Below are 57,671 nucleotides of genomic sequence, written 5' to 3'. Positions count from 1 at the left end.
ATCAATTCAACTTATTCAAGAATCTTATAAACTATAGATTCTTGCAAATCAGACATTTCGCTACGTTTATTAAAATAATAATATTTTATAGTAGGAAAATGTTTCAATAAATCCAAAGTAAACATGCCTAATATTAAGGTCATTAAAATTATTTTTGATACCATTCTTAAAACTCATGAAATCCCTGCTTTTCGAGGAGCTATAATAAATGTGGTAGGAAGGGAACATGTGATTTTCCATAATCACTTAGGAGATAAGCAATACCATTATGCCTATCCTTTGGTACAATACAAAACGCAAGGAAGAAATGCCGGCATAGTATGTATTGGTGATGGAGTCGATGAGATCCACCATTTTTTTACAAAAAATGAAGGCATGATTCGTCTGGGAAACCAGCAAAGATCACTACAAGTGGAACATGTAAAGTTAAATAAGTTTCAGGTAGAAGTAAGCGAAACAAGCACCCACTATCAAATTAAAAACTGGCTTGCCCTCAATGATAAAAATTACCAACGTTTCGAGCAACTTGAGCTTTTGCAGGAAAAGTTGGTCTTTCTGGAAAAAATTCTGATTGGCAATATTCTTTCCTTTGCGAAAGGGGTTGGGTGGACCGTAGATCAGCCGATACAAGCAAACATTACTGGCTTACCTGAGAGTAGTTGGGTACGGCACAAGGGCATCAAGCTAAAGGCCATGGACCTTACTTTTCGTTCCAATGTTTCCCTACCAGAAGATATCGGGCTCGGCAAAGGTGCCAGTACAGGATTCGGCACCCTTCAAAAAATAAAAAATAAAAATTTATCTATATGAGCAAGTATTTATATGGGGCCAGTATACAGGGCATCCAGAGTTTTATTTTTCAGACGAATAAGCTCAAAGAAATCGTTGGGGGGAGTGAATTGGTGGAGGAAATATGTACAAAAATGTTTTATGAATTTATTGATTCAGATGAATTAGATGAAAACATTATAGTCAGTGCTGCTGGGAATATAAAATATGTAGCAGATGAAGAAACCTGCAAAAAACTCGTCAAGGCTTTTCCAATGGAGGTAATGAATAAAGCTTCTGGGGTGACTGTAAGTCAATCGGTCATCAAGCTTGACGATAGTGTCCCTCTCTCAGTATCTATTAGTCAACTAGAAGAAAAACTAAAGGCGGAAAGGAATAAACCAAACATGCCATTGGAAGTGGGCTATATGGGACTTGAGAGGGCAAGAAGAACAGGGGGCGTGGCGGTAAATTTCAAGAAAAACAGAAAAGGAAACCTAGAAGCATTTTGTGAAAGCACTTTAAAAAAAGCTGAATTTCTTGATAAAAAACCACAAGAAGAATCTAAGCACACGACGCTATTCCGTAAAGTTTCTGGACTTACCGAAAACCCAAAAGAAATCACACTAGAAATTGAAGAGATCTGTAAAGGTCACAATAACTCCTGGATTGCTGTAGTGCATGCAGATGGAAATGGATTAGGGAATATTATCCGAGTGATGGGAGAAAAGCTAAAAGATAAAAATTCAGAAGAAAGTAAAGCTGCATTCCGTCAATTTTCACAGGCTTTAGACAAGGCTACTCAGGCAGCCGCTCAGTCTGCATTTTGGACTATATATAGTAAAGCTGAGGCATTTAATTCAGATAATAACCACACGGTACGTCCAATTATCTGCGGTGGTGATGATATCTCGATCATTATTAGGGCAGACTTAGCCTTGGAATTCACAGAGATATTCCTAAATGAATTCGAAGTTAAAACCAAAGAAGAATTTAAGGTCTTGGAAAAATATGATATTGATGAATTCAAAGAGGGAATTACTGCATGTGCCGGAATTGCCTATATCAAGGAGTCCTATCCATTACACTACGCCTTGAATCTATCAGAGACCCTATGTAAAGATGCCAAAAAACTAGTCAAAGAACATCACCTGAGACCGAACGGAATCCCTGAATCTGCCATTGCTTTCTATAAAGTACAAGAGTCATTTACGGATAAGATTTCAGTTCTGAAAGAGCGAACACTTTTAGCCACACAACAAGGTAAAACGCTTGATTACTATTATGGCCCTTATCTCCTAAGTGACATAAAAAATCTTCAAAAAAGATTGAGTGATTTAAGAAAGGAAGCCGATGATTCTCAAGAGGGCTCAAAGGCTATTGGAAAAATCAGAAGAGTGATTTCGGATTCCTTTAAAGACTTCTCTGTGGCTTTGTTCAATCTTCAACGAATGAAAACTATCAACAAAGATTTTTTTAGTAAGCTTCAACTGCAAAATGACTTAGATACATTAACCCTTTTGACAAAGGAAGATTTAGAACAAATAGCGGCAAAGTCGCAATTATTAGATTTAATCACTTTACATGGTTTCAGATATGGCACAAGGCACAATTGATTATAAAGTATACTTTCTAACTGATTGGCATGCTGGTTCGGGTCTAACTTCAGGCGCTGAAGCGGATGCTGTAGTAATCAAAGACAGTGAGGGATTCCCCTATATACCTGGCAAAACAATGAAAGGATTATTTGCTGATGCATTTCGAGATTTCCAGTCATTGGGCATAGATAAATTTACGAAAGAAAGCTACGATAGTCTTTTTGGCTTCATGGATGAGCAGACTAAAGCAACCTCTCCGAGTTCTCTATTCTTTTCAAACGCGTACTTACCAAAATCTGAAAAATCAGCGATCGGTTTCGATCAGGTAGATTACTTGTACCGAAATATAGCATCAACAGCTATCGAAGCTACTACTGGTGTGGCCAAGAAATCATCACTTAGGGTTATGGAGGTTTGTATTCCTATTTCTCTTGAGGGCTATATACTCGGTGCAAAAAATGCAGAAGAGCAACTAATTGCTCAACTGGCAAAGTATATAAGGACTATTGGAACCAACAGAAATAGAGGTCTAGGTAGATGTTCCATCAAAACTGAATCAATCAAATGAAAACGATATATTTTAACTGTACCCTTTTATCAGATGTCGTATTAAACAGCAAACTCGCAACAGAGGGGAATATGACCACCTTGGATTATATCCCCGGTAGTAATTTCCTCGGGATTGCTGCGAGACACCTTTATGGCAGACCTTCAGAGTCTGGCAAACTAACTCAAGAGGAAGCTTTTCAGGTATTTCATTCTGGGGAAGTGATTTTTGGAGATGGGAGGATTGCCACCAGTCTAAATGAAATTACTTACGCTGTCCCATTCTCTTTTTTTCAAGATAAATTACATTCCAATTTGGAGTCTGATCGAATTTATCTTCATCATTTAATTTCTAAGATAAACCTACCAAAAGATGAAAAAGACATTCCACTCCAATTACAGCAATCTCGTACAGGCTACATTTCATCCAAAGGAAACTTAGTCAAGGAGATTCAGAAAAAATTTAGTTTAAAATCTGCATATGATCGAGAATCAAGGACTTCCAAAACTGGAAAGATGTTTGGTTTTGAAGCACTTCCGGCTGGATCAAATTTTATTTTCTCTATACAGTCTGATAATTCTGGCTTGCTCGAAAAGGTGAAAAATGCAATAAAAGGGAATCAAAGTCTCGGAAAATCCAAAACAGCGGAGTTTGGTCAGGTAGAAATAAAACCAATAGAACCTATAACCCAAATCAATTCTTTCGATACCGATAATGAATTTGTACTGGTTTATGCAGAGAGTAACCTTTGTTTTTTTGACGAATCAGGACAGCCAACTTTCCAACCAACAGTTGAGGATTTGGGACTGAATGCTGGTAAAATAGAATGGGCAAAATCCCAGATCAGAACTTATAGCTATGCCCCCTGGAACGGCCAAAGAAAAACCACCTCCATGCAGCGTCATTGCATCCTAAAAGGCTCTGTTTTTTATGTCAAAGGAGCTTCATTAGATGAATCCTCTAAATACATCGGACACTATAATTCTGAAGGGTTAGGTAAGGTGATCTACAACCCAGAATTCTTAAAAGGAATTGACATCTCGGGTGAATCAAAATTAAAAATTAATTTAGATAAGGTACACTCTTCAGGAATTGAAAAAGGGACCATAACTACTCCATTATCAAAATTACTGGAGAAAAAACACCTCGATTCCAAAATAGAACTTATAACCTCTCAAGAAATCCATAAATATGTACACCACTTGGTTCCAAAGGAATACCCTAAACTTAAGGATGTTTCTGCAAGCCAATGGGGAAACATTCGATCTATATCTTCCCGAGAGAAAAGTCTAAAGGAAATCAAAGAAAAACTTTACGATGGCAAAAATGCCTACCTCACCCACGGTGTGTCTTTCGAGAAATGTTGGGGAAAAGATGGGAGTAGAAGATTAAATGATTTCAAAACAATCGTCTCAAAAGTTGAAAACCTAGACGCTTTTGGTAAAGAGGAATTAAAAGCTGATCTCAGAATTTTCATTTCCAAGTTTGCCGCTGAAATGGCAAAAACTTATAATAAACAGTAGCCATGTCCAAAACAATAATCAAATATATCGCGAGATTCTTATTGGAAGCTGAGACTCCTCTTTTTGTTGGATCTGGTAATTCCTCGCTATTGAAAGATGCCCTTGTACAAAAAGATGCCAATGGCTTTCCAATGATTCCGGGCACTTCTTTGACCGGGGTCCTGAGACATAGTTTTTCCAAACTTCAAACAGGTAAAAAGTTTATCGAAATTTTTGGAGACTCCAAAGGAGGAGATATGGGAACAGGCTCTTTGGTCAAAATCAGTCCTGCACTAATGATGCTAGATAAACAAACTGTGTCAGAAGGATTAATTCTAGATGATAAATGGGAGGCCTTGAAAGAGCAGTTCGATCATTTGCCGGTTCGGCAGCACGTCCGAATCACGGAAAAAGGGGTAGCGGAAAAAAATGGATTATTTGACAATGAAGTGATTTTTAAAGGAACACGGTTTGTTTTTGAGCTTGAGCTTACGGATTTGACAAATGACTTTCAAACAGAATGGAAGAAGCTTCTTGAAATCGTCCAAAGTCCGGATTTTAGGATTGGAGCAGGAATCCGCAACGGCTATGGAAGCCTAAGAGTATTAAAGATTCTAGATAAAAAATTTGACTTATGTACAGAACTACCTGAATTTTTGGAGTTTTCACCCTCCTTCAATGCCACAGACTGGAGTAAAATCAATGATGTAAATCAACCTTCGGATACTTCCAACGCCTCTAAAAATCATTTTCGATTGATCTTGACTCCCGATCCTTTTTTCATTTTCGGATCAGGCTTTGGTGATGATGAAGTAGATAAAACACCTTTAGAAGAAGAAATTGTCTTGTATAATGAAAGCGGAATCAGTTTTAGCAAACAAACCCTAATTCCCGGGTCTTCTCTGAAAGGTGCCATAGCCCATCGGGTAGCGTTCCATTGTAATAAAAAGAAGTTGGCTGAAGGAAACCCTACTAAAACTGGAAATGCCAATGAAGCTGTTGTAGCCCTTTTTGGAAAAGCGGGAAAAGACATCAGCGATCCTTCTGCTGGAAAAGTTTTTATTAATGATGTTTTTCTCTCCTCAGAGTCAGTCAAGAATGATAAGATATTCAATCATGTCGCAATCGATAGATTTACCGGTGGAGCCATGGAAGGCGCTTTGTTTTCGGAGAAAGTCAGCTACATCAATGATGAAAGTATGAAGATAGATGTATTCGTAGAAAAAACCGTTTCTGATGAGCATATGGCAGTTTTAGAGGAAACATTCATGGATATCTGTAGGGGCTTACTTCCCTTGGGAGGCATGACCACTAAGGGGCATGGTATTTTTACTGGCACCTTAATAATAAATCAAAAAGAAATTTATAGCTATTGATAATCAGCAATGAAGAACTATTTCAACCATAAAATCAACACCATCCAAGCTATTCCTGATCACAAATACACGGGATATTATTGGATGTCTGATAAGGACAAACCTGAAATGCTTTTTGATCAACCTTTTCCAAAAGAGAAGTTTGGTGAAGGTAAAAATCCTTTTTGTATAGAAGCTTTACTCTATTCACCAAAAGAGCAACTTTCTATACATATCCTGCATACTGGTCAGTATATAGTAAGCGCTTATGAACTAGGTAAGCTCAAGGGGCTAGAAATAGAAGAGAAATCCTTTCTACCCCATAAGCTTGAAAATGTCGGAAAAGTTTTATTCAAACAAGTTTGGGAAGAAGTTCCCTTACCAGTTGATGAGCAAGAAAGCATGCCTACACTTGAGCCGTCTGCTTTAATTTTCTGTGGATTTAAATATTAAGAAAAAATGACTATAGTAAAATCACCCTATAATTTCGTTCCCGCTCCTACCGAGGAGCAGGTTTTTAAGCCCGATTGGGCTGAGAAAGTAAGCCATGATGTCCCTTTTGAAGATGGGGAAAGTGGTGAGATCGAGATCGAAATTACCGCAGAGACTCCAATTTTTATTAGAAATGGACACACAAAGCCTGAAGAAGGAACGAAACCGACATCGGAATTTTCTTATTACATAGATTCAAAAGGTCAGAAGAAGTATTTTATTCCAGCTACTTCGATCAAGGGAATGGTAAGGAATGTGCTGGAGATTATGAGTTTTTCTAAGTTAAATAAAGACCTGATTAATGATAATAGGTACGCATTCCGAGATTTATCCAGTTCGTCCAATCAATACATGTCGAGGTACAAAAACTCTAAAATACAAGGAGGCTGGTTATTAGAAAACAGTGATGGTTCGTGGCAAATTGAAAAATGTGAACAAATAGCCCATATTGATCAAAGAGAATTATTAGAAAGTATTGGAATTCCATTTAGAAAAGAATTTCTTAATAGGCAACCTATTGAAAAAGATGCGAAATATAAGTATGAGCATCCCAAAGTGGGACAAGTAGGATTAACTCATTCATTTTCCATTAGTACTCATAAGCTTTTCGGAAATGTGGAGATTAATCTCGCAAAATTAGAATCGCCTGGAAAAAAAGGAATTCTTGTATTTACTGGGCAACCAGGTAAACGCTCAGAACCAGAGGGAGAAAAAGCTTCAGGTAAAATAAGAGAATTTGTATTTTTTGATGCAGAAGCACCTAAGATTATCCCTGTAAATAAAGAGCAACAAAAGGATTTTAAGTTTATATACGGTCATGATGACCCAAATAATATTTCTCCAGATTGGAAATACTGGAGCGAGAAGCTAAAGAAAGGACAGACGATTCCTGTATTTTTTTCTGAGGATAGCTCAGGTGGGTTACAACATTTTGGATTGTCTTATATGTATAGGCTTCCTTTTAAGCATAGAATCAGTCAAATGGAACCATTGATTTCTTACAAATCCGATCAAGATCTAGCCAATACAATTTTTGGGTTTACAAAAAAAGAAGTGAGCTTAAAAGGGAGAGTCATGTTTGGACATGCATTAGCAGATAACTCAAGTGTGAGAGAAATGGGAGTTGTTGATGTTATTCTTGGAGGACCCAAAGCTTCCTACTTCCCATTTTATTTGACGCAATTTAAAAAAAACGGAAAATATTACACCTACGATGATTCAGATGCCAGACTAAGGGGGTTTAAAAGATATCCAGTTAAGGATAAAGAAGAAAAATCAGTTATAGGGGATAATTATAAAGTAGTCTCCCATTTAAACCCACTTGACAAGGGAGTAAAATTCAAATTAAAAGTCAGGTTTCATAATTTAAAACAAGTGGAAATAGGGGCCTTGCTCTCAGCTATTACCTTTCATGGCTATTCCGATCAATTTTATCACAGCCTAGGTGCTGGAAAGCCTCTTGGCTATGGAAAAGTAAAATTCAATGTAAATGGTTTGAAATTTCTAGAAAAATCTGCTGAAGAGTACATGCTTGATTTTGAAAATATGATGATTTCTATCAATCCTAACTGGATCTCAAGTCCTCAAATTCATGAACTTTTTGCAATGGCAAAAGGTGGAGTCGATGAAGATTTTCTACAATATCCCTCCATCCAGGAATATGCTAACTACAAAAAGGAAAAAGAAAACAAACAGCCAAAGGATTTAGATCACTTAGACAGCTTTACAGAGACTTTTGAATTAGATGATATTTCAAAAATCATCAAGCCATTTGCGGTCAGATTAAAACCACAAACTACTCTACAATTAGATTTCGACAATTATCAAGATCTCTCAAAATATCTCAATGAAGAAATCAGTATTTTTGGAGAATTTACTGAGAATAATAAAAAGTTAATTTTTGAAAAAATAATCACAATAATCGAATCCAAACATAAAGACTCAATTAAGAAACTCAGGAAAGAAAGTCATTGGGAAGGAAACATTACAAATTGGCTTGGTCAGCAAGAAATGAAGTTCTTAAAGGAAAGATTAATGCCATTCTTATAGCGTATCCACTCTTCTCTCCATTATTTCAGATCAGGTGGTACTATCCTGTTATTTATCTATCAATTTCATAAAAATGATTTAAATTTTCCAATGAAATTTTTAGGACAACTTAAGATAATTAAAAAATTTACCTCATGGCCAATCTAAACCCACTCAATACTTCTTTTCCGAAAACAATGATTGGGGTAGCAACAGCTCAAAACACAGTCAATACGGTGCCAGCTATTCAATTAGGTATACCCAACTTTCAATTTATAGAAACCGAAGGAGCAAAAAAAAAGGGATGGGTTGCATTGGCTGAGAAGGCTTTATCGAACAAAAAAATCAAGGTAAAACCATCCATCTTCCTAAATACTGAAATTGAATCAGATCCCTTTCAAATCTGCACCTATTTGCCCACAAAGGTAGACAGCAATCATCCTATACTCTGGAATATTGGTGGGGGACAGAAAAATCATATTCTAGGTTTATGGGAAACTTTTAAACTACGTAAAAATTATAACGATCAGGTTTGCTATTCAAATATTCAAAGTCGGGTAATCGAACTCTGGTCCTGGGAAGACGATAAAATCAAGCATTACCAGATCCCTTTAGACTACGAGGACGAACTGTCAAATTATTTAACCGTCTACGGCTTCGAAGTCAAGGAAGGAGGTGAAGGAAACCTGCTTTACGAAAACGGTAAGATTAAAAACAAACAGGAGACATTTGACTGGTTTCAATTTCAGGAATTTAGATATTTTGTTGCTTCTATTTTCGAAAAAAAAGCGCAAAATATGCCTCAAACTTTCACTTTAGAGGAAGTTAAAAAGAAGCTAAATGGAAATGTAGACGACCTTTCTGAGGAACTTTTCCAAATACTACTAAAAAACAATCCTCAGATAAAGGCTGAAAATAATATTGTTCAATTACAAAAAAATGTTTTGAAATTCAACATTCTCAATCTGGTCTTAAGTTTTATAAAAAAGAAATTGCTAGTTAATGAAAGATTTTTACCAAAGGAATTCACTTTTTCAGACCCAGCCCTAATCGAAAATCTAGAAAAAATTGAATTACCTAGAACACTCAAAAAAACCACAGAAAACTTAGGGAAAATTCTAGGCATGTCTTCGGGTTTTTATTTCGAGAATATCTTAATCAGCCAGATTCAAAAAATCCTGGAAAAGGGTAATCATATAATCACAAAAGCATATGCTAATGTAAAAATAAAATCAAGAGAAAATGAAGCTGAATTTGACATTTTATTGCTTACAAGCCTTGGAACACTCCATGTTTTAGATGGTAAACTCGATGCCTTTGACAAAAAAGATGAAAATTCTAGAAAGCACGTATTGTCTCAAGCAGGAGGGGCCTTTTCTTCATTTCAGCCTGTTTTTTTATTCTACCCAGAAGATATGACTAAAGATCATATATCTCAATCTATTCTTCAGAAACTTAAGGACTATGCGGTGTCCAAATCAAATTTTATGATTTTCAACACAACTGGAAATGCTACAGAAAGGATTACTATAGACGAAATAGAGGTTGAAGTGAAGCATTTTAACAACCTCCTCCACCACTTAGGCCTGAAAAAAAACTAATTTAATATGTCCAGAAAAATCCTTCTCTCATTCTTAGGTACCAACAACTATATCCCTTGCAACTATTACATTGAAGGGCAAAACGGTAGAAAGGTTGAAAACGTCAAATATATCCAAGAAGCATTGGTTAGACTAGAGTGTAAAGATTTTTCCTCCCAAGACAAGGTTTTACTATTTTTAACGAAAAAGGCGGAAAAAATGAATTATTGGGATAATGGTCAATTTAACCCTGAAACCAAGGAGTTCAACTTTCCTAATGCTGGATTAAATACCTTCCTTAAAAAACTTAAAAAGGAAGATTTTCATTTTCAAATCAACCATAAACCAATAAAAGAAGGCTTTTCAAAAGAGGAGGTCTGGTCCATATTTGAAACTGTAGCGGATGAAATTCAGGAAGGAGATCAGGTTATTTTTGATATTACTCATGCTTTCCGTTTTCTACCAATGCTAGGAGTGGTATTGCTGAATTTCTTGAAGGTTACAAAAAATATTACCGTATTAGGAATTCATTATGGCGCATTTGAAAAACTAGGTTCGATTCAGGAAGTTATAAACATGGAGATCGAAGACCGAAATGCACCAATCCTCGATTTAAATATTCTTTTGGAATTCCAAACCTGGACTTCTGCGGTGAACAACTTTGTGAAATTTGGAGAAACCAAAGAATTAAGTAAGGTCAGTCAACCCATAATAAATAGACTCATGTCTAAAAGTAAAGGCACTGATTTAGTAACCAAGGATGTAAGGTATGTGATAGATCAATTAGCCTTACTCCTTTCCAACCTCCAGACCAATCGTTTAAATATTTTACTGGACCAGGATTATACAGATTTTAAGGAGAAGTTAGAAAAATTACCTGAATCAGACATTGACATTAAACCTATCAAGCAGATTCTGAAATTGATTCAAAATAAGGTAACCCCAATTATCATTTCTAGGGAGTTAATTTGGCTTGAAAGTGCGAAATGGTGTTTAGAACATCAATTAGTCCAGCAGGCCTATACCCAGTTACAAGAAGGATTGTTGACTTATTCCATGCAATTTTTTGAATGCGAAATAAATTCAAATAATGCATTAAAAACTTTATTTGAAAAACACTCATTCCCCACCTCTCCAGAAAGAGGAGATATACAAGACCGTCTTTTTTTCAGTAGCCTATTGAATTTTATATACAAAGCTTCCCGAAACATGCTAAAAGACAACGACGAAGGTGGACTCGTCGAAATTTCAATGATTTTACAGGGAGATTTTTTCAAAAGTCTTGGGACAATTTATGCTTACATCACTGAACCCCGTAACGATATTAATCACGCGGGAATTAGAAATGACCCCATGAAATCAGCCGCACTTAAAACAAGAATTGGCGAATTGATAAAACAAGTAGAAACTTTATTATCCTAATATAATGCTCCTTAATCTCTCCAATCACCCTTCTTCCACTTGGTCACAAAAGCAAATGGAAATGGCTGTGGTCAAATATGGCACGGTTGAAAATCTTCCCTTTCCCCAAGTAGACCCGGATCTTGACGAGGAAGCTTTGGAACATCTCGTTAATTTGTATTTCAAAAAAGTAATTGTGTACAAACCGGCTGCCATACACATTATGGGAGAACTAACCTTTTGTCTGGCTTTGGTTAGCAAACTTACAAAAACAGGCCTCCCCTGCCTGGCCTCCACCACTCATCGAATTAGCGAGGTGTTACCGAATGGCAGTAAGGTCTCTAAATTTGAATTTGTCCGTTTTAGACAGTATAAGCTATGAATAAAGACATCACCCTGAATCCTCAGCAAGCGGACACCTTAGAGCAAATTCGTGATTTCCTTTCACTCCGAGGTCATGCCATTTTTATACTGAAAGGCTATGCTGGGACAGGAAAAACGACCCTCTTACAGTATCTGGCTGCGGAATTAGAGAAAACCAAAAAACCTTTTTCTCTTTTGGCTCCAACCGGCAGGGCTGCCGCTGTTTTACGTGCCAAAACAGGCTTTACGGCCAAAACCATCCATTCGGAATTGTACCATTTTAAGGATATTGATGGCGAGGTAGAAGAAACAAATGAAAACCCCCAGGCCGATCAATATGGGCAAATGCGCCTACTTTTTGAAATACGCGAAGCTGATGAAGAGGATGACAAGGTGTATATCGTTGATGAGGCTTCCATGCTTGGTGATGTCAAGGCAGAAGAAAGCTCCTTTGCAAGCTTCGGAAGCGGCCACCTTTTGACAGATTTTCTGGGATTAGTTGGAAAGAATAAAGTAATTTTTGCCGGAGATCCTTGCCAGCTACCTCCTGTCGGGAGCCGGGAAAGTCCAGCACTTACAGAAAGCTGGTTTCGGCTACAGGGCAGAAAGGTACAAAGTACTGAAATCACTCAAATCCTAAGACAAAAACAGGATTCTGAAGTCTTGAAACTGGCTACCCGCGTACGCCGAATGACCAGACAAACTTTTCACAGTCGCTATGTAAAACTGCCTGCGCTTTCCCGTACAGACATCTGTTTATATTCCTATGACGAAATGCTGAATAAATACATTCAACATTTACAAGCCAAAGGAAACGAACAAAGTATTGCCATCACCCTTTCCAATTTCAATTGCCTCGATATCAACCAAAAAGTCAGGCAACATTTGTATGGAAATGCCCATGCTCCTGTACAACCGGGCGATCTGCTGATGGTTACCCAAAACAACTACCTTGTACCACTAACAAATGGAGACTTTGCAGAAGTATTGGAGGTGGGAGATCAAGTAGTAAAAAAAGGCATACACTTTCAGCATGTTACCATCAAAGCACGATTGACAGGAAAAACATATGAGACCCTACTCTGTTTGGATCCGCTCTACCGAGGTAGCCCAAACTTAATCCCTGATCAACAGCGCCTTCTAATGATCGATTTCAGTCAGCGAATGCACAAAAACAAAGTAAAAAAGAAGTCAGACATCTATTTTGATGCCCTTTACAAAGATCCTTACCTCAACAGTCTCCGGGCCAACTTTGGTTATGCCGTAACTTGTCATAAAAGCCAAGGAGGCGAATGGGAAGAGGTATTCTTCTTTCTTAACAAAGGCATGTACCGAATGGAGCCCCCTGAACTTTTACGATGGTGGTATACCGGAATAACCCGCTCAAAGGAAAAACTTCGAATGGTAAGTGACTGGTGGATTGCGGGAAGTAGATAAATTGATTAAAAATAATCTGTAAATATTTTTCGAATAAAAAAAAGCATCATGCATTTAGTCATCAATACCTATGGAGCTACCTTGACGAAAGAAAATGGATTGTTTGTGGTACAAACTCAGGAAGGTAAGCAAACATTCCCTCCTGATGTGGTCAAAAGCATTAGCATTTCAAAGGCAACAAGAATCACTTCAGATGCCATTATATTAGCCATTCATCATCAGGTAGAAGTACTGTTTGTAAATGAAATGGGAAATCCTGAGGGTCGGGTATGGAGCATAAAGTATGGGAGTATTTCGAATATTCGTAAAGCCCAAATAAATTTTCTATACTCCAAAGCGGCAGTTTCTTGGGTAAAAGACCTAATCCAGTTAAAACTCGACCATCAAATTGCTTTACTACTTGCTTTTCTACCAGAAAAAGAAATTGACCAAAAGATATATAATCATTTCCGCTCTGTTATTAACAGTGTAGAGGATTATAAAAATAAAATTGGTCAACAAGACGGAGATATTGTCTCTGAGGTAGCGCCAAGTCTTAGGGGGTGGGAAGGTGCTGCGGGAAAAAGGTATTTTCAGGCAATTTCATTTTTAATGCCTCAAGCCTATTCCTTTGAAGGAAGAAACAGAATGCCTGCCAAAGATCCTTTCAACTCCTTACTAAATTATTCCTATGGGATTCTTTATGGTAAAGTGGAAGGTGCTTTGATCAAAGCAGGAATAGATCCCTACGTAGGCATATTTCACCGTGATGACTACAACAGACCAGCTTTGGTATTTGATATGATTGAACCCTACAGAGGGTGGATGGACTATGTGGTCATACGATTGTGCCAGGAAATTGCTATTCCAGTAGAAGCCTTCACCTTGGATCCCCATAGCAGGGCGATCTTATTGGGTCCTTTGGCAAAAAGAATCTTGATCCAATCAGTAAATGATTATTTGGGAGAAATTATTTCTATTAAAGGGCGAAATCTTAGTAGAGCATCACATATGGAAGAAGACATGCATAAACTGGCAAAAGTATTTTTAAATCATACAGCAAATGATCCGATTAGGTAAGCACGTAACTCAAGCAGGAGACCAATTATACGATGTAGAGGTAAAAAAGATCCACAAAGCCTTGCAAAATGAGAAGGGGGAGGTAGCAATATTGCTACAAAGACTTCAGGCAATTCGAGCAATGGATCCTGCAAAATACAGGAAATTAAAAACCCAACTTCCCTATATTGTTTGTGCTCAATTTCATCCTAAAGTAAGGAAAAAAGAAAATTTTCTTTTTTCCGAACGCTTTTTGATTGATATAGATCATCTCTCTGAACATGATTTAGATTTAGAAACATTAAAGAAAAAATTCACCCGTGATTCAAGACTGGAGTTAATGTTCGTTTCTCCAAGTGGAGATGGACTCAAACTGATGTTTAGATTATCTGAACAAATAACAGACCCTGGGTATTATGTCACTTTTTATAAAGCCTTTTGCCTATCCATTGGGAAACAATATTGTTTGGGAGCGGCCCTAGACCATAAGACTCATGACGTAAGCAGGTGCTGTTTTGTTAGTTGTGACCCTACAGCTTACTTCAACCCTGATTCAAGCCCTATAATTCCTACTGAATTTGTAAGCCAAGAAAATTTTTGGGAAATGGAACAGGTCGAGATTGCCATCAAAGAAACCGAAAAAACACAAAGACAAGTTTCTATCGAAAAGCAATCTGAAAAAGGTATTCAAAGACAAGCATTACCCGATTCGGTCATGGACCGAATAAAAGAAAAAATGGGTATGCGTGTAAAAAGAAATCCCAAAAAAGAATACATTCAACCCAAAGAGTTGGAAGAAATCATGACTGTAATTGAAAAGGCAGTGAAAGAGGTTGGGGTGAATATGGAATCTGTTAAACCTATATCCTATGGCAGGCAAATACGTTTTGGGGCAGAAAATATTTGGTCAGAAATAAATATTTTTTCAGGAAAAAAAGGTGTTAGTATAGTCGGAACTACCAAAACAGGAAGCAACAAAGCTTTTTGCCATCAAATGGTTGAGTATTTAAATACCTTTTTAAATTGATATGGCAAAACCTCCAAAAAAAGTATTTGATTTAAAAGAGAAAATAGAAAAGCTTAAAGCCGCTGGGTTCACTTCTGTCAATCCACAAACCACCAGAAAAAAAGATGATGATGAATTGGCACCTTTACCGGATCGAATCCGCTTGATCCTAGGTATACTTCAACAAAGTCCCAAAAAAAGTACGCATATGAATTATCTGATCATGTACGATATAGAAAACAATAAAGTCCGAAGGTTGGTAGCCAAATACTTGGAAAAACAAGGTTGTGTTCGTGTACAGAAATCCATTTTTCTCATTCATTCGGATCATAAAAAATATGATGAAATACGGGAAACACTTGTTGATATTAATGATGCATATGACAATGATGACAGTATCATATTGGTTCCATTAAATATCAGCGATGCCCGAAGCATGAAACTCATTGGTAAAAATGTGGACATCTCAAGAATAGTAGATCCACCCAATACTGTATTTTTATAACTTACAAATAGTGTATAATGGATAATACTGTCAGTGAACTTCGCAAAGCCGGAAACCTAGCCAGATCTTACGAGATGGCGAAAAATGATCTCAATAAAAGCCCAAATAACCAATCTGCTAAAATTTCTATGGCTTGGGTGCTCCATGACTATTTAAAAACCCAATCTTCAGGCACATCACCTCTTCCTGCAGTAAAAGTCTTAAAAGAAATTCGAAAGCTGGGTTCGATAAATGATGCAGAAATTTTATATGACCAAGTAGCCTTTTGGACAGGTACTATTCTCTTAAATCAAGCAAAATCCAAGCATCCTGAAAGTGAAACAATAGAACAGATTTTCCAATCCATCGAAGATTTTCCTTTTCCCAAACCTTCAAAGCAATACACTTGGCTACTGACTGGTCTATTGGCCCACTGGGAAAATTGGTCTGGATTTATAGGTTTAATGAACTGGTGGGGCTGGGGTAATTTTCGTGAAGAGGATTTTTTAACGGTTACCAAAAATAACAAGCAATACCTATCCACCGTAGAAAAACTGATAGGTAGGTATACCAAAACCATTCTTCAAAAAGCTGCTGGCAATGAGCTTCCTGATCATGTTTTATCAAACCTTTGCCATACACTTTTAAGGTTTATGGATCAGTACCATCAGAAATGCAAAAATTACACTTTCTATGCCTATTACAGAGCCAAGGTATTGTCTCTCATCGGGGAAAAAGAAAAAGCAAAGGCTTGTTTTCTGCCCTTTGCAAAAAAAAGAACGAGAGATTTTTGGGTATGGGAGTTACTAAGTCAATTGGAAATTGATCCCGAAGTGGCACTGGCCTATCAAGTGAGGGCGGTAAGTGTAAAGACAAAACCTGAATTTTTAGCAAAAGTAAGGGAGGACTTGGTGAATAAAATCATCTCCATCAATCCTGATTGGGCCAAAACAGAACTAGAGATTATCATTAAGCTTAGAGAAAAAAATGGATGGCCATTAACCAATACTATCAAAGAAAAAATAGCGGAAAAATGGTTCCTTGAGGGAAATATTATTTCTACAAAAGCCATATATCAGCAATATTCGGAAATCGCTAATAGCCAATTTATGGAAAAACCCGTAAGTCATCAACTTTTAATCAATGGGAGCCTGTCAGATAATAAAAAAGCATTTGGGCTGAACCACAAAAAAGAGACAATCAAATTATTGACAAACAGGCTTCAGCTGCAAATGGGACAAGCTTATGAAATAGTAGGACAGCAGGGCCCTAATGGCTGGATTTTAATACACCAAGCCAAGAAAATTGAAGAAGATAGTTTCAGTGTATGGGTAGTAACCAAATCAGGAAAATTCACTTTTCACCCCAGTAAACAATTCGGCTTTTTAAAGGACATTTTTATTCCTCCCCACTTATTAAAAGAACATTCTTTAGAAGATGGAATGCTGGTCAGTGTGACGGCTGTTCAATCCTTTGATAAGAAAAAAGAAAAGTGGGGATGGCAAGGCTATTCAATAACTCTAATTAAACACTAAATCAAATTTGCATAATCAATAAAAAGCCTCTAGATTTAGAACAAAGGAATCAGAAAAGAGCGTTTATGAAGGCTAAAACAGGGGGAAATCCAACAACACAAGGACATAACCAAAACTTAGTCAATCACTTATGGAATCAGCCGTCTGAGAGACACATCCACTACAACAAGGATTAAGACTGAAGATTAGGAGACTTACTGCTAATTCTACCTGTTGTCTGAGAGACACATCCACTACAACAAGGATTAAGACCTGTGTTATCATAGAGATTCGACACGGCCTTGACAGGTCTGAGAGACACATCCACTACAACAAGGATTAAGACCGCTTTGAGCGACGACTTCAAGGAGAATCTTTGTCGGTGTCTGAGAGACACATCCACTACAACAAGGATTAAGACTGTTCGGCTAACGCACGTGCGAAGTGTAAACCTGTGTCTGAGAGACACATCCACTACAACAAGGATTAAGACCTGAATTAAAAAAGTTTAATAAGGATATTCAAATCAAAGTCTGAGAGACACATCCACTACAACAAGGATTAAGACTAGTTATTTTATTTATTTAATGTTCCTATAAAACCAATGTCTGAGAGACACATCCACTACAACAAGGATTAAGACCGCGTATTACCTGCTTTAGGCGTAACCGTCACGTCAGTGTCTGAGAGACACATCCACTACAACAAGGATTAAGACAGCATGGCCATCAGGCAACTTAATAAACTTTTCATACGGTCTGAGAGACACATCCACTACAACAAGGATTAAGACCTGAGCCCTTTAATTCAGCCAGACGAAGCGCATTAGAGTCTGAGAGACACATCCACTACAACAAGGATTAAGACCATATTATGTTCTGGTTTAGTTGAAAGGGGGAAGAGGTCTGAGAGACACATCCACTACAACAAGGATTAAGACACTGAACCATGTGTTTCTGTAAAATGTCCATACGATCGTCTGAGAGACACATCCACTACAACAAGGATTAAGACGGCCCCTGCTTCACCTATTGCCAACATGACATAGATGTCTGAGAGACACATCCACTACAACAAGGATTAAGACCCTACATTTTTACGGAAATACAACTCTCCATTGCACGGTCTGAGAGACACATCCACTACAACAAGGATTAAGACAGCAGTCCTTAGATTACTCATACCTATTAGAGGTGTCTGAGAGACACATCCACTACAACAAGGATTAAGACTCCATTCTCTGAGTCTTGCAAATCAGAACGGGCAATGGTCTGAGAGACACATCCACTACAACAAGGATTAAGACCCTCTACAAAGTCAAGTGCCTGAGCACTGCCAAGGGCAGTCTGAGAGACACATCCACTACAACAAGGATTAAGACTACTTTTACGCGGTCCCTGTGCAGTTTGGTATTCCTGGTCTGAGAGACACATCCACTACAACAAGGATTAAGACAATTAATTCCTTCTCTGACTCTTCAAAGATAAAAAGTCTGAGAGACACATCCACTACAACAAGGATTAAGACTCTCGGAAGTATGACCTCTCAAAGCTGAAAATATTGTCTGAGAGACACATCCACTACAACAAGGATTAAGACCTGGAATGGTTCCACCGTCCTAAATGATCCGTCCTGTCTGAGAGACACATCCACTACAACAAGGATTAAGACTGCTCGAATAACTCTCTTATTGTTTCCTTAATCTTAAAGTCTGAGAGACACATCCACTACAACAAGGATTAAGACAAGTTCTATTTTTGCAGGTAAACATCCTTCCTCCAGTCTGAGAGACACATCCACTACAACAAGGATTAAGACATTGACCCTGCTTCCCCTATCGCAAGCATCACATAGAGTCTGAGAGACACATCCACTACAACAAGGATTAAGACTGGCATTGATATTTCCCTCACTATCAAGAAATGCAATGTCTGAGAGACACATCCACTACAACAAGGATTAAGACTTTAAGAGTTATATTTTCAAGTTTAAGTATATATTTGTCTGAGAGACACATCCACTACAACAAGGATTAAGACAAAAGCTCTTTTAATGATTCCCATTTTCTTATATCGTCTGAGAGACACATCCACTACAACAAGGATTAAGACCGTTTAAAGATGTCCAGTTGTTTTTATGTCTTTCGTCTGAGAGACACATCCACTACAACAAGGATTAAGACTTCCGCATCTAATAATAAATCGTTACTGACTCTCATAGTCTGAGAGACACATCCACTACAACAAGGATTAAGACCCTTTAGGATTATTGGGTGCGTTATATTTTGTTCTGGTCTGAGAGACACATCCACTACAACAAGGATTAAGACTCAGTAGATCCAGTTTCCTTATTCTTAAAGAATTTGGTCTGAGAGACACATCCACTACAACAAGGATTAAGACACAGTATATACTTGGTCTGATAACCCTAAATAAACAGTCTGAGAGACACATCCACTACAACAAGGATTAAGACAATATGGACTACTGTGTCATCTACGGGAACGGCCCATTGTCTGAGAGACACATCCACTACAACAAGGATTAAGACGAGAACACTTCGGTCCTATGTACGAAGGTTACGTGGTCCGAGAGACACATCCACTACAACAAGGATTAAGACTCTTTAGTTAACCCTATTACTTAAATTCTGGCCCTTGTCCGAGAGACACATCCACTACAACAAGGATTAAGACAAGGGTAATTTAGGAGGACTAACCCTCTCGTTCCTTAGTCCGAGAGACACATCCACTACAACAAGGATTAAGACACACATGTGTGTCCACGTTCGGCTAACGCACGTGCGGTCCGAGAGACACATCCACTACAACAAGGATTAAGACCAAGTGTTACAAGATCGCCGTAACCAGCTCTTGCAGGGGTCCGAGAGACACATCCACTACAACAAGGATTAAGACAGTTGTGCATCTCTTTAAGAGCCTTTTGATACAATGTCCGAGAGACACATCCACTACAACAAGGATTAAGACGTTCCTATAAGCCAATACTTCTTTAAAAGTAGGCTCTGTCCGAGAGACACATCCACTACAACAAGGATTAAGACTGTTACAAGATCGCCGTAACCAGCTCTTGCAGGGAGTCCGAGAGACACATCCACTACAACAAGGATTAAGACATCGTCTAGCTGGTCGTGTAATGCATACTTATCAAGGTCCGAGAGACACATCCACTACAACAAGGATTAAGACTTTACCTTTCGAAACCTATTATACTTTCCCCAGTTAGTCCGAGAGACACATCCACTACAACAAGGATTAAGACCACCATAAGGTAAGTCCTCAATAAAGTAATCAAACCGTCCGAGAGACACATCCACTACAACAAGGATTAAGACTTTAAACTGTAAATACCTTAAATGTCTTTTGACGTAGTCCGAGAGACACATCCACTACAACAAGGATTAAGACTTCACTACAGTAGGTGGATCCAGTATCTCCACATGTAGTCCGAGAGACATCCCGATGCGCTGCACTTTCGGGACAGGCTATCCACTACAACAAGGATTAAGACTACTTGTCGTTATCTTCGAATGACATTCTGTAAATTTGTCCGAGAGCAACATCCATTACAACAAGGATTAAGACTGACGAACAAGCGCTGGACGAAAATATAACAAACGGTCCGAGAGACATCCCGATGCGCTGCACTTTCGGGACAGGCTATCCACTACAATAAGGATTAAGACAATATGAAGACATTCAGAACAGCTAGTTACCATCATGTCCGAGAGACATCTCGGTGCGCTACACTTTCGGGATACAACAAGGAGGAACGAGCGTTAAAAAAGTACCAACGAAGGCACTTTTTAGCGAGGGGCTGGAATGCGGGGAGGGGTGGAGTAATTATCGCGATCGCTGCAAAATAATAAGAACTTTATAGTAGGTGGCATCGGGTAGTTTTCATTGGTCCATAACAACCTGCCGGTTCCTGAGCGGAGTCGATTAGGCATTACCTGCTCGTCACCCTATGGCTTCGGCTCTGCTCAGCCGCCGGGAGGATGACTAGCCGCTGGGATAGTGACTTGCAGCAGAGGGATGATTGGCCTAGTTCTTCACACTAATCTGAAAATACTAAGCTTTAAAAAACATATTATAATGGATACGATTCCGTAATACCGAAGGAATTGATCTCACCGGTTCCTAAGCAAAGCCAAGGGATTTTCCTGGCTGGTTCCTGATCGGAGCCGGGATATCACTAGCCGGTTCCTGAGCGGAGCCGAAGGATTAGGCATTACGTCCTCGTCACCCTATGGCTTCGGCTCTGCTCAGCCGCTGGGAGGCAGGATTAATAGCCCTTGAGAATGCCGGATCTGCTGGATCAGATCTACCTGGTTCCTGAGCAGATCCGAAGGACAGTTAGCACGAAAAAAGGCCATCTTTAAACAAAGACAGCCTTTCTATTTACTTATGAAAAATCTTTACTAAACCCTTTCCAGCTTAACGGGGTAGGTTTTTTGTGAGGCCCATTGTGGAACGTAAATGTTCTCATCTCTGTCTACACAGACATCATGCGGATGCATAAAACCCTGAAAGCTCATGTCTTTTCTTTGCTCCTGAAGTTCTCCATTTACATACTCTGGAGCAGTACCTCCTGGAGTGGAGACTACTTGATCATTGTTGTCCAAAATGGTGATATAACCGGAATTTGGATAGGCTTGGGTTGTACTTCTGTAAACAGCAGCATAGACATTGTCCCCTCTCAATACAGGGCGGCAAACAAATGAACCCGGGGTAGGAATGGTTTTGATGTACTTTCCATCCAGGGTAAAGCGCTTGTACTGCATGTTTCCCCTATCGGTAATTAATAAAGTAGGGTTGTTTTTATTTCTTGTGTCTACCAAAATACCATGGCAGCAGTTAAAGGTCTCATTCGTGTCACCCTTACCACCAAACTGGCGTATCAATTCGCCTTTGGCATTGTACTGGGTCACGTAGTTTAAACCATATCCATCTACAATGTAAATGTCACCGTTGGCAGGGTTGATCGCCGTCTCAGTGGGAACAAATTGCTTGGGATAAGCATAATTACCCGTTTCTCTTGGGTAATCCAGTACCATAATTTCTTTACCTTTTAAATCTGTTTTTATCACCTGACTTCTGGTATTGTCTGCGATGTATAAAAACTCCTCCCCACCTTCATCACTGATGGTAAGCCCATGTGCGCCAGGATAGGTAGACCCCCAGGTCTCCAGCAACTTTCCGGATTTATCATAAATGATGACATTGTTCTTGGTTTCATTGGTCAAAAGGATCAATCTTCCTTTAGCATCTTCCACCATTTCATGACAATCATTTACAGGATTTTTCACTGGATCTAAATTTCCCCATCCTTCTATGACCTTATAACGGTGTGAACCATGCCCGAGTAAATTATCATTTTCCATTGCGTATGTTTTATTTACAATTATGTTGGGAACCACTGCACCGGCAAGTACGGTCAGTCCTGACTTTTTAAGGAATTCCCTTCTTGGGTTTACATTTTCTTTCATGGGTCTAATTTAAGCGAATAAATCCATTTCTGCCTCCCCATGTCCATCAGGAGTGGTATAAAAAGGACGTTTTTCTATTTCAAAATTTGTTTCAGGATCCATGCCCAGGGCATGGTAAATGGTCTGGTGAATACCCGCTATCTTAATGGGCTTCTCTATACTTTTACAAGGTCTTTCATCAGCAGTTTTGCCGTAAACATGGCCTTTCTTAATGCCTCCACCAAACATCAACATAGAACAGCCATCTGTAAAATGCCTGTGCATGCCATAATTTTTTAAGTCTTCGATAATATCTGGTACTTCTACCTGGTCTTTCACTTTTGCTCCAGGCCTTCCTTCTGTAAGCATGTCCCGGCTGAATTCACTCGCCAATACCACAATGGTTCTGTCAAGCCTACCACTTTCGTCAAGGTCTTTGATAAGTTGTGCGATTGGCGCATCAATCTGCTTTTTCATGTCCGTAAGCCTTGTGTGCCCATTCTCATGCGTGTCCCAACCTTTGAAGGGTTCGTATTCGGAAGTTACGCTAATAAATCGAGCTCCCTGGTCCACCAGCCTTTTGGCCATAAGGCAGCCTAAACCAAATTTACCAGTATTGTAAATATCGTACTTCTCCTTTGGTTCCAGGCTCAAATCAAAAGCTTTCGCTTCTGGAGAATTCAATAACCTATACGCCTGCTCCATGGATCGTTTTAGGGATTCCTTCTGGTAATCACTACCAAATTCACCCATGGCACTTTCCTTTAATAGGTTTTCATAGAGTTGGTTTCTGGCTTCAAACCGCTTGGTAGACATTCCTACTGGCGGTCGAACGCTGTCCAAACCGGAGGTAGGATCCGGTATTAGAAAGGGTCCATATTCACTGCCTAAAAACCCAGCGCTATGGAAGGCTTTTAATTCTTCCCCTTCACCTACGGTAAAACGCTGCCCAATATTAATAAATGCTGGGATTACGGGATTTACAGAACCTAACTCTTTGGCCATCCATGAACCCATATGGGGTACTGCCACAGATTGAGGAGGTTCGTAGCAAGTATGCCAATTGTACTGATGACGGGTATGCAAAATGTGTCCCAAGTCAGCCGCTACATAAGAGCGAATGAGACTTCCTTTGTCCATTACCTGCCCAATTTTCTCCAACCCTTCAGAAAAATTTATTCCGTCTAATATGGTAGGCACAGCCTTAAAGGTACTCAAGACCTCTTTTGACTCCATCCCCTTTCTAAATGGGGTATGTCTTTTAGGGTCGAAGGTCTCTGTATGCGCCATTCCTCCTGCCATATACAGTAAAATAACGGTATCCGCAGTACTTGTAATTTTATCCTTGGGCGAGCAAGAGTTTAATAATGCTGATATTGGAGCTCCTGCAGCCATGGCCGCAATAGATGCAGCACTTGTCTTCTTTAAGAAATCTCTTCTTCTCCAATTATAATTCATAGCTTTTGCTTTTGATCAGTAAATTAATTGAAATTCAGGAAGTAACAAAACAGCCCAAAATAAATCTTGGATGGCTTCCGGTGCCGGTTCTTCTCCCAATACAGCCATGGCTATATTGAATTCACTCTGTTGCGGCTCTCTGCCCAATAACTGACGGTAGACTTCATGAACAATAATATCACCGGCTTCATATTTTTCTTTCCATTTTATGGCCCCGGTCTTTAGGGTATTGTTTAACTGTTCCCCATTCGTCAGTTCTAAAGCTTGCAATAAACTTGCCTGGCTGTCCCTACTTGTCAATACCACCTCACGATTGGTACGTCCCAATGCCTTAAGGAGCCCATTATTGGCTACCAATGCAGCCCGCACAAATCCAATATCCGATTGCTCAGATACGGTCAATTGATTGGGGTCATATTTCATCTCTTCTTCATTAAAGATCGGATGAATTTTTTGACTTACGCCATCAGAAAACTGTTCGGCAGTCATCCTACGTATGACTGATCCCTCAAAAACAAAATCATCATCTGCCAGAAACAATGGGTTTTCTACACCAACAGCTGGCTGTTGGTAGGCTTTGGATATAGCAATTTTATAAATCAACTCCTTGAGATCATAGCCTTCATCTTCGAAATCTGTTGCCAGCCAATCCAACAAATCCTGACTCCATGGAATATTGTCCATCTCATCTGCAGGTTCCACAAGCCCTCTTCCCATCAATTGCTTCCATACCCTATTGGCTATGGTACGGTAAAGCCTTCCATTGGCAGGTTGTACCAAATAATTGGCAAGCTGCTCCAACTTCTCTGCTCTATTGGCTGTACTGTCGATTTCACCCAATTCTTCCCACAAGATTTTTGTCCCTGCCGTTTCCCCAGTGGGTATATCACAGCGGCTAACAACTAAAGTAGAGTCCGAAAATATATTGGCAAAGGCATAGGCCTCTTTAAGTTTCCAGTCACTCACAAAACTGTCGTGGCAAGAAGCGCATTTAAGGTTAAGTCCCAAAATGACCTGTCCAACATTTTGGGCAGCTTGCATTTCAGTGACCTGACTTGCATTTACATCTCCTCTCCAGCGTATGCCTTCTATAAAACCTTTGGATTTTTCATCTGGATTCAATAATTCCTTGACAAATTGATCGTAAGGTTTATTGTCCCGCAAGGAGGTATAAAGCCAATCGGTAATGGCATACCTACCTTTTGTAATGTATCCTGTACCGGTATAATCATTCCTCAAAGCGTCATTCCAAAAGGTCATCCAATGGGTGGCATAATCGTCGTCCCTGTCCAGAAGTTCTCTTACCCATATGGCCCGCTTATCGGGTCTGCTGTCCTTTGTAAAAGCATCATATTCCTCAGTGGAAGGCTGAAGCCCTATTAAGTCCAAATATATCCTCCTTAAATAAACCTTATCCTCAATGGGTTCCTTCCATTCTATCCCTTGCTCCTCAAAATATTCATCCACCCAAATGTCTATGGGCTGATTCAAACCACCTCTTGAAGCGGGCAAATCAGGTCTTCTTGGTGCCAATTCAGCCACCCTGTATACGCTTACATTCTCAGCAGCATCTGGCCAGGGAGCACCTTTATCAACCCAAAATGAGATCAAAGCAATCTCATCATTGGAAAGCACTTTTCCTTTGGAGGGCATTGATTCCTTATGGTCCTTGGGTAGTTTTATTCTGCGAACCAAATCACTTTTTCCTGCATTTCCCGGAACGATTACTGGGCCTGACTCTCCTCCTGCAAAGGCAAACTCTTTTGTATCAAGCCTCAATTCTCCTTTTATCTTCGCATCGCTATGGCATTTATAACAATTGTGGGCAAATACCGCCCTAACTTTACCTACCAGCTCAATTTGCTTTTGCTCACTAAGGTCACCTTCCGTTTCAAAAGCCACAAGGTCTATGTCCAGGTCCTCGGGAGAAAATTCTGGTTCATACCAGGGTAAGGTCTCTGTTAGGTACTCTTCCCCATGTGTTAGTGAGGCACCAAAATGCCCTGCCACTGATACCGACACTGCAGTAAAAAATAGTACCGTTCTAAAAACTTTTATTGCCTGACTGTTTTTGATGCCATTGGTTTTCCCCATCAAATAGATCAATAACAAGCCCAACGCGGCTGTCCCGATCCCCGTCCATTGGTGAATATCGAGCATGTTACCGCCATACTCTTCTATATTTGCTAAAAGCAACCCTAGTACAACAGCTACAACCGCTCCTATCCCACCTGCCCAAACCAATACGGATATGCCTGGTCTTAACTTATGGTTAAAGTCTCTTAGCGTAAACAATTCCAGCAAGGCAGCAAATAGCAAAAGGCTCACTGGGAAATGAACTGCAAGCGGATGTAAACGGCCAAAAAACTTCCATAACCAGAAAGAATTTTCAACCTCCTCAGCCTGAAACAACAGGACCGTTCCAAATGCACTCAGCTCCGTTGAGACACCTAACACCAGGAAAAAAAATATTCCCCAGAACAATAACAGGTTATCTTTATTCATCATTTTCATTAATTTCAATTGTCTATTTCAACCGGTAAAACAAGTATTCTTTATGTATTTAAAGGTAAAAAGTCCAAAAACCGAAAAAAAATAATTGATCTAATTACGACCACTTTTGTTATTGAAACAACTGTAAAACTAAATATATACTCAACTAAACACAAGAATAGCTTATCACAATACTATTAAAATTTCGTTTCATAACTACCCTGTACTATCCTGCTTCACAATAATAAGTTAACCTTAGATTTGAATAGCCACAAGTTTTTTTACACCAAACCTAAAGTTCAGTACAGGTTCGGTCTTTGAATGTAATACTTTAATTCCTTACATTTAATGTCTTTGTTAGCTTAACTACCCAAAATGAAAAGCCGTTACCTATTTTTCTTATTGCCTCTTCTACTTGTCCTAACCTTTTGGTTATGGCCAGGCAAAGAACAGATAAGTTATAACCGCCAAATCCGGCCCATTATCAATAATAAATGCATCTCCTGCCATGGAGGTGTCAAGCAATCAGGTGGTTTTTCTTTGCTTTTTGAGGAAGAAGCAAAAATGAATACTGAATCAGGCAAACCTGCAATTATCCCTGGAGATGCAGATGACTCTGAAATGCTAAAACGGATCATCCACAAAGATCCTGAAATTCGGATGCCTTTAGGAAAATCCCCTCTTTCTTCAGAAGAAATTGAATTGATCAAAGAATGGATCAATCAAGGAGCAAATTGGGAAAAGCATTGGGCCTATATTGCTCCTAAAGTTGACATTGAAGTACCGGAAGTAAGCCTGGATGTGCCTATGCAAAATGAAATTGATCATTTCATTTATAAGCAATTGGAAGTCATGGAACTGATGCCCAATGAAGAAGCGCCTAAAGAATTACTGCTTAGGAGGCTCTCACTGGACATTACAGGATTGCCACCTACACTGGAAGCCTACGATGATTTTTTAAGCGATTCATCTGCTACGGCTTATGAGAATACGGTAGACAAATTACTTGCTTCGTCTCGTTTTGGAGAAAAATGGGCAGCCTTTTGGATGGATCTTGCACGGTATTCAGATTCCAAAGGCTATGAAAAAGACTTGCATAGGGAAATCTGGAAATACAGGGACTGGCTCATAAATGCTTTTAATGAGGACATGCCCTTCGATGAGTTCACGATTGCACAATTGGCTGGAGATCTCTTGCCTCAACCTACCGAATCCGACCTATTGGCCACTGCGTTTCACCGAAATACCATGGCCAATGATGAAGGAGGAACGAATGATGAGGAGTTCAGAGTAGCGGCTGTCATGGAAAGAGTGGGCACGACTTTCGAAGTCTGGCAAGGAACTACCATGGCTTGCGTCCAATGTCATAGTCATCCTTATGACCCCATCAGACATGAGGAATTTTACCAAAGTCAGGCTTTCTTTAACAATACTCAAGACAAGGACCTTTACAATGAACAACCAAAAGTATTTACCTACCAACCTGTTGATCAAAAGAAGGTAAAAGACTTGCTTTCCTGGGTCAATGACAACCTCAATCCCTCAGAAAAGCTTCCGGAAATATCAGATGATTTTCTATACCAACAAAAAGAGGATTTACTCTATTTTTTAGGCTATAGAAAGGTAGAAGCGGAGGAATTTCAGGACAAGAGCAGGTTTATAGAATTGGTGGCACATGACCAGGAATCTATATGGCAGGTGCAGGACAGTTCATGGATCATGTTTGAAAATGTGGACCTGGACCAGGTCAATGCCATTTCTCTGGGATATGCCTCCGTATATGGCGCCAAACTCGAAATCAGACTGGATTCCTTGTTGGGTGAAATAATTGGGGAAGGAACCTTTGGCATTACGGACAAAAACTTCCCTGAAAACAAACCAAAGGACTGGGAGACTTTAAAAGTACCCATTAAACCTGTCTCAGGTAAAAGAGACCTTTATTATTACTTCAAAAGGGACAAAACTTTTGCGCAAGACCTGATCAGGGTAGACTGGGTGTTTTACCATGAAAAATCACCCTTAAAAGACAAGTACCCACCTAATATGCAAGCCAAATTGGTGGAACTATCAAATGCTAAACCGATTGAAACACCAATTCTAAAAGATTTACCAAAAGCCAGTTCTCGAACGACTTATGTATTTGAGCGTGGTGATTGGAGATCAAAAGGGGAAGAGGTAAAAGCAGGTATTCCTGAAATTATGGGTACACTCACCAGTCAGGAACCCAATAGATTGGATTTTGCAAAATGGCTTGTCAGTGGTGAAAACACCCTGACCTCCCGTGTCATAGTAAATCGCATTTGGGAACAATTATTTGGTTTCGGCATCGTCGAAAGCATGGAGGACTTTGGCAGTCAAGGCATCCCTGCCAGCCATCCCGAGTTACTAGATTGGTTGGCCGTGGAATTTCAGAATGACATGAACTGGTCCATGAAAACTTTGATCAAAAAGATTGTCATGTCCCAGAGCTACCGACAAAATTCTACAACTGATGCTCAAAAAATAAAAAAAGACCCTTATAACAAATACTTGTCCAGAGGGTCCAGGACAAGGTTATCAGCCGAGACCATTAGGGATCAGGCCTTGGCCATAAGTGGCTTGTTGAATGAAAAGCAGTTGGGGCCAAGTGTTATGCCTTACCAACCTGAAAACATCATTAGTTTTAATGGTAAGTTTTGGTTCCCCAGCGAAGGAGAGGACCAATACCGGAGAGCCGTTTATACTTACTGGAAAAGGACACATCCTTACCCTTCATTTGTGACTTTTGACAGTCCCTCCAGGGAAGTTTGTACCTCCAGGAGAATAAGAACCAACACGCCACTTCAATCCCTCGTATTGTTAAATGACCCCGTATACATAGAAGCGGCAGATGCCTGGGCCCAGAGAATATTAATGGAAAGTGGTGAAGACATTGAGAAAGGGATTGAAAAAAACCTTCAGTTGGTCACAGCTCTTAAACCTGAGCCTGAAAAAGTAGCAGTATTGTTCCAACTATACGAGGAGTCACTTGCCTACTATGAAGGTGAGGGAAAGGATTTGGATGAAAATGCCAAATTAGCGGCCATGCGAATCGTTAGCAATGCCATGTTGAACTTAGATGAATTTGTAACCAGAAGATAGGATGAATATTTGGGAAGAAGCACTGATCCGAGAAGCACAATACAATAGTAGGCGCCATTTTTTAAAAAAATGTACCTCAGGACTAGGGGCATTGGCCATGGGTTCACTCATCGGCTGCGGAGCAAAATCAAGCCCTGAAGCAGCAACCTCATTTCTCCATAAAAAAGCCTCCCATTTTGCCCCTAAAGCAAAAAGTGTGATTTTCTTGCACATGGCAGGTGGTCCTTCTCATTTGGAGTTATTTGATTTCAAACCTACACTTCAGGAATTAAACGGCAAGGACACGCCACAATCATTGATGGAAGGTAAAGAATTTGCCTTCTTGAAAGGAACACCAAAATTATTGGGCCCGCAGGCCAGCTTTAAGAAGTATGGGCAATCGGGTGCTTATGTCTCAGATTACATGCCAGAATTTGCCAAAATGGTGGATGAAGTAAGCTTTCTAAAAGCCATGCATACCAATGAATTTAACCATGCCCCAGCTCAATTGTTCATGCATACCGGAAGTCCCAGATTAGGCAAGCCAAGCATAGGTGCCTGGTCTACTTATGGACTGGGTTCGGAGAATGAAGACTTACCAGGATATGTGGTACTCACTTCAGGCGGTGGCGCTATAAGCGCCGGAAAAAGTGCTTGGGGAAGTGGCTTTTTACCTACTATCTACCAAGGCGTACAGTGTCGCTCAGAAGGGGATCCTGTTTTGTTTTTGTCCAATCCAAAGTCCATTGACAGCCATCTCAGAAAAAAATCCATTGATGCGATCAACCAGATCAACCAGATGGAGTTTGAAGAAGCAAACGACCCTGAGATACTAACCCGTATTTCTCAGTATGAATTGGCTTTTAGGATGCAAACATCCGTACCGGAGACCATGAACATCGACGATGAACCTGAATACATCCACCAGATGTATGGCACCAATCCCGGACAAGCTTCCTTTGCCAACAATTGTCTTTTGGCGAGAAGACTGGTAGAAAAAGGAGTACGCTTCGTGCAACTTTTTGACAATCGCTGGGACACACACGGTGTGGGTGCAGGCAATGGAGTAGGTTCAGGAATGCGAAGGTCCTGTAAACACATCGATCAACCAATTGCGGCCTTGCTCAGAGACCTCAAACAACGGGGGCTTTTGGATGACACCCTCGTGGTGTGGGGAGGCGAATTTGGCAGAACGCCAATGATGGAATCCAGAACGGGAGAAGGCTTTGATGGCAGAGACCATCACCTTGAAGCATTCACCATGTGGATGGCTGGTGCAGGAGTTAAGAAAGGGCATATACATGGTGCCACAGATGAAATTGGTTACTACGGAATAGAAGGACGCACCCATGTGCATGACTTGCAAGCCACTATCTTGGAAAGGTTGGGTTTTGATCATGAAAGGCTGACCTATGAATTCCAGGGTAGAAATTTCAGGTTAACAGATGTACACGGAAAGGTCATCAATGAAATACTTACCTGATAATTGATCCTATTTCCTACTTAGAAGTATTGCAAGCCAAAAATAAATCAGGCATATACGCATGGAAGAGAATCACCAGTTTTCAGGCAGGTTTTTTATTGGCCTGTTTATTGAAGTAGTCTTCCAATTTGTGTATCCCATACAGAGGAGCCTCCATATCCATTACCATTGTTGTCAAAAAAAATTCTATAGGCCCATAAGTTTTTGAATTGGAAAAGGTTCTGACCAACCAAATTGCCATTCTTCGGGTCCAATCTGGCAGGTGTATGATTTTAATTGGTTTGGAATAAGCTTTCAAAGCCAATGCGGCAATTTCATTTTGAGAAAGCAAATCTGGCCCTCCTATATTTATTTCTTTTGTATCCAGATCGATTGCATCAACAACGGCTTTTGCTAAGTCTTCTCCGTGAATGGGATTAAGCCTAAGCTTTCCATCACCAAAGAGAAATACCTTGCCCCCTTTTGCCATTTTAAGAAAATCACCCATGTCTGAAAAAAAACCGTTTGGTCGGATTATGGTGTAATCCATTCCTGAGGATTTCAAATAATCGCCCAACTTTTCTTTGGCTTCCCCAATTTTCAACTGCCTAAGCTTCTCACCATTTAATACGGAGATATAAATAAACTTCTTTACGCCTCCATCCTTTGCACTGTCTATCAGGTTGGCATTTGCCTGATAATCTACATCCATATAGGTTAAGCCATCTTTTTGACGCGTAATTCCGACTGTACTAATCACTACCTCCACATTGTCAAATAGATTTCTCAATGTTTCCCGTTTCGTAACTTCCGCTTCTATGATTTCAAGGTTCGGAGCTGTCTGTTTAACTTTATCCTTATTTCTTACAATGATTTTTGTTTCAATATTTCTAGAAACAAGCACTTTCGTGATGTGTTCCCCCAAATACCCTGTTGCTCCTGCCAGTAAAACTTTGCCTTTTCTCATATTTTTGTATGGCTATTCAGATTGTCCAATGAACCTGTATTGTCTAATCAGATAGGGTAAGAAAATGCTAATTAACCACGCTGTATCCAAGATTAGTCAGGCTTTCTTTTACATGCGGGTAAAGCCGCATGGCATTTTTATAATAAATTTTCTCCAACACCTCTTCAGGCAATTCAAGCCCTTTTGTCTCAGGCCCACCAAAAAAGCCTCCACTTACAATATCCCCAGTTTCTAAAATTTTAAAAGCTTTTATGTATTGCTCTGCCCTGATATTTATTTCCTCATTGTTTTTCAACTTTCCGGTATCTGTTCCAAATACAATCCGATCAGCCCATTCAATCATAAAAGAACGAAGGTTCTCTCGATCTACAAGGTGGTAATATTGGAAGGTAGCGGCCAAATCTATATTTAGATTGGGGAAAGTAGCCAACATGTTTCGCAAGTAATCAATTTGTGCATCTTGGCATAACAACCAGTTTCCATGTGCCGCCACCACAACCAGTTTTGGATGTTTCTCCAAAACATTTCTCCACGCATTTATCTGTGTCCAATATTCAACGGGATTTGCCAGCCAAGCTGTTCTTTTACCAAAGGGCCCATTGGGATCTGCTACGTGGATAGAGGCACCGACAAATCCAATTCTCTCCATTTCCGAAAAGGTGGCTTCATGAGCAGGGTTATCAATATAAGGATAACCATCTTCCTTTTTCTTAAGCGTTCTATACCAGGGCCCGGACCATATTTTATACCCAACATATCCTTTTTTCTGGAATTCCTCCAGAGATGCTGGTGGATAGCTCAGTCCATCATGCGCCTTAAAATCAGCAATCCCACAAAGCATTCTTCCCTGCCCAGCTTTCTCTACCTCTTCAATGTTTACCAATGGTTCATTTTGATTTCCCAAATTGATCCATAAAGCCAGGTCAATGTCATTTTGTTCTCTCAAAACATCTCCAAGCTTGAGGTAATTTGCAATGCCATCCAGGTCACCAGCCATATGCGAGTGCACATCAATTCTTGGAATGCTAGGAAAGTTCGATTTAAACTGACCAAATACTGGCGTGGATAAGATTATTATCAAAAAAAACAGGAAGGAAGTATATTTCATACAAGGGACTGATTTATTTTTTTAATGTATTGGTATATGGTAGTTGCCTCATACCCGAGAACTAAATTTACAAAAGAAAATGACGCAAATAAAAATCTGCTGATTATAATTGTCCATGTATAAATTGTGGTTGCACTAATTTGATTTTTGTACAAAATCAGCTAACTTTTCTCCTTTCAATACTATAATAGGAATCACCCTAAAAACCCTGGCCATAATGCCATCTCCTAAATTAAAACTTAGTCAATCAAAACTTACATTTCTCCACCCAATTAATTAATCCAAAGATCATAATTTAGTACAATTCCCATAAAAATGGCTGTAAAAACAGACCATTCACTGTGGGGCTGAACCCAAATGGCTTTGTCAAAAATTTTAAGTATATGTTGCAAAAAACCACCGAATACGCAATTTACGCTCATCAAAAAGTTAACCATAAATATGGGGACAAAGATTATGTGTACCACTTAAAAATGGTACACGAAGTAGCTGAAAAATTCATCTACCTGGTAGACGAGTCCGAGCAGGAAAATGTTTATTGTGGCTGTTGGGTGCATGACATAATAGAAGATGCAAGAGAGACTTACAATGACGTTTTACAAAACACAAATGAAACAATTGCAGAATTGGCTTTTGCGCTAACCAATGAAAAGGGGAAAAACAGGAATGAAAGAGCAAATGACAAGTATTATCAAGAAATGCACGAAATCCCGAATGCTGTCTTTATAAAGTTTTGCGATAGGATTGCCAATATTACCTATTCTAAAAGACAAGGATCCGGCATGTATGAAAAGTACAAAAAAGAAAACAACAATTTTATTCAAAAAACCTATCGACCAGAATTGATAGACATGATCAAGCATATTGACACTTTACTTGAAAAATAAAAATGACAAAACTGATTTTTTGTCACAAATAGTGTTCATTGTTAATTTCACCTAATCGGAATTGACTTTTCTCGAACAGCCTTATCCTTCGGCTCCGCTCATGAACCGGCTAGAACCTCTTCCGGCGGTTGTGTCCCCCGGCGGCTGAGCGGAGCCGAAGCCAGAGGAAGCACCTGAACTTCACCCTTACTTGTTCCTATTTAATAACCTGCGGCCTGACCATCTTTTCTGGACTCAGAGGCCCCATAATAAACCCCATTTTTGAACATAATGGCCTGATAACCACCAAAAATACCTTTATCCATTCGGATGGTATGCCCTTTATCAATAAGATCACGAATGGTTTCATAATCAAATCCCGATTCCAGATAGGTACCCCCACTTTTAAGGTTTTCGTCCCGATGGTAGATTCTAGGCGCATCCCCGGCTTCCTGTAAGTTCATCTCAAAATCAATAATATTCGTAATGATTTGAACATGCCCTTGTGTTTGCATGTCTCCTCCCATTAGGCCAAAACTCATAAAAGGTTTGTTGTCTTTCGTTACAAACGCAGGAATAATGGTATGGAAAGGTCGCTTGCCAGGTGCATAATTGTTAATATGGCCTTCTTCCAAAACAAATCCGGCACCTCGATTTTGAAGCACAAAACCCAAGCCAGCGGGCACCTCTCTGGAACCAAAAAGGGCCGAATTACTTTGAATCAAAGAGATCATATTACCTTCTCCATCGGCCACAGTCAAATAAATCGTATGGTCTCCGGAGGTTAACCCTTCCTCAAACACTCCTGCCCTCTTGGGGTCAATTAATTTTCGCCGTTCCGCTGCATAGTCATCTGATAATAAACTAGTCAAGGGAATGTTACCAAAATTCGGATCTCCGTAATACTTTGTCATATCAGCATAAGCCAACTTTTTAGCTTCTAAAAAAGTATGAATATGGGCAGAACTTCCATAGCCCATGCTACTCAAATCGAAACCTTTAAGAATATTTAGCATCTGAAGTGCCGCTATACCCTGACCATTGGGGGGCATTTCCCAAATGTCATATCCACGATAATTGATAGATACAGGTTCGACCCACTCGGGCTGGTTATTCGCCAAGTCTTCCATGGTGAGATAGCCTCCCTCAGCTTTCATATGACCTGCTATGGTCTGAGCGACTTTCCCTGTATAAAATCCGTCCCTTCCCTGAGTAGCTATAATTTCCAATGTATTCGCCAGATCTGGATTATTAAATACCTCACCTATACGTGGAAGCCTGCCTTCACTTGTAAAATAAGTCGCTTCAAAGGAAGGGTTGTCAGCACCCAAATTTACGGTGGAAAAATTATCTGATACTTCAGAAGAAATAGGGACGCCTTCTCTTGCATAATTGATGGTGGGCTGAAGTAAATCTTTAAATTCCAGGTTGCCAAATTTTTCATGCAAGGCAAACCACCCACCTACAGCACCTGGAGTGGTCACAGAAAGTGGGCCAGTCCGGGTGCTTTTACCAGCATTAATTTCAGCTTTAAATTTATCCAAGGATAATTTTGCAGGTGATTTTCCACTTGCATTAAGCCCATATAGCTTTTGTGTTTTTTCATCCCAAACAATCGCAAATAAATCCCCACCTATACCATTGTTACCAGGATCCGCAAACCCTAAAAAGGCATTGGCCGCAATGGCAGCATCCACAGCACTTCCTCCATTCTTCAGTATTTCTATGGCAATTTGTGTAGCTAGAGGATGGTTTGTCGCCGCCATTCCATGTTGGGCCAATACTTCAGACCGTGTAGCAAATGACTTACCTGAAAGCCTATCCTGGGCTTGCAAATTATTTATGGATAAAAGTGTCAGGAGTAAAGAAAGTAATGTTTTCATATTGCTTTGTTTTTAATAGGGCTAACGTTAATTAAATGCACAATAACCATTTATGGACCAAGATTGCTAAAGCAGGACGCCAGTAGTTGCTAGTTATCCCAAATACGCCTTAACGCTCATTATAAATATTTCACGTTATGAAAAAAAGCGAGATTCTCACTTTTCTCTTTAACAGTATAATAAATAATATTTAAAATCGGATGCGGTCCATTCACAATTTAAATATCATTTTATTTTTCCCTCATATGAATTGTTTTTTTTTCTTACCGCCTTTTCCTTCGGCTCCGCTCAGGAACCGGCGACATGCTTTTGACCGACTGATTCCCATTAGCCTGTGTATAGTCTCTCCTGTGGTTACTACAGCGTAATTGTTATTTCACCCGTCGCTCCCCCGGCGGAGGAACGATGACTTAATTTACTTTTTCGTCCCACGGTGCCTGAACGGAGCCGAAGCCAGAGGAGGGGAAATGAAATTATTCGCTTTTCGTTCCAGCTCAGTGAGCACTGAAGCAGATTGCTGAGCGAAATTGGATTATTTACCCAAGTTCGAACTTCAAAAATAAAATTAATATAAAAAGGATCCTTTTTTCCATTTACGGAACCTTATGCGGTCAAACTGCGGTTCAACTTGAATGACTTTTAGCCGGACAATAAGCAGTTTAAAGGACAAGACCAGTAACCAATGGTTGGTATTGGGGATTTTGCTGGTGTCTTTTAATTTACGGCCATCCATTACAGCTGTTGGACCCCTTATCCCCTTTATCAGGGATGAAATGTCGTTATCCAATGGAATGGCGGGATTTCTTACTACCCTACCTTTGCTTAGCTTCGCTGTTTTCTCTCTTTTCTCAGCCGCTATCGGAGACTACTTTGGCAAGGCCAAAGCCATATTTCTTGGCTTACTCGTCCTTGGTATCGGCTCTATGTTGAGAGTATCGGGAGGCCCAATTGTTCTTTTTATTGGCACTGCGCTTACAGGCATTGGAATAGTCATCTGCAATGTATTGCTTATTCCTCTGGTAAAAGCCCGAATGCCTTCCAAAACCGGAGCAGTAACAGGCCTGTACAGTACGGGTATGTCACTAATGGCTGCCATCGCAACGGCATTCAGTGTCCCCATGGCCATTGACCTTGGCTGGGGATGGAGAGGCTCCCTACTTTTTTGGACCTTTTTGCTTTTCGCAGCCCTTATTGTCTGGTGGCCACAGCTAAAACTTAGTCCGAAACCGAAGGTAAAACCAGAAAAAACCGGAAAATCAGTTTGGCGCTCCAGACTGGCCTGGCAAGTGACCATGTTTATGGGCATCCAGTCCTTTTTATTTTTCACCCTTGTCACCTGGCTTCCTGACATGATGATCGATAGAGGCTTGTCTCCCGTTGAGGCTGGCTTAACAGCATCCTTGATGCAGGTGGTGGGTTTGACTGGCACCTTTGTTGCGCCATTCATTGCTGTCAGGTACCAGCACCAATCATTTTTTAATATGTCAATAGGCATCCTTTATATTGTAGGTTTTACCAGTTTGTTTATCCCGATCCTTTGGTTAAACATATTTAGCATTGGACTTGTAGGCCTTGGAATGGGTGCAAGCATAAGCCTTGCCTATACACTTATCACGCTTCGAACCAAGGGTGACAATTATACTTCAGCCTTGTCCGGCATGGCGCAATCTGCAGGCTATTTTCTGGCTGCTTTTGGCCCCATGTTATTTGGTGTTGCTTTTGATATTTGGCAGGATTGGGACCTATTGATTTACCTCATGATTTTGGCCTCCTGCATGTTTACTTATTTTGGCTATTTTGCGGGCAAAAATAAAACAATTTAGGCCTGAATTATTAAACCAATTGGATTAATCCAATAGCCCTTAAAACAATGAAGGTCAAGCTATTTGACACCTTTAAACAGCCCTCAACCCACCAATGTGATCAGCAATTACTATAAGTCTCTAAAAAGACTTCATTAGTTTGGGAAATGCCTATTGTATATTTTGGGAGAAATGATAAAAATTGGTTTTGTTTGCCTACTTTTGCAAATTGTAACCAAATATTAATCTCATGCAGGAATTTTTTGAATCTATTGGCATCAATGCCCCAGTATTTGATTACTTAGTGATGCCACTTTTAATCTTTTTTGCCCGAGTAGTCGATGTTTCTATAAACACCCTTAGGATTATGTTTGTCCTAAATGGCAAAAAGACTATCGCTCCTATACTCGGCTTTTTTGAAGCGCTTATCTGGTTATTGGCCATAGGACAGATTTTCCAAAACATCAGCAATCCCATGTCGTATATCGCCTATGCTGGTGGATTTGCCATGGGAAATTATGTAGGCATGGTAATAGAGGAACAACTTGCCTTAGGTCGAGTGCTTGTTAGGGTAATTACCCCTGAGCCTTTGCCAGAGCTCGTAGAATACATGAAAGAAAAAGGTTATCGATTTACTTCTGTAGGTGCAGAAGGACGATATGGGAAGGTAATTTTAATGTTTACGGTCATTAAAAGGGAGATGCTTAAAAGCTTTATTAGCAAACTAAAAGAAAGTCACGAAAAGGCTTTCTATACCATTGAGAGTGTGAAGCGTATTTCAGAGGACGACTTGAACCTTATGGAAGAAAAGCCAAGATTCGCATCCCGACTAAAAAGTATGATAAGAAAGTAATCGATCTCTTTACTCCTCAAATTTCACTTCTCCAAGGTTCCGCATATTTCTTAATATCCAACTTTGCCGGTTGCGAATGTAAGCAGTTGGTTTATCTGGCCTCCATCTCAGTGGGTTTGGAAGAACTGCTGCGATCAAAGCGGCCTCTTGTCGATTCAAGTCTGAAGCTGGCTTTTTAAAATAATATTGAGCAGCTGCCTCTGCGCCATAGATCCCGTCCCCCATTTCTATCACATTCAGGTACACTTCGAGTATCCTTTCTTTGCCCCACAAAAATTCAATTAAAACGGTGAAATAGGCTTCTAAACCTTTTCTGACAAAATTTCTTCCAGGCCATAGAAATACATTCTTGGCGGTTTGGTTGGAAATGGTACTTCCCCCCTTTAATTGCTTCCCAGACTTATTCCCCTTAAAGGCACTTTCTATGGCTTCCCAATCAAAACCTCCATGGCTTAAAAATTTTTGGTCTTCTGAAGCTATTACCGCCAGGTATAAGTGAGGGGATATGTTTTCAATAGGCTCCCAATCCTTCTTTAATACCAGGTCCTTTTCTTCGGAAAAAACCTGTTCTACCGTTCTTATCCCCATCAAAGGGGTGAAATAAACTGGAAAAACACTTAGGACTACCACCAGCACTATGGATGCTACAAATAGAGCAAGGAACACCTTGCCTACCCATGAAATAATTTTCTTCAATGAATGTGTCTTTAAAAATTCAACCCGAAATTACTCAAAAAATTTCTCCCGGATACCTCTAAAGTGAAATCTATATATTCCCGAAAAAAGCTACCCAATTGAGTGTTGAAATCACTTCGAAGTAAAATTAAGAATCCTTTTAGGCCAAAACTAAAGTGCTCCTGGCCTAATATCTCCCCAACTGAATTCTTGTAATTTCAACACTCTTTTAAAGCTTTGATTTAAGCCATCAAAATGTCGTTGCTGACTTATTCAAAACTGCTCAATCCTCATCCGGATATTGAGACAAGTCCAACACTTCATCATCCAGGTAATGAGGATACATTTTCTTGTGTATCTTTTTCACTTCCTCTGTAATTGATGTTCTAAAGCCTTCAATGTTCGTCCCATTCTCAGCAGCCATAAATACAGGGTTGATCGCTAATTTTTTGGCATAACTTTCTTCAAGCTTGTCAAAATCAATAAAATTAGCCTGCTCCACTTCAAATTCGGACATCTCCATAAGCTTTTCTTCAGAAGGCATTTTAGGAGCGATGTCAATTTTATTAAATACCATGATCACAGGTTTATCACCTGCACCCATTTCACTAAGTGTTTGGTTGACCACCGTAATCTGATCTTCAAACCCTGGATGGGCAATGTCTACCACATGAACCAAAAGATCAGCCTCCTCTATTTCAGAAAGGGTAGACTTAAAAGATTCAATAAGGTGGGTAGGGAGTTTTCTAATAAAACCTACCGTATCAGAAATCAAAAAGGGAATGTTTTCCAGCACAACCTTTCTAACAGTAGAATCTACCGTCGCAAAGAGTTTGTTTTCTGCTAAGATGTTCTCTTTTGTCAATAGGTTCATCAGTGTACTTTTACCCACATTGGTATAGCCAACCAATGCAACCCGTACAATGCCTTCCCTACTTTTCCTCTGGGTTTGTCCCTGTTGCTCAATTTTCTTGAGTTTCTCCTTAAGGATGTCTATTTTTCTTCTGATATCTCGCTTATCCGTTTCTATTTCTTTTTCACCAGCTCCACCACGAGTAGCAGTACCCCCTCTTTGACGTTCCAAGTGGGTCCACATTCTGGTAAGCCTAGGAAGTAGGTATTGAAACCTTGCCAATTCCACCTGCGTTTTTGCCTGGGCGGATTGGGCCCTGTTTAGGAAAATATCCAATATTAACATGGATCGATCGTAAACTTTAATCTTCAATTCGTTCTCCAAAACCTTCACTTGAGAAGGACTAAGGTCTTCATCAAAGATCACCATATCGACTTCAAAATGTTCGATATAAGCCCTTATATCCTCAAGTTTACCTGATCCTACAAAAGTTCTTGTGTCTGGTTTATCCATACCTTGGGTAAACCTATGAACAGCTTTCGCTCCCAATGTTTCTGTAAGAAACGCCAGCTCATCCAAGTGTTCATGCACCAACACTTCCGTCTCATTTTGGTGGATAAGTGCCACCAAAACAGCTGTCTCTTCTTTTGGAGAGTTGTCTATTAATTTTGCTAATTTTCTACTGTGTTTACTCATTCAGAAAGTTTAATTCAAGCATTTATAACGGATTACTATCCCAATAAATTCACTATCAGTCAAATTATATGCCACTATTCCGCGGACTTCCTCCATTAAAATTGCTTATTGTTTGCATCTTTAAACCGTAACTTTAAAAATTCGTTTTAAATTTATATATCTTCATACGATATTTAGCAAATTACACCATTTTTAAAGAAATTAATCCAAAGGTATGGAAATCAGGGAAACGCCAATTAAAGATGTATATGAAATCTACCCAAAAGTATTTAAAGATGCAAGGGGTTATTTTTTGGAAAGTTACCGGGAGGATTATTTTAAACAAAAGGGTTTAAATACCTCTTGGGTACAAGACAATCAATCTTATTCAGAAGCGGGTATTGTAAGGGGACTTCATTTCCAGAGTGGGGATCATGCGCAAGCCAAGCTTGTCAGGGTTATAAGTGGCAAGGTTTTGGATGTTTGTGTTGATCTAAGAAAAGGGTCAGCTACCTATGGCAAATTCCATTCAGTCGTATTAGATGAAAAGCTTCAAAATATGCTTTATGTCCCTACTGGATTTGCGCATGGCTTTGCAGTTTGGGAAGAAGCCGTATTTACTTATAAATGTTCAAACCTTTACAATAAAGAAAGTGAAGGTGGAATTATTTGGAATGATAATGAGTTAAACATTGATTGGGGAGTGGATGAACCACTTCTGTCTGAAAAAGACCAGCTTTGGCCTGACCTCAAAAAATTCACCGAAACAAGTAAAGGAGGACTTTAATGTCTATCATTAAATTATTCAGAAAACTAAAGAATTCACCACGAGATCAGCACCTGGACCTGAGTTGGGTAGGTACTGACATGCACAGCCATTTGATTCCGGGCATAGATGATGGCTCACAAAAAATGGAAGAGTCCATTGCTTTAATTACCAGGCTATCCGGCTATGGATTTAAGAAGCTTATCATTACCCCGCATATCATGAGTGAGTTTTTCAAAAACACACCAGAAATCATAAATGCCGGTTTAGAGAAACTTAAATTAGCGGTGAAAGAGGCTGGAATTGACATCGAATTGGCTGCTGCGGCAGAATATTACCTCGATGAAATTTTCTATGAAAAAGTGGAAAATAATGAACCAATTCTTTCATTTGGCACCAATAAAATGGTACTTGTGGAAACAGGATTTATGAGCAAGCCTCACATTCTTTTGGAAACATTTTTCAAAATGGAAATGTTAGGTTACCAGCCTGTATTTGCTCACCCGGAAAGGTACATGTACTTGCATCAGGAACCTGAAACATTGGATGCGCTGATTGATAGGAACATTCCTTTTCAGCTTAATTTGCTATCTCTGACTGGTTACTATTCCAAAGGAGTCAAAAAGTTTGCTGAAAAATTAATCGATAGGAATTTGGTGAAATTGGTGGGTACTGATTGTCACAATGAAAAGTACCTTGATGCCATGGAAAAATTACCCCATAGTAAATACTTTGACAAATTGCAGGAATTGGATTTGTGGAATAAAAATTTATAACAAAAACCTGTAAGCGTTATTGCGTGTGAAAAAAATATTGATTACCGGCATTACCGGACTTTTGGGAAGCTATTTGGCGAAAAGCTATGATGGTAAAGCAATTATATCTGGCCTCAAAAGATCAAATAGCAGCACAGCTCTTCTTGGAAATCTGTCTTCTCAAATCAAATGGTATGAAGGAGAAATCACAGATGTAGAGTTGCTTATAGAAGCATGTAAAGAGCAAGACATGGTTATTCATGCTGCCGGCATGGTGTCCTTTGATGAGTCTAAAAAGGAAGCATTGCTCAATACCAATACACATGGAACCGCCTGTCTGGTCAATGCCATGTTGTCTTCAAATTGTAAAAACCTGGTATTTATTAGTTCTGTAGCTGCACTCGGGCGTGACGCAATACCCCTTATCAATGAATCTCAGAAATGGGTCAATTCAACGCTTAATACCCCATACGCCATATCCAAACATCTTGCCGAACTTGAAGCTTGGCGAGGTGCACAGGAAGGTCTCGAAGTAATGGTTTTTAATCCCTCTATCCTCTTGGCCAAAGTAGGTGACGAAAGAAGCAGTAGCCAGATTTACAGGTATGTTTTAGAAGGCAATAGTTATTATCCAATAGGGGATATTAATTATATAGACATTAGGGATGCAGTTTCGCTTATATTGACTACAATAGCGTCAGAATCATGGGGAAACCGTTACATCATAAGTAAGGAAGCCATTTCATACGAAAAATTCTTTAAAGAAATGGCAAGTGAATTTAAATTAAAACCACCCAAAAGACCGTTAAATAACTGGATGGCCAAAATGGTCGTCAATTGGTCTATGTTTTACAATTATTTTGCTAAAAATAAAATACCTGTTACCCGGCAAACAATACAATCAGCACAGACCAAAATCAGATATGACAACACTAAAATTAACGAATTAACACAGTATACCTATACGCCTTTAAGGGACACATTTAAATGGGCCAAGTCGATAAATTAAAATAATAGAATGCCCAGTTAAATAACCTTAAAAACTTAAGTGGATAACACTTCAAAAAGAAAATATTTGGTATCTTAAGTTTAATATATAGATCAAACCTATGACAGGAGATTTTGATAATCAATCAGATCAAGAGAAAGAATTGGTTAAGAGGTTTGAAAACTCACTTAGCGCAAATCTTGACTTGTTCTTCGGAGAGGAAGAATTAGAAGATATCATTAGATATTATCATGAACATTTTAAATATAGAAAGGCATTAAAGGCTAGCCAGTTGGCGATATCCAGGTTTCCTTTTTCTATAGAAATCAAATTATTGATGGCTCAATCTTTGATTTTTTTAGATGATGTGGAAGAAGGGTTGGAAATTCTCGAAAACCTAAACAATATTTCTCCTAACAATGAAGACATCATATTGACACTGGCCAATGCCATGTCTATACTTGATCAAAATACTGATGCTATTCAGTTACTTCATGGTTTTATGCCATTGGCAGAAGACAAAGCAGAGGTCTATTATCTTTTAGGTAATTTTTATAGAATCGAAAATAAAAATAAAGAGGCAATAAATTGCCTTAAGGAAGCTGTAAAGCTCAAAATTAATCATGAGGATGCATTGTTCCAGTTGGCCATGTTGACCGACGAAGAAGGTTCCTTCGATGAAATTTTGGATTTCTATCAAGAATTTATTGACCATGACCCTTATAACGCCAACGCTTGGTACAATTTAGGTGTAGTTCATAACCGCTTGGGGAATTTCGAGGATGCTATTCAGGCCTACGAATACACGATTCTGATAGACGACACTTTTGCTTCTGCGTATTTTAATTTGGGCAATGCTCTTATGAATACAAACCAGTATGAAAAAGCTTTGGAGGCCTATCAAAACACTATAAATTGTGAGGGAAGCAATGCTGAAAATTGTTGCTACCTGGCCGCTTCTTATGAAAAGCTGGACCAAATTGACATGGCTTTCAAGTATTTCAAAAAATCAGCAAAGTTAGACTCAGAATATGACGATGCATGGTTTGGATTAGGGATGTGCATGATCAAAAAGAAAAAATATTTTGAGGCCATTCATTATTTTAAAAAAGCAATAAAGCTTACGGCAGAAAATGCCACCTATTGGGTGGGGCTGGCAGACGCGGAATATGAATTGGGAAATCTACAATCAAGCTCCGAAGCCTATGAAGAAGCCATTAATCTGGAACCAGGCATTTTAGAAACTTACATCAACCTTTCTTTGATATACTTTGACCAGAACCGGTTTGAAGAAGCAGAAGATGTAATAAAGGAAGGATTGGAAGAATTGCCTGAAGAAGCATCCCTGTATTATCGACTGGTAGTATACATGATTAAGACAGGTAAATACAAAGAAGCCTTTTCAATTTTGGAAAATGCATTAACTTTGGACTTTGAAAAACACATTCTCCTTTATGAGTTGATGCCAGAACTGGAACAACAAAAGGCAATTTACAAAATAATTAACCAGTATAGAGAGGGTTTGAAAGAATAAAAAACTCTCATTTAGCTATTATATCAAAATTTTATTGAATGAATTACATCCTAAAAAGCATCCCATTCAGAACACAAAAGCCTAGAAATACCGGATATACCATGGCGATGGATAAGGGTTTAAGTCTAAGAGAGGTGGAAGATTTTCTAGAGTCTAACGGAGATCACGTAGATATCGTAAAATTAGGATGGGCCACTTCCTATGTCACTAGCAAACTCAAAGAAAAGATTGACATCTACCGCTCTGCAGGAATACCTGTTTACTTCGGTGGAACATTGTTTGAAGCCTTTATAGTCAGGAATCAATTTGAGGATTACAGACGTCTTTTGGATAAATACAAACTTTCATTTGTAGAGGTATCTGATGGCTCCATTACATTAGACCACGACGAGAAATGTGAATATATTAGTACCCTTGCAAAAGACATTACGGTGCTTTCAGAAGTAGGTTCTAAAGATGCCGCCAAAATCATTCCTCCTTACAAGTGGATTGATCAAATGCAAAAAGAATTAAATGCTGGTGCATGGAAAGTAATCGGTGAGGCCAGAGAAGGCGGTACTGTGGGTCTTTTTAGGGATTCAGGTGAAGTAAGACAAGGACTTGTAGAGGAAATTCTGACCCAGATTCCGGAAGAAAAAATCATTTGGGAAGCTCCACAAAAGGAACAACAGGTCTGGTTTATCAAACTATTAGGGACAAATGTCAACCTGGGAAATATCGCACCCAATGAAATCATTCCTTTGGAAACATTAAGGCTTGGACTAAGAGGAGATACTTTCGATTTCTTTTTAGATAAATAAATTTCGCATCTCTTTATTAAAAGGTCCAACCAATGAATAAGTTTAGTGAGAAGGCAATGCTTTTCTTGAAAGGCATGGGCATGGGAAGTGCTGACATTGTTCCGGGAGTATCAGGTGGGTCTATTGCCCTGATAACTAAAATCTATGAAGAGCTTCTGGCGAGCATCAATTCATTTGACCTGGCGGCGCTAAAACTTCTCGCAAAGTTTGATATTGTTGCTTTCTGGAAACATGTAAATGCAGGCTTCTTGCTTACCTTGTTTCTAGGAATCCTTACAAGTATTTTCGCGTTCTCAAAAGCCATAACGTTCTTTATTGAAAAATATCCTATACCCTTATGGTCTTTCTTCTGCGGATTAATACTTATTAGTTCCATCATCATTCTGCGGGACATCAAACGCTGGAATATTATGGCTTTGATCCTATTTCCGGTAGGTGTGGGCATTGCTTATTTTATCACAGAGCTGCCCATGATCTCATCTCCAAACAACATTTGGTTTACTTTCCTTTCCGGAGCCATCGCCATATGTGCCATGATCCTGCCAGGAATATCAGGTAGTTTCTTGTTGCTTATTCTAGGCAAATACGAGTATATTCTCAATGCTGTCAATGAAAAAGACTTCGCCGTTTTGGCTATTTTTGCCTTGGGCTGTATTACAGGCTTGCTCCTGTTCAGCAGATTGATTTCCTGGTTTTTGAAAAACTACCACGCCCTTACTTTGTCTTTCTTGTCAGGTTTCATGATTGGTTCCATCAATAAGATATGGCCTTGGAAAAAGATACTCAGCTATAGGATGTCAAGTTCTGGTGACCAAAAGCCCTTTTTGACAGAAAATATTTTACCACATGTTTACCTTACCGAGACAGGCCAGGAACCTGCTTTTTTGATCGCCATTATGGCATTCTTAATTGGCGTAATCCTTGTAGTAGGGCTTGAAAGATTGGCATATAATTTCAGGAAAGAATGAGAAAATTCGGCTTAATAGGTTACCCGCTTACCCATTCCTTTTCAAAAAAATATTTTTCAGATAAATTTACCCGCGAAGGGAAGCCAGATTGTCATTACGACCTGTATGAAATCGCCAATATCAACGCTTTACCTGAAATTATCGCCTCACAAAAAGAGTTGATAGGCCTCAATGTAACCATTCCCTATAAAGAGCAGGTGCTTCCTTATTTGGACAACCTGGATCCCGCCTGTAAGGCGATTGGCGCGGTGAATTGTATCAAACTGACGACCGATGGCCTGGTCGGCTATAATACGGACTATTATGGCTTTAAAACCTCATTGACCAATTGGCTGGGAGCAGCAAGGCCACAAGCGTTAATTCTGGGTACAGGAGGTGCTTCAAAAGCCGTTTGCCAGGCATTAAATGACCTGGAAATTCCTTACTTAAAAGTTTCCCGAAATCCTGATCCTTCAGCCAAGGACATTATCAGTTACGATACAATAAAAGCGTCTCCTGATTACCTATCCAATTATCCGCTTATCATAAACACTACTCCGTTGGGTACTTTCCCCAATATTGAAGCAATGCCTGACCTGCCTGTATCAAAACTAAGTAAAGGCAATTGGTATTATGATCTGGTCTACAACCCTACAGAGACGGCCATGATGACTGCTGCCGCAAAGATGGGTGCAAAAACAAAAAATGGAATAGAAATGCTCCACTTACAGGCAGAGGCTGCCTGGGAAATCTGGAACAAATAATATAAAATACGAGGAGTCTTCCCTTATGGAAACCTTCAAATTGAACAAAAAATAACCCCACAGGCATTGCCCGTGGGGTTATTTTTTAATACTATTCTATCCACTCGCTCAAGAGGGATCCAAAATATTTTTTATCCTTTCCAAACTGTCTTCCAGATGGATTTTACTCATGGTGTCTGAAGTTCCAGGAAGTGCTCGGGTTATTTCTCCTTGAATTACGTTTAAAGAAGCTCTTGCCACTGAACGGATATCCGACTGAGATGCATTTATCAAGGAAGCTGATCTTCCGCTGGCATCTTTTGTCATTAGCTCTTCCAGTTTCTCTATATGCGCTCGCTGTAGACTCCTTCTGTTAACATCAATGGCCTCACCTGTGGTAAGCTCTACCCAAATCCCTTTTCTTAGATCAGTCATCAGTTGCAACAAGCTATACGCTTCAGAACCGTTAAAGGCTTGATTTTCGATCACCCTTCCTAATCTTCCCCAATCCAAAATCGCATTCAAAGTACCTACTTGAATTTTCCTGATCCTGTCCAGGACCCCAAAATCTTGAATTTTGTTGGTAATATTGTTGTCTATCAGCCAATCCTGCGTCGTAAAAAGCTCCTTTTGGATAAATTCCATGGCTTCCTTCTGCTTGTCTTTGTCTACATGGGTATAAACATCTTCCTTTTGACCGATCGCTTTATAAACCTCATATACGCCTCCAATATTGGTCTTTACATGCCCCATGTACCGGTTGTATTGGGTTAAAACTTGTACATATAGCTCACTAAGGTCCTCATAATCCTTGTAGGGCTTGTCCAATCCACCGGTCCATTCGATTAGGTTTGGAAGGATACGTTTTAGGTTTTGGATGCCATAAGCTGAGGCCTTCATTGCATCATCTCCTAAATCTTCGCTTTGCCCACTAGGGTCATAAGTATTGCCCTGTCTGCCGTAGCGGTAGATAGGGTCTCCATTCTTGGCAACTATCCAGGAATCTAAAATCGCCTGCTCATCTTCCGGCGTTTCGGCTTCAAGTATTGGCCTATATCCCCAGGAAATAGCAAATTTATCATAAAGGCCTACCTCAGGAAACAAGTGAACACCTTTGTCTTCTGGCTGGGCAATATAGTTAAAACGTGCATAATCCATAAGAGATGGAGCGGTACCATACTTTGCTGTGAAAGTGGCTGAACGCAAAGAATCCACAGGGTAAGCAAAGGAAGATGCAAAGTTATGCGGCAAACCAAGGGTATGTCCCACTTCATGTGAAGAAACAAAACGGATCAACCTTCCCATAACTTCATCTTCAAACTGCATCAATCTTGACTCCGGATTGATTGCTGCCGTTTGTACAAAAAACCAATTGCGCAACAGGTTCATTACATTGTGGTACCAACCAATATCAGATTCTATAATTTCTCCAGAACGTGGATCTGATACGTGAGGGCCATAAGCATTCTGAATATTGGAAGCAAAATACCTGATCACCGAATACCTGGCATCTTCTGGATTCCAATCCGGATCCTCCTCCGGACTTGGGGCTTCCTTCGCTGTGATGGCATTTTTAAATCCAGCTTCTTCAAAAGCTGCATTCCAATCCTCCACCCCTGCTATGAGGTAAGGCACCCATTGTGATGGTGTAGCAGGATCTATATAATAAACGATTTGTTTTTTGGGTTCTACCAATTCACCTGCCTTGAATTTCTCCAGGTCTTCTTCCTTTACCTCTAGCCTCCAGCGGTCAAGGTAGACCCTTTTACTTGCTTTATGCGCATCCAACCCATAGTCTGTTACCCTGGTAGTGAACCAACCAATTCTACGGTCTGCCAGCCTTTGCTTCATAGGCTCTTCAGGCAGCAATACCATGCTGCTGTTCATCTCTATGGTAATAAGCCCTGTAGCACTATTAGAGGGCGCTTCAGACGCGGCATAGGTCAACACATACCTTGCCTCAATATTGGTCGGGTAAGGGCTAATCCTTTCTATATAAGACCTGTCGGTATCCAAACGGCTTACCTTATACCCTTTTCTTCGCCTTTGTTGCAAGCCCAAGGCCTGTACGTCCTTAGAAAAAAGGTCAGATACTTCTATCAACCAACCTTTGCCATCCTTGCCTTTGGCTTCAATGTCAAACCGGTACAAGATAGGTTCCAAATTGGAGTTTTTTACAGCCTGATAGATTGGAAGCGAATCTGCGGCAGTATTGGCATAGGAAACCACTTTTAGCAATATGTTCTTGTCCTTCTTTTCCCACCGAAGCAGCTGTGTATTGGTGCGCTCTCCACCATAACCTATACCATTGGCTGTTTTGGCGATAGTGGTAACCATGAGCATTTCCTTTCCTAGCATTGCTTCAGGAATTTCATAATAGTATTTTTCATCTACCTTGTGAACGGTAAAAAGACCCGGCTTGGTTTGGGTGCTGTCTTTGATAATATCCTCATAGGATTTCAATCCATCCTTGTTCTTCACCGGCTTTTTTTCCGGAACCTTGACTTCTTGCTCATCCTTTTTTTTCTTACTTCGCTGAGCTTCTGCCAAATCCGGAGAAATTAGATTCAGGCTAAAACTTACTAACAGCAAAATCAAAAAGCTTGCTTTTGACTTTAACATAGGGGTTCAATTAATTAAGTTAGGAATACATAGAGAACCAAAATTAAAATTTTAATTCGTAAACTTGGTAAAAGCCAGCGCCTAAATCAAATTGGACACGAACCATTGCAAGTTCAAGTTGTTAATAAAATACATGGATGATAATCAAATTACAATCATTGGAGGAGGGCTTTCCGGCCTTATTTCTGCCTATCTCTTGGCAAAGGAGGGCAAAAGTGTTCTTGTAATCGAAAAAAAAAGTTATCCTTTTCACAGGGTCTGTGGAGAATACATTTCCAATGAAGTCAGGGAGTTTTTAATTCAAAAGGATTTATTTCCATTCACCTTTGAACCCGCAGAAATCAATACTTTCAGGCTTAGTGCCGTCAATGGAGTCATGGCTGAAGTCCCATTGGGATTGGGTGGATTTGGAATCAGCCGGTACAACCTCGATCATTTTTTATACCAAAAATGTCAAAAAGTCGGGGTAAAGTTTCTTTTGAAAACCCAGGCGGCAACAGTTGATTACAAGTCAGACCAGAAGCTATTTGAAGTGAGCACCAATGAAGGGCACTTACTGACTTCCCCAATCGTGCTTGCCGCTTATGGGAAAAGATCCAAAATAGACAAGTACCTTAACCGAAGTTACCTAAAGCACCGAAGTCCTTATGTGGGCATCAAATACCATATTAAAATAGCCTATGAAGAAAATATGGTGGCGCTTCACAATTATGATGGTGGCTACCTTGGGATCAATAAAATCGAGAATGGCCAGTTTAACCTCTGCTACTTGGGAAGTAGAGAACAATTAAAGACAGCAGGGAATATCCAAAGCATGGAAAAGCAATATTTATTTAAAAATCCTCATATAAAAGAAATATATAGTAAGGCAGAATTTTTATGGGAAAGGCCTGAGGTAATCAATGAGATCAGTTTCGCCACCAAATCTCCTGTAGAAAACCAAGTCCTTATGATTGGAGACGCAGCCGGTATGATTACACCTTTGTGCGGCAATGGAATGGCAATCGCTATTCATACAGGAAAACTGGCAGCTGATGCCATTCTCCAGCATAGGAAATTAGAAATGATTCAAAAAGAATACACAAAAGACTGGAACCAGTATTTTTACAGCCGGTTGCGAACTGGAAGAGCCGTGCAAAGGCTATTCGGCGCACCTTTTGTTTCAAACCTTGCTGTGAATGTGATCAAAAAATCTCCTTATCTGGCAAAAAAACTCATTCTTCAAACCCATGGAAACCCTATAAAATAAAAAGGCTCCCAAGTTTAAGCCAGGGAGCCTTTTCAATAAAATTTGAATACGAAAGGTTATTTCTATTCTTTGAAATATCAAAAACGAATAGCTACACCAGCCATAAAGCTGGTTCCTGCCATTGGGTAATAATAGTTTTCTGCCACACGCTCCATGCCCTGTCCTTCGCTGGAAGGAACGAAATAACCAAAAGTGTATCCGTTTGGCTCATAGAGGTTATTGAATAAATTATTAACCTTGCCGGAAAACACCATTTCTTTTACAAACCCTGGTTTCCAGGAATAAACAAATCTCAAGTCAGAAGTCCAGTAAGCATCCAGGCTCCTTGCTTCTTGTTGCGCATTGTCCAAAAATTGTTGGCCTACATACTTGTTGAGCAAACTGACTTCCAGGTTTTTTATTGGCCTGAAGTCTATAATGGCACTAGCTACAATGTCAGGAGAAAAAGCAATGTCTGTATTGGTATAAATAATGCTTTCCTGCCCTGTAAAATCCCAGTTCTCGTCATACACATCGCTGTACTCAGTATAGGTATCGATCTTGTTTTGACTAAAAGCGATGTTGCCTCCGAGCGTCCAAAGAGGGGAGAGCACTACCGCACCGTCAAGTTCTATTCCTGCCCGATAACTACTGGCAACATTTTCCCGGATATAAGCCCCTACATCATTCAATTGGCCAGTAAGCACCAATTGATCCTTATAGCCCAAATAGTACAGATTCGCATTGTACTGGTATTTGGAGGTCTTTACCCTAATTCCCGCCTCTACATTATTTAGTCTCTCAGGTCTTGGGATCTCTGATATTGGAGAATCTGTGAAATCACTCCTTACAGGCTCCCTGTTGGCAACCGCATAAGAAGCGTATAGGGTTTTTCCAGTACCCGTTTCATAGGACAAGCCAAGTTTAGGGTTGAAGAAAGTGTAGGATTGATTGCCACTAACGTTTCTTTGATCGCTATTCTTACCATCAAAAGAATAGTCAATCCCTCTTACTTGCATGTCTGCAAACAAGTACAATCTTTCCTTTACCTCATAGGTGGCTTTTAGGTACACGTTCCTATCATCCTTTACAGCCACATTGTTGTAATATTGGTCTCTAATATTGATATCCCCAGTGTTTCCCATCCAGATGATTTCACCGAAGTGGTCTCCATCATATCGGTTGGCGCCACCACCCAGGATAGCGTCTAATCTTCCGTTGGTTGAAACGTAATTCAGGGAAAATACAGCCCCATAAAAGTCATTGTCCAACCATCTTCTTCGAATAATATCGGTACTGGTAATTACCTGATCACCTATTTCAATTGGGTCAAAACCATAATCCTCCAGGTCATCATCTCCCTTAAATTGTTCATAGTATCCTTGTCCGGCAGTATAATGCAAAGCAAAATTAGCTTTCAGATTATCCGCCCATGTTCCAGCATAGATAAACTGGTAATGGTTTTGTTGGTAATTGTCGGTCTCATTTTCATAGGTATAGCCATTGAAAGTCCGATCGGTTTCAAGTAGATTTTCGGGCACTCCATTCCAGGCCTGGTAAGTTTGTTCTGCCCCAGCAAAGATATTTACCTTAAACACATGATTGTCCCCATAATAGCCTCCGGATACAAAGTAAGATTTCAGGTCAGAAAAAGCCCTGTCTATGTACCCATCAGAAGTGACTTGAGAAAGACGGGCGTCCACTGCCCATTTGTCATTGATCAATCCTGTACCGGCTTTGATGGTATGCTTCCGGGTATTAAAGGAGCCATAGGAATTGTCCGTTTCTGCGTAAGCTTCTTCCTTTTTGGTGTCGGTCTGAATATTAAGGCTGGCCCCAAAAGTAGCTGCACCATTGGTGGAAGTACCTACCCCACGTTGAATTTGAATGTTATCCACTGAGGAGGCAAAGTCGGGCATATTCACCCAAAAGACACCATGAGATTCGGCATCATTAAGCGGTATTCCATTGACGGTGACATTGATCCTGGTTTGATCTGTTCCCCGGATCCGCATACCCGTGTAGCCTACGCCTGTTCCTGCATCAGAATGCGTAACAATGGATGGGGTATAATTTAGCAGAAGAGGCAAGTCCTGCCCCAGATTGTCTTTCCCAATGGTTTCCTTACTAATCACTTGAAAGGTAGTGGGAGTAGTCTCCGATGCTCTTGTTCCTGAAACAATAAATTCTTCAGTGGTAAGGGTGGTTGAGTTTAAGACAATTAGTAGATCTTCTCGTTGAGGAAGTGGGATATTTACCGTTTTGGTGGTATAGCCTACAAAAGAAATGCGTAATGTTGCCGCTTTCTGGTTCAGATTATTTATCTGAAAGGCTCCATTTTGATCACTTACAGCACCTTTCTGGGTACCTTCCAAATACACGGTAGCACCTGGAAGAGGTAAGTCATTTTCAGCATCCTTTATAATTCCCCGGATGCTATTTTGGGCAATAGACAATTGACACAGCAATAAAAATATTGCTGAAAAACAAATACGAATCATGTTAATAAATTATTCTGGTTAAACATAGCAGAAATGAGGGGACAATTCTACTTTAGTTGTTTACCCAATAGCATTACGTACGATTAGCTATTTCACATTTCCCTTCGCCGGCATTATCCGGATCAGGTGATATGGGTATGATCTCAGCCCGTTATATTAAGGCACCCCTAATGATCTTGCCACAAATGTAGCTGGTATTATTTAAAATGACAAACTTTCACCTTATGCTCAGGCGTTCCCCAATCCCTTCAAATGGCGGAAATGGGAAATAAAAGCCCTTCTCAATTGTTGATGTTCAAGGTATTGAATATTGTAATCCTTGCAGGTTTGTTTGATGATTTTACTCAAAGCAGGATAATGAATATGCGAGACTTTAGGAAACAGGTGGTGCTCTATTTGAAAATTTAAGCCTCCCAAAAACCAAGTAAGTGTTTTGTAGCCAGTAGCAAAATTGGCAGTCGTTCTTATCTGATGAATCATCCATTCGTCTTCCAGACAATTGGACGCAGGCTCAGGAACAGGGAAGGCAGTTTCTTCCAGGCTGTGTGCCAATTGGAAAACAAGTGTCAGCACAAGCCCTGCAAATAGGCCATACACAAGAAAACCTACTAACCATGGGCCCCATCCAACCATGTAAATGGGTATGGCTACAAAAAGAACCAAATGAAGCGCCTTGAAACCCCAAAAACTGATATGATCAGACAGTTTCATTTTTTGAATAGGCACGATTCCTACCTTTCCGGTAACATACTTTTTATAATCTGTGAAAAATACCCAATAGAGATACAATAGGGAATAGGTGAAAATAAAATAATAGTGTTGAAATTGGTGTATTTTGAATTTCTTTTGACTTGGAGAAAGGCGCAAAAATGGCCTGGCGTTCAGGTCATCATCTACGCCATCTACGTTGGTAAAAGAGTGGTGAACAACATTGTGTTTGGTCTTCCACATGAAAACATTCGCCCCCAGAAAATTAATGGACATCCCTGCCAGGGTATTGACCCAAGGCCGGTCACTAAAACTACCATGCGCGCCATCATGCATTACATTAAAGCCTATAAAAGCAGTTAATGCGCCCAAAACTAAGCATTCAAACAATCCTAAAATCCAATGAGGGGTAAAAAACACAAGGTGGATGTATAACAATACAAATGCCGCCACAATGATTCCTGCTTTTATAAATAGTTGGGAATTTCCTGAACGAGCAATATTTTGAGCTTTAAAATATTCGCTCACCCTTAATTTCACAACTTGATTGAAATTGATTTTAGGTCTGGAGAATTTTGGCGTCGCCATATATTGATTATAGGTAAATGATTTAGGATAATACTACTTGGCTTAAGCAAATTAGAGAAAAAAGATTGGGGGTGTATACTTTAAAGGTACCACATTAATCTGACATTTTCAATTCAAAAGATAGGCTATTGATCAAATGCATCATGTCTGTTTTGATATATTCAATGATAGGAGCCAAAGAGTCGTTCTTAACCGCTGTCTGAAAATACAACGCTCCTCTAAGAAAATGTTGTGTTGAATCTGTAACAAAAAATTGAAATTGGGTGGGCACATCTCCGGTCAATTCAGAGACGAAACCAGTGTAGCCCTTGGGTGTTAGTAACACGGCTTCATCGATACCATAAGCCTTCACCTGATGCTTAAAAGTAAGACTCATCGCATCATTTAAATAGGTCTTAAATAAAGCATTATTCTCATTGATGGGTTTATAAGTCAGGTGAACCCTGGCATCAAAATCAGTATAGTGAACGTTGACCCACGTTTTTTCCTGCAGGTTAAATGAATCGCGTTCTATTTGAGAATGAACGGAATATTCAAAATTATAGGGCAGTTCTTTATCTAAAGAAACAAAATCCCGCATTGGCAAATCAATGCGGTTGTAGCCTTTGGGTTTGGGGAGGTAGTCTTCACTACAAGCCCCAATCAAAAGCATAGCCAACCAACAAAAGGCCAAAGCAGGATTTTGAAATTGTTTTTTTAGAAAAACCATTATTCTTTCACCCAAGTCACTTTTTCAGAAATTGGCGTTCTTTTTCCTTCAGGCCATTTGTCTGATGCCGCCTTGGCAACAAAGAAAAAACCCATTAATAGGTCTTCTTCGGCTAACCCAAAAAAGGTTTTGGCTTCTGGCCAGAAGGTAGGTGCACCTGTACTCCAGTAAGCTGCCAATCCTCTTGCACTTGCTGTTAAATACATGTTTTGAACCGCCATCGCTACTGAGGCTATTTCCTCCATTTCAGGAAGATTGGCGCGCAGGTCTCTTTTCATACCTATGGCGATAACATGAGAAGCCTTTAAAGGACTTTCTTTCAATTTGGTGTAAACAGCCTCCTTGAAAATCCCAGTTTTTTCACTTCGCTCTTTGTACAAGTTTGACTGATAATCAGCCAATGTTTTTAAGCCTTCGCCAGAAAACACTACGAAACGCCATGGTTCAGTAAGCTTGTGCGTAGGTGCCCAGTTGGCATTTTCTAAAAGCTCTTTAATGATACTCTCGTCTATTGGATCATTTTCCTTAAACTGAGCTACAAATTGGGACCTTCTATTCCTAATGATTTTATTGACTTCTTCTATATTAAATACAGGCCTATTGTTCATATTTGATTTTATTTTTTGAAACTACTAATATTTTAGACCAACCTTTATTCCTCCGTAAAAGTTTCTTGTGGCAGCAGGTTGGAAATACCTCCCTCCAAAAGGATTAAGGTCATTTCCCAGGCTATAACTGGCATTGGTTAAATTTTGAACCCCTAAATACAATTCAAGGTCAAGCGCTTTTCCAACATCACCTCTCCATCCTACTCTTGAATTCATCAAGTGATAGGAATCCTGAAATACGGTATTGGCATCATTCAATGGAATGTCATCCACAAATTGATGGGTAAAGTTAAGGTAAAAACCAGGCTTGGTTTTGATGTCCAATTGATTGACCAAGGTATTGGGGGCTACTCCCGTTAGGTCATTTCCACTGTAATCGTTGTCTCCTTTTACAAAGTCTACAAACTCAAAATAATGTCCAGTAAATGAATGGGTCACTTTAACCTCCTGGACAAATGACATTTGCTTTCTTATAAGTGCATAATCAACCAACAATTCTATTCCTTTCTGATTGGTAGCACCCGCATTTCTAAAGAGGACTACGCCTTGCTCATTGACAAAAGTGGTAATGGTTTCATCTAGCTTAAAGTAGAAAACAGATCCATCTACATTGACCCTACCCTTATTGAAACTTGAGCGGTAACCCAATTCATAATTCACCCCTTTTTCAGCATCCAGGTCCAGGTTAATTGATCCTTCGTTTGTTCTAACTTCATCAATGGTAGGAGGTGAAAACCCTGAACTGATACTGCCATATACCGCAGCATTGGTGTTCAATTTTGCTGAAAGCGCAATCCTAGGCACGATCACCGGATCAAAAGTTCGTTTGGCATTGGAAGGCACACCATTGATCATATCAATGTTTCTAGCGATGTTAAAACTAGAAAAGTTTTCGCTCAAGCCTATGGTCATTAAGAACCTATCGGAGAGTTCTGCTTCCAACTGCTGGAAAAGAAAAGCGGTTTTGGTCAATAGCTCATCACCAAAACGGATGGTATCAATTTTACCTCCATTGTTTCCGAAGTTTTGCGCCGAAGTTTTAGAAAGTTGGTATTCTCCACCAGCGATAAGCCTTACAGGTACATTGGACCAAATATCGTCATAGGTGAAACTTGTCCTTCCACCATAACCGTATTGCGTTTCTGTTTTATAATCCAGGTTAAAAGGATTCTCAAAATCCGTGGTATTGATATAAAGGGAGGTTTTATTGTCCAGGTTATGGTTAAACCTATAGTCATGAGACAAGGTACCGTACAATGACTTTTGGTCGATGGATGCATTCTGTGCTGCTGATCCTGGCCTTGCCTGTCTTGGGTTTTCTGCCACCTGATCAGCCGTTAGCGCTCCTGGTAATTCATAAAAAAGATCAGAATACAGGAT

General features: G+C 39.7%; 42 protein-coding genes, 1 CRISPR repeat array and 1 riboswitch (1 of these 44 cut by a window edge). Of the genes, 28 read left to right on the top strand and 14 right to left on the bottom strand.

Annotation, left to right across the window (positions count from 1 at the left end; all coding sequences use genetic code 11):
- Positions 1–123: 123 nt before the first annotated feature.
- The 15 genes from AC0L7T_RS02790 to AC0L7T_RS02720 all read left to right on the top strand — a co-directional run bounded on the left by AC0L7T_RS02790 (position 124) and on the right by AC0L7T_RS02720 (position 17,134).
- Entirely contained in the window at positions 124–810 is a 687-nt protein-coding gene (locus tag AC0L7T_RS02790) for a CRISPR-associated endonuclease Cas6 (protein ID WP_473340953.1), read from the top strand.
- Positions 807–2,384 carry a Cas10/Cmr2 second palm domain-containing protein gene (locus tag AC0L7T_RS02785; protein WP_473340952.1) on the top strand — a complete coding sequence of 526 codons (1,578 nt, stop codon included), beginning with the start codon at positions 807–809 and terminating at the stop codon, positions 2,382–2,384. The genes AC0L7T_RS02790 and AC0L7T_RS02785 overlap by 4 nt, the downstream gene beginning before the upstream one ends.
- Positions 2,365–2,934 carry an RAMP superfamily CRISPR-associated protein gene (locus AC0L7T_RS02780; protein ID WP_473340951.1) on the top strand — a complete coding sequence of 190 codons (570 nt, stop codon included), beginning with the start codon at positions 2,365–2,367 and terminating at the stop codon, positions 2,932–2,934. The genes AC0L7T_RS02785 and AC0L7T_RS02780 overlap by 20 nt, the downstream gene beginning before the upstream one ends.
- Positions 2,931–4,436 (top strand): hypothetical protein, encoded by a 1,506-nt coding sequence (locus AC0L7T_RS02775; protein ID WP_473340950.1) that lies wholly within the window; start codon positions 2,931–2,933, stop codon positions 4,434–4,436. Before AC0L7T_RS02780 ends, AC0L7T_RS02775 begins: the two co-directional genes overlap by 4 nt.
- A gap of 2 nt (positions 4,437–4,438) precedes the next feature.
- Positions 4,439–5,791, top strand: a complete 1,353-nt coding sequence (locus AC0L7T_RS02770) for an RAMP superfamily CRISPR-associated protein (protein ID WP_473340949.1) — start codon at positions 4,439–4,441, stop codon at positions 5,789–5,791.
- 9 nt (positions 5,792–5,800) lie between these two features.
- The gene (locus AC0L7T_RS02765; protein ID WP_473340948.1) at positions 5,801–6,223 is read left to right on the top strand and encodes a TIGR04423 family type III CRISPR-associated protein; all 423 of its coding nucleotides are present in this window, start codon (positions 5,801–5,803) and stop codon (positions 6,221–6,223) included.
- A 6-nt stretch (positions 6,224–6,229) separates the two neighbouring features.
- A complete protein-coding gene (locus tag AC0L7T_RS02760; protein WP_146948756.1) occupies positions 6,230–8,311 on the top strand; it encodes a TIGR03986 family type III CRISPR-associated RAMP protein in 2,082 nt (693 codons plus the stop codon).
- A gap of 134 nt (positions 8,312–8,445) precedes the next feature.
- Complete coding sequence (locus AC0L7T_RS02755) at positions 8,446–9,891, top strand: hypothetical protein (protein WP_473340947.1); 1,446 nt, start codon at positions 8,446–8,448, stop codon at positions 9,889–9,891.
- Between the two features lie 6 nt (positions 9,892–9,897).
- A complete protein-coding gene (gene csx2 / locus AC0L7T_RS02750) occupies positions 9,898–11,292 on the top strand; it encodes a TIGR02221 family CRISPR-associated protein (RefSeq protein ID WP_473340946.1) in 1,395 nt (464 codons plus the stop codon).
- A 4-nt stretch (positions 11,293–11,296) separates the two neighbouring features.
- The gene (locus AC0L7T_RS02745; protein WP_473340945.1) at positions 11,297–11,653 is read left to right on the top strand and encodes a hypothetical protein; all 357 of its coding nucleotides are present in this window, start codon (positions 11,297–11,299) and stop codon (positions 11,651–11,653) included.
- Positions 11,650–13,071 (top strand): ATP-dependent DNA helicase, encoded by a 1,422-nt coding sequence (locus tag AC0L7T_RS02740; protein ID WP_473340944.1) that lies wholly within the window; start codon positions 11,650–11,652, stop codon positions 13,069–13,071. Before AC0L7T_RS02745 ends, AC0L7T_RS02740 begins: the two co-directional genes overlap by 4 nt.
- Positions 13,072–13,119: 48 nt before the next feature.
- Positions 13,120–14,130 carry a CRISPR-associated endonuclease Cas1 gene (cas1, locus tag AC0L7T_RS02735; protein WP_473340943.1) on the top strand — a complete coding sequence of 337 codons (1,011 nt, stop codon included), beginning with the start codon at positions 13,120–13,122 and terminating at the stop codon, positions 14,128–14,130.
- On the top strand, positions 14,114–15,136 hold the full coding sequence (locus tag AC0L7T_RS02730) for a CRISPR-associated primase-polymerase type B (protein WP_473340942.1): 1,023 nt from the start codon (positions 14,114–14,116) through the stop codon (positions 15,134–15,136). Before cas1 ends, AC0L7T_RS02730 begins: the two co-directional genes overlap by 17 nt.
- A gap of 1 nt (position 15,137) precedes the next feature.
- Positions 15,138–15,620 carry a CRISPR-associated endonuclease Cas2 gene (cas2, locus tag AC0L7T_RS02725; RefSeq protein ID WP_473340941.1) on the top strand — a complete coding sequence of 161 codons (483 nt, stop codon included), beginning with the start codon at positions 15,138–15,140 and terminating at the stop codon, positions 15,618–15,620.
- Positions 15,621–15,637: 17 nt separating this feature from the next.
- Positions 15,638–17,134, top strand: coding sequence for a DUF7017 domain-containing protein (locus AC0L7T_RS02720; RefSeq protein WP_473340940.1), 1,497 nt, complete (start codon positions 15,638–15,640; stop codon positions 17,132–17,134).
- Positions 17,135–17,276: 142 nt separating this feature from the next.
- A CRISPR array of direct repeats spans positions 17,277–20,540; the repeat unit is 37 nt; unit sequence GTCTGAGAGACACATCCACTACAACAAGGATTAAGAC.
- Between the two features lie 1,013 nt (positions 20,541–21,553).
- On the opposite strand, the gene AC0L7T_RS02715 is transcribed toward AC0L7T_RS02720, so the two are convergent.
- Genes AC0L7T_RS02715 through AC0L7T_RS02705 form a run of 3 tightly spaced genes read right to left on the bottom strand, consistent with a single transcriptional unit; the run spans position 21,554 to position 26,572 of the window.
- Positions 21,554–22,621: an NHL repeat-containing protein gene (locus tag AC0L7T_RS02715; protein WP_473340939.1), complete on the bottom strand. Its 1,068-nt coding sequence runs from the start codon at positions 22,619–22,621 to the stop codon at positions 21,554–21,556.
- Between the two features lie 9 nt (positions 22,622–22,630).
- Positions 22,631–24,058, bottom strand: coding sequence for a DUF1501 domain-containing protein (locus AC0L7T_RS02710; RefSeq protein ID WP_473340938.1), 1,428 nt, complete (start codon positions 24,056–24,058; stop codon positions 22,631–22,633).
- A gap of 15 nt (positions 24,059–24,073) precedes the next feature.
- Positions 24,074–26,572 carry a DUF1549 domain-containing protein gene (locus AC0L7T_RS02705; protein ID WP_473340937.1) on the bottom strand — a complete coding sequence of 833 codons (2,499 nt, stop codon included), beginning with the start codon at positions 26,570–26,572 and terminating at the stop codon, positions 24,074–24,076.
- 354 nt (positions 26,573–26,926) lie between these two features.
- On the opposite strand from AC0L7T_RS02705, the gene AC0L7T_RS02700 reads away from it, so the two are divergent.
- A complete protein-coding gene (locus tag AC0L7T_RS02700) occupies positions 26,927–29,671 on the top strand; it encodes a DUF1553 domain-containing protein (protein ID WP_473340936.1) in 2,745 nt (914 codons plus the stop codon).
- Between the two features lies 1 nt (position 29,672).
- Positions 29,673–31,133, top strand: a complete 1,461-nt coding sequence (locus tag AC0L7T_RS02695; RefSeq protein ID WP_473340935.1) for a DUF1501 domain-containing protein — start codon at positions 29,673–29,675, stop codon at positions 31,131–31,133.
- 82 nt (positions 31,134–31,215) lie between these two features.
- On the opposite strand, the gene AC0L7T_RS02690 is transcribed toward AC0L7T_RS02695, so the two are convergent.
- Both AC0L7T_RS02690 and AC0L7T_RS02685 read right to left on the bottom strand, forming a co-directional pair.
- Positions 31,216–32,079, bottom strand: coding sequence for an SDR family oxidoreductase (locus AC0L7T_RS02690; RefSeq protein WP_473340934.1), 864 nt, complete (start codon positions 32,077–32,079; stop codon positions 31,216–31,218).
- A gap of 67 nt (positions 32,080–32,146) precedes the next feature.
- Entirely contained in the window at positions 32,147–33,187 is a 1,041-nt protein-coding gene (locus AC0L7T_RS02685; protein ID WP_473340933.1) for an amidohydrolase family protein, read from the bottom strand.
- Between the two features lie 383 nt (positions 33,188–33,570).
- Between AC0L7T_RS02685 and AC0L7T_RS02680 the strand changes: the two genes are divergently transcribed.
- Entirely contained in the window at positions 33,571–34,074 is a 504-nt protein-coding gene (locus tag AC0L7T_RS02680) for a phosphohydrolase (protein WP_473340932.1), read from the top strand.
- A gap of 200 nt (positions 34,075–34,274) precedes the next feature.
- Here the strand turns inward: AC0L7T_RS02680 and ggt are convergent, their stop codons facing one another.
- On the bottom strand, positions 34,275–35,936 hold the full coding sequence (gene ggt, locus AC0L7T_RS02675; RefSeq protein ID WP_473340931.1) for a gamma-glutamyltransferase: 1,662 nt from the start codon (positions 35,934–35,936) through the stop codon (positions 34,275–34,277).
- 632 nt (positions 35,937–36,568) lie between these two features.
- Here ggt and AC0L7T_RS02670 point away from each other — a divergent pair.
- Complete coding sequence (locus AC0L7T_RS02670; protein ID WP_473340930.1) at positions 36,569–37,759, top strand: CynX/NimT family MFS transporter; 1,191 nt, start codon at positions 36,569–36,571, stop codon at positions 37,757–37,759.
- Between the two features lie 229 nt (positions 37,760–37,988).
- Positions 37,989–38,591, top strand: coding sequence for a DUF2179 domain-containing protein (locus AC0L7T_RS02665; RefSeq protein WP_473340929.1), 603 nt, complete (start codon positions 37,989–37,991; stop codon positions 38,589–38,591).
- Between the two features lie 9 nt (positions 38,592–38,600).
- Here AC0L7T_RS02665 and mtgA read toward each other — a convergent pair whose 3' ends face one another.
- Complete coding sequence (gene mtgA / locus AC0L7T_RS02660; RefSeq protein ID WP_473340928.1) at positions 38,601–39,287, bottom strand: monofunctional biosynthetic peptidoglycan transglycosylase; 687 nt, start codon at positions 39,285–39,287, stop codon at positions 38,601–38,603.
- A gap of 262 nt (positions 39,288–39,549) precedes the next feature.
- Positions 39,550–40,815 (bottom strand): GTPase HflX, encoded by a 1,266-nt coding sequence (gene hflX, locus AC0L7T_RS02655; RefSeq protein ID WP_473340927.1) that lies wholly within the window; start codon positions 40,813–40,815, stop codon positions 39,550–39,552.
- A gap of 214 nt (positions 40,816–41,029) precedes the next feature.
- Between hflX and rfbC the strand changes: the two genes are divergently transcribed.
- The 7 genes from rfbC to AC0L7T_RS02620 all read left to right on the top strand — a co-directional run bounded on the left by rfbC (position 41,030) and on the right by AC0L7T_RS02620 (position 47,348).
- Positions 41,030–41,581 carry a dTDP-4-dehydrorhamnose 3,5-epimerase gene (gene rfbC / locus AC0L7T_RS02650; RefSeq protein WP_473340926.1) on the top strand — a complete coding sequence of 184 codons (552 nt, stop codon included), beginning with the start codon at positions 41,030–41,032 and terminating at the stop codon, positions 41,579–41,581.
- Complete coding sequence (locus AC0L7T_RS02645) at positions 41,581–42,336, top strand: tyrosine-protein phosphatase (RefSeq protein WP_473340925.1); 756 nt, start codon at positions 41,581–41,583, stop codon at positions 42,334–42,336. The genes rfbC and AC0L7T_RS02645 overlap by 1 nt, the downstream gene beginning before the upstream one ends.
- Before the next feature lie 25 nt (positions 42,337–42,361).
- Complete coding sequence (locus AC0L7T_RS02640) at positions 42,362–43,324, top strand: NAD-dependent epimerase/dehydratase family protein (protein ID WP_473340924.1); 963 nt, start codon at positions 42,362–42,364, stop codon at positions 43,322–43,324.
- Between the two features lie 100 nt (positions 43,325–43,424).
- Positions 43,425–44,837, top strand: coding sequence for a tetratricopeptide repeat protein (locus tag AC0L7T_RS02635; RefSeq protein ID WP_473340923.1), 1,413 nt, complete (start codon positions 43,425–43,427; stop codon positions 44,835–44,837).
- 38 nt (positions 44,838–44,875) lie between these two features.
- Positions 44,876–45,637: a phosphosulfolactate synthase gene (locus AC0L7T_RS02630; RefSeq protein WP_473340922.1), complete on the top strand. Its 762-nt coding sequence runs from the start codon at positions 44,876–44,878 to the stop codon at positions 45,635–45,637.
- 32 nt (positions 45,638–45,669) lie between these two features.
- On the top strand, positions 45,670–46,605 hold the full coding sequence (locus tag AC0L7T_RS02625; protein ID WP_473340921.1) for a DUF368 domain-containing protein: 936 nt from the start codon (positions 45,670–45,672) through the stop codon (positions 46,603–46,605).
- Positions 46,602–47,348, top strand: a complete 747-nt coding sequence (locus AC0L7T_RS02620) for a shikimate dehydrogenase family protein (RefSeq protein WP_473340920.1) — start codon at positions 46,602–46,604, stop codon at positions 47,346–47,348. The genes AC0L7T_RS02625 and AC0L7T_RS02620 overlap by 4 nt, the downstream gene beginning before the upstream one ends.
- Positions 47,349–47,456: 108 nt before the next feature.
- On the opposite strand, the gene AC0L7T_RS02615 is transcribed toward AC0L7T_RS02620, so the two are convergent.
- Positions 47,457–49,949 (bottom strand): zinc-dependent metalloprotease, encoded by a 2,493-nt coding sequence (locus tag AC0L7T_RS02615; protein ID WP_473340919.1) that lies wholly within the window; start codon positions 49,947–49,949, stop codon positions 47,457–47,459.
- Positions 49,950–50,082: 133 nt separating this feature from the next.
- Here AC0L7T_RS02615 and AC0L7T_RS02610 point away from each other — a divergent pair, with 133 nt between their 5' ends.
- Entirely contained in the window at positions 50,083–51,198 is a 1,116-nt protein-coding gene (locus AC0L7T_RS02610; protein WP_473340918.1) for an NAD(P)/FAD-dependent oxidoreductase, read from the top strand.
- A 77-nt stretch (positions 51,199–51,275) separates the two neighbouring features.
- Here AC0L7T_RS02610 and AC0L7T_RS02605 read toward each other — a convergent pair whose 3' ends face one another.
- From AC0L7T_RS02605 to AC0L7T_RS02585, 5 genes are all read right to left on the bottom strand, one after another.
- Entirely contained in the window at positions 51,276–53,678 is a 2,403-nt protein-coding gene (locus AC0L7T_RS02605; protein ID WP_473340917.1) for a TonB-dependent receptor, read from the bottom strand.
- 82 nt (positions 53,679–53,760) lie between these two features.
- Positions 53,761–53,857, bottom strand: a riboswitch (TPP riboswitch).
- A gap of 49 nt (positions 53,858–53,906) precedes the next feature.
- The gene (locus tag AC0L7T_RS02600) at positions 53,907–54,974 is read right to left on the bottom strand and encodes a fatty acid desaturase family protein (protein WP_473340916.1); all 1,068 of its coding nucleotides are present in this window, start codon (positions 54,972–54,974) and stop codon (positions 53,907–53,909) included.
- 94 nt (positions 54,975–55,068) lie between these two features.
- Positions 55,069–55,683, bottom strand: coding sequence for a gliding motility lipoprotein GldD (gldD, locus tag AC0L7T_RS02595; RefSeq protein WP_473340915.1), 615 nt, complete (start codon positions 55,681–55,683; stop codon positions 55,069–55,071).
- Positions 55,683–56,291, bottom strand: a complete 609-nt coding sequence (locus AC0L7T_RS02590; RefSeq protein ID WP_473340914.1) for a nitroreductase family protein — start codon at positions 56,289–56,291, stop codon at positions 55,683–55,685. The genes gldD and AC0L7T_RS02590 overlap by 1 nt, the downstream gene beginning before the upstream one ends.
- A gap of 24 nt (positions 56,292–56,315) precedes the next feature.
- A protein-coding gene (locus AC0L7T_RS02585; protein ID WP_473340913.1) for a TonB-dependent receptor domain-containing protein crosses the window boundary here: on the bottom strand, positions 56,316–57,671 show its 3' portion. 897 nt of this gene lie beyond the right edge of the window; 1,356 of the gene's 2,253 nt are visible here — the last part of the coding sequence; the start codon falls outside the window, past its right edge; it ends in the stop codon at positions 56,316–56,318.

The organism is Cyclobacterium sp. 10D3-21 (genome assembly GCF_055809755.1).
This window is presented reverse-complemented; position numbering and strand designations above follow the sequence as displayed.

Bases quoted from the DNA above. Each gene is read 5' to 3' on its own strand.
- AC0L7T_RS02775 (WP_473340950.1), top strand. From the start codon at position 2,931: ATGAAAACGATATATTTTAACTGTACCCTTTTATCAGATGTCGTATTA.
- AC0L7T_RS02710 (WP_473340938.1), bottom strand. From the start codon at position 24,058: ATGAATTATAATTGGAGAAGAAGAGATTTCTTAAAGAAGACAAGTGCT.
- AC0L7T_RS02780 (WP_473340951.1), top strand. From the start codon at position 2,365: ATGGCACAAGGCACAATTGATTATAAAGTATACTTTCTAACTGATTGG.
- ggt (WP_473340931.1), bottom strand. From the start codon at position 35,936: ATGAAAACATTACTTTCTTTACTCCTGACACTTTTATCCATAAATAAT.
- AC0L7T_RS02770 (WP_473340949.1), top strand. From the start codon at position 4,439: ATGTCCAAAACAATAATCAAATATATCGCGAGATTCTTATTGGAAGCT.
- AC0L7T_RS02715 (WP_473340939.1), bottom strand. From the start codon at position 22,621: ATGAAAGAAAATGTAAACCCAAGAAGGGAATTCCTTAAAAAGTCAGGA.
- gldD (WP_473340915.1), bottom strand. From the start codon at position 55,683: ATGGTTTTTCTAAAAAAACAATTTCAAAATCCTGCTTTGGCCTTTTGT.
- AC0L7T_RS02695 (WP_473340935.1), top strand. From the start codon at position 29,673: ATGAATATTTGGGAAGAAGCACTGATCCGAGAAGCACAATACAATAGT.
- AC0L7T_RS02610 (WP_473340918.1), top strand. From the start codon at position 50,083: ATGGATGATAATCAAATTACAATCATTGGAGGAGGGCTTTCCGGCCTT.
- rfbC (WP_473340926.1), top strand. From the start codon at position 41,030: ATGGAAATCAGGGAAACGCCAATTAAAGATGTATATGAAATCTACCCA.
- AC0L7T_RS02700 (WP_473340936.1), top strand. From the start codon at position 26,927: ATGAAAAGCCGTTACCTATTTTTCTTATTGCCTCTTCTACTTGTCCTA.
- AC0L7T_RS02755 (WP_473340947.1), top strand. From the start codon at position 8,446: ATGGCCAATCTAAACCCACTCAATACTTCTTTTCCGAAAACAATGATT.
- AC0L7T_RS02745 (WP_473340945.1), top strand. From the start codon at position 11,297: ATGCTCCTTAATCTCTCCAATCACCCTTCTTCCACTTGGTCACAAAAG.
- AC0L7T_RS02635 (WP_473340923.1), top strand. From the start codon at position 43,425: ATGACAGGAGATTTTGATAATCAATCAGATCAAGAGAAAGAATTGGTT.
- hflX (WP_473340927.1), bottom strand. From the start codon at position 40,815: ATGAGTAAACACAGTAGAAAATTAGCAAAATTAATAGACAACTCTCCA.
- AC0L7T_RS02645 (WP_473340925.1), top strand. From the start codon at position 41,581: ATGTCTATCATTAAATTATTCAGAAAACTAAAGAATTCACCACGAGAT.
- AC0L7T_RS02620 (WP_473340920.1), top strand. From the start codon at position 46,602: ATGAGAAAATTCGGCTTAATAGGTTACCCGCTTACCCATTCCTTTTCA.
- AC0L7T_RS02615 (WP_473340919.1), bottom strand. From the start codon at position 49,949: ATGTTAAAGTCAAAAGCAAGCTTTTTGATTTTGCTGTTAGTAAGTTTT.
- AC0L7T_RS02760 (WP_146948756.1), top strand. From the start codon at position 6,230: ATGACTATAGTAAAATCACCCTATAATTTCGTTCCCGCTCCTACCGAG.
- cas1 (WP_473340943.1), top strand. From the start codon at position 13,120: ATGCATTTAGTCATCAATACCTATGGAGCTACCTTGACGAAAGAAAAT.
- csx2 (WP_473340946.1), top strand. From the start codon at position 9,898: ATGTCCAGAAAAATCCTTCTCTCATTCTTAGGTACCAACAACTATATC.
- AC0L7T_RS02680 (WP_473340932.1), top strand. From the start codon at position 33,571: ATGTTGCAAAAAACCACCGAATACGCAATTTACGCTCATCAAAAAGTT.
- AC0L7T_RS02625 (WP_473340921.1), top strand. From the start codon at position 45,670: ATGAATAAGTTTAGTGAGAAGGCAATGCTTTTCTTGAAAGGCATGGGC.
- AC0L7T_RS02740 (WP_473340944.1), top strand. From the start codon at position 11,650: ATGAATAAAGACATCACCCTGAATCCTCAGCAAGCGGACACCTTAGAG.
- AC0L7T_RS02705 (WP_473340937.1), bottom strand. From the start codon at position 26,572: ATGAAAATGATGAATAAAGATAACCTGTTATTGTTCTGGGGAATATTT.
- cas2 (WP_473340941.1), top strand. From the start codon at position 15,138: ATGGCAAAACCTCCAAAAAAAGTATTTGATTTAAAAGAGAAAATAGAA.
- AC0L7T_RS02685 (WP_473340933.1), bottom strand. From the start codon at position 33,187: ATGAAATATACTTCCTTCCTGTTTTTTTTGATAATAATCTTATCCACG.
- AC0L7T_RS02765 (WP_473340948.1), top strand. From the start codon at position 5,801: ATGAAGAACTATTTCAACCATAAAATCAACACCATCCAAGCTATTCCT.
- AC0L7T_RS02730 (WP_473340942.1), top strand. From the start codon at position 14,114: ATGATCCGATTAGGTAAGCACGTAACTCAAGCAGGAGACCAATTATAC.
- AC0L7T_RS02630 (WP_473340922.1), top strand. From the start codon at position 44,876: ATGAATTACATCCTAAAAAGCATCCCATTCAGAACACAAAAGCCTAGA.
- AC0L7T_RS02670 (WP_473340930.1), top strand. From the start codon at position 36,569: ATGACTTTTAGCCGGACAATAAGCAGTTTAAAGGACAAGACCAGTAAC.
- AC0L7T_RS02790 (WP_473340953.1), top strand. From the start codon at position 124: ATGCCTAATATTAAGGTCATTAAAATTATTTTTGATACCATTCTTAAA.
- AC0L7T_RS02600 (WP_473340916.1), bottom strand. From the start codon at position 54,974: ATGGCGACGCCAAAATTCTCCAGACCTAAAATCAATTTCAATCAAGTT.
- AC0L7T_RS02690 (WP_473340934.1), bottom strand. From the start codon at position 32,079: ATGAGAAAAGGCAAAGTTTTACTGGCAGGAGCAACAGGGTATTTGGGG.
- AC0L7T_RS02720 (WP_473340940.1), top strand. From the start codon at position 15,638: ATGGATAATACTGTCAGTGAACTTCGCAAAGCCGGAAACCTAGCCAGA.
- AC0L7T_RS02605 (WP_473340917.1), bottom strand. From the start codon at position 53,678: ATGATTCGTATTTGTTTTTCAGCAATATTTTTATTGCTGTGTCAATTG.
- AC0L7T_RS02665 (WP_473340929.1), top strand. From the start codon at position 37,989: ATGCAGGAATTTTTTGAATCTATTGGCATCAATGCCCCAGTATTTGAT.
- AC0L7T_RS02590 (WP_473340914.1), bottom strand. From the start codon at position 56,291: ATGAACAATAGGCCTGTATTTAATATAGAAGAAGTCAATAAAATCATT.
- AC0L7T_RS02785 (WP_473340952.1), top strand. From the start codon at position 807: ATGAGCAAGTATTTATATGGGGCCAGTATACAGGGCATCCAGAGTTTT.